The following is a 57,671-nucleotide window of genomic DNA, read 5'->3' as shown; positions in this document are numbered from 1 at the left end:
TTGTCAGCGGCGCCGGCCTGACTCCGAAGAAGGCAGCATTCATGCCAGGGCAATGCGGAGTCGAGCATACGGGTGGAATGACGTATCGCGTCACGACGAACAAAGCAGCTGAAGCAGAAGATTGGTGTGCAGCAGAGGGTTATCAGATCGTCAGCAGACAGGCGCTCGAGCTTGATGAAATTATGAATGCGTTACTGATGCAAGATAGGCTAAGCTCAAGAACGAATGAAACAAAGGGGGCAACAAAATGAATCCATTAATAGTCGAAGATGTTGTAAAGCAGTACGGGGATAAGACAGCTGTCAACGGTATTAGCTTAGAGGTTAGCGAGGGTGAAATCTACGGTCTGCTTGGCGCCAACGGGGCGGGCAAAACAACGACGATGCGGATGGTGCTTGGCCTCATTTACCCGGACGAGGGGAAAATTTTGTACAACGGAAAAGCTTACAGCAATGATCAGCTTCGTAATCTCGGTTATTTGCCGGAGGAAAGAGGCCTGTATCCGAAGGTGCGCGTTAGCGACCAGCTCATTTATTTAGCTCAGCTGCGCGGCATGTCGAAGAAGGACGCGGAGCAAAACTTGAAAAAGTGGCTCGATCGATTCGAGGTACCGGAGTATTACAATAAGAAGGTCGAAGAGCTGTCTAAAGGCAACCAGCAAAAAATTCAATTTATCGCCGGCGTCATTCATTCTCCGAAAATCGTCATACTGGATGAAGCGTTCAGCGGACTCGATCCGGTTAACGTCGAGCTGTTAAAATCAACGGTCAAGGAGCTGCGCGACGCAGGCACAAGCATCCTATTCTCTACTCACCGCATGGAGCATGTCGAGGAGCTATGCCGGAACATTACCATTTTGCATCGCTCAAATGTAGTATTAAAGGGCAGCTTGAAGGAGATTAAGAAGCAATTCCCGAAAGAGCGCGTCATTCTCAGCACGGAGAAGGAAGTAACGGAGATTGAGCGGATTACCGGTGTTACCAGCGTGAACCGCCATGAGTACGGCTATGAAGTTGGGATTGCGAACGAGGCAGTAGGCGGAGAGATATTGCGCCATGCTTTGGAGCAAACGAACATTTCGAGATTCGAGATTAAGGAACCAACCCTAAATGAAATCTTTATCAAAACAGTAGGCGGTGATAGCCATGAGTAACTTTTGGACGGTTGTTGGCTTTACGTTAAAAAACAAATTCAGAGGCAAAGCGTTCCTCATTACGACGATTATTATTGCCGTTATTATGACAATCGCTATTAATCTCCCTTATATTTTCTCGCAATTCGGCAGCGGCGACAAAGTGACTAATATTGGTTATATTCAATCCTCGCAATCGGAAGGCTCAGCCACGGGCGAAAAGCTTAATGCTTATTTCGAATTGCAGGAGAAGCCGGGAGTAAAGTTTGTTCCTTACGAGGATAAAGGCTCAGAAGCAGAGAACGAGAAGCAACTGAAGCAGGCGATTACGGACAAAGACATTAAAGGTTACTTGGCCTTTGGCAAAATGACTGACAGCGGATTTCCTGAAATCACGTATAAATCCGAAAAACTGTTGGCTTTTGATCTGACTAGCTCGATCCAAACGGGTCTACAAGCGATTCGTCAGGCTACCGTTCTCCAGGATGCCGGCTTAACAGATAAACAGCTAGCGCTGCTTAATGCGCCAATCGAAATCGCATCGGTACAAATCTCCGCAACGGAAGGCAATGCTGCCGAAGGCAAGACACCGGAAGAGCAAGCGGTTAATATGGGTCTCGTCTATTTCATCGTCGTCCTCTTGTTTATGGCGATTATGATAACGGGCCAATTGATCGCATCGGAAATTACGGCTGAGAAAAGCTCGCGCGTTATGGAACTTCTCATTACGAGCGTATCGCCGCTTAAACAAATGTTCGGCAAAATCGTAGGCATGTTTTTGGTGGGGCTTATCCAAATCACCATCTATGTATGCGTCATTATCGTGAACGTTAAGATGCCGCATAATAATAAAATTTTAGGCCAATTTAATATTGATTTAACGCAGATTGATCCTATGCTGCTGCTGTACTCGGCACTATTCTACCTGACTGGTTACTTCTTGTTTGCAACGTTGTTCGCTGCAGTTGGATCGATTGTCAGCCGTACAGAGGATTTGGGCCAAGCGGTGCTGCCGATTACGATGCTGTCGCTTGCAGGCTTCTACATTTCCATATTCAGCATTTCAAGCCCGGACAGCATTCTAGTGAAGGTATCCTCCTTCGTGCCATTTTTCTCGCCATTCGTTATGCTGCTAAGACTAGGCTTGACCGATCCGCCGGTGTGGGAAGTGTGGGCATCGATTGGCATTCTGCTCGTCACGATCTACGCGGCCGTATGGGTATCGGCAAAAATTTACCGCACGGGCGTACTCATGTACGGCAAACGTCCTAGCTTTAAAGAGCTTCGTAAAGCGATGAAGGCTTATAAGATTTAGGGTTGGGTTCATGTGTGTGGGTAACACCTACTATTGTCACACGATTGATGTACTAATATCACAATAAATACAATGATTTTTCACCGATATGACCCCCGTGTTCATGCAGAAAGCCTGTATTTACGGGGGTTATTTTTTTGGTTGAATAAATTGATGTGCATTAAGGAAAAACACCTATCAATTATGATAGGCGGTTTTCCGGTAATTAGCTAATAAATATTAAGAACCATATAGCAACAAAAAGAATTTATTACCTGTAATTTGGGATAATGGCTTGTCCACTACGTCTAAATTATTTGGACCACCTCTATAACCACTCTAGTAACCATAAAATTCTACAACTCTAATCCAAGATGTGGAAACGTCAAACGAGGTCCCTCTTTTAAAACTGTACCAATAAGAGGTCGATTGTGTAATACCACTTGGTACTGTACTCTGAGAACGCATTACATTTCCGCCGCCGTTCCAAGCTTGCGAACCAAAATTGGTGCAGTCGTTTGTATAGTTATCAAAGGCAGTATTTCTTTTTGTGCCCCCGTTTGTAGTCCAATTATAAGCATAATTCACAACCTGTTGACGATTGTAAGAGAGAGCTGTTGAGGCTCTTGGCAAAACGTTTTGAACAGAAAGCACTGTTTTGTCTTGATTAGCTTTAGTATCTTTTTGAACAATCTGTTTATCTAAATTTTCTTTTCCGTAATTAATAGCATATATTACTAGTTGATCATACTCAGGAAGCTTGGAAAGAGAAGTATCTACATTCCAGGGAATATTATGAATGTACATATTGTAATCTGCACTACCAACGGTGTAATTTTTACCTTGCTGTTTTAGATGTTCAATAATAATCTTTTCTGGGGTTTTAACTGATTCATCTGCAAAAATCGGGGTAACTAAAGTTGCCACTAAAACTAATGAAAGCGTAAAACTAGTAAAAAACCTCATTTGGAAAAGTATATAATCCCACATACCTAATGCTGCCTAATTTATCCATAACTTGTGTGATTTCCTTTGATTGAACAAGAGGATAAATAAATTAAGCAAACGACATTTACAAGCAAGAATATAAGTTTGTTTCTCACAATCCACCTCCGCAGGTAATTCTCAGAATACGCTTGACATGGTGCTTCCAACCAGAAATTAATTGCTCTATTGTTGGATTAGGAGCAAGCATTTTTTCAATATTGAAGAAGCTTAAGCCGCAATGACGCAGGTTGGAGAGGAATTAAAATACCTTGGTGGCCAAATTCCTTGGTTCATCAAGGTTTTTTGCTTTATCTTAGTCGTTTGTATGTATATTCAAAAAAACCTGACTTTTTAATGCTTTTGCTGTCCATCATTTTAACAATAGGAAATCTGAATAATCTGTATATCATGTATCCGAAAAGCACACCAAGAAAATTCATAACAACATCATTCAAATCTACGGTTCTATAAGCGACATTGTTGACCCAAGAAATCAAAAATTGTGAAGACTCAATTATTAAACCAAATAGGACACTCCAAATCAAAACTGATCTTATGTTTTGTTTAATAAGAAAGTTGTACATATTGTGCACCTCGTAGTGTGTGAAAAAAATTTCGTTACCAGTGTCCCTTCAACCACTTTTATGTTGCCTCCGCTGTCATATCATGATTAACACTCCGTTACTAACAACTATCATTAATACATGATAATATTACCAAAATCCAAACGATTGAAGAAGTAAAAATTCTCGCTAGACTGAGTGGGTAAGAACTTTCCGGTTTCTTTCTATGCGACGATTTTTCGCTTTAAAACCGCATCATCATTCCCTTCTTTGTTTCAAATTGAAATAAAGTATCTAAAAACAAAGAGTTATTAAGTCAATTCGCCCAATTACAGATATAGATAATTCCAAAATGAAAAAAAGGTGTTATAATTGAATGGTACTACGGTAGAGGGGGTTCAAGATGGATAACAGAAAAGGGTTAGCTAAGAAGCTTTTTGAATTGTTTTGGACGTTCTTTTGTATAGCTCCCGCTTCTTTTGGTGGCGGATATGCTATGTTGCCCGCTATTGAAAAGGAAGTTGTCGATAAAAGAGGCTGGTTAGACCGCGCAGAAATGAACAATCTGATTTCAATCGCAAGCTCTGCTCCCGGAGGCGTGGGAGTTAACGCAGCTGCTTTTATCGGATACCGGCATGCAGGCGTTTATGGTTCGGCAGCTGCGGTTGCGGGAATAACGCTGCCTACGTTTGGAATTGTGTGTATCCTTAGTTTTGTTTACGGATGGTTTGATGAATATCCTAAGGTTATAGCGGCTCTTAAAGGAATTCATGCTGCTATCGTCGCGTTAATTGTTGTCGCAGCCTTCAAGATTGCCCAAACCTCATTGGTGGACAAAACAACAATCGGGATCGCGCTCTCTACGCTTGGTTTGCTGCTTTTCACAGACATCAATCCCACATTCATTATCGTCACTGGATTATTTGCAGGCATTATTCTCGTTAAAGCAAAGGAAAGTATGGGGAAAAAGGTGATCTTGGATAAAAGCGCGAATTTTCATCGCCAAGTAGAGATGACTTATCCGGAGTATTATATTTGAGGGAGGAGGGAGCATGATTTTTTGGCATTTATTTTTAACCTTTTTGAAGGTCGGATTTGTTTCCTTCGGGGGAGGTTACGCGGTCATTCCGCTCATTCAATACAAGGTTGAGCAGGAGGAGTGGATGTCGGGGCAGCAGCTTCAAGAAGCCGTTTCGCTTGCAGGGATGGCACCAGGGCCGATTGCCACGAATACGGCTACGCTAATCGGTTATCAAACCTATGGTATAGGAGGGGCGATTGCCAGTACGCTTGGCATTGTTTTGCCTTCATTAATCGTTATTATTATATTAGCTGGAGTATTTTACAAGCTTCAACGAAGCAAAGGGCTGAAAGCCTCTTTCTATGGGCTGCGCCCCGTTATTTTAGGCTTAATGGCATACGCGGCTATTCACTTTATGATGTCGGGCAAAACCGTGCAAGCATTAGACTGGACATCGGTAATTACGGTGTTGCTTTGCGGAGCAGCCGTTTATGCCATATTGAAATACAAGCTTCATCCCGTTCTGATCATTGTTTTATCTGGGATTGCGGGCATTGTCCTATTTTAAATAATATCTAATGATTTCCACACCATAAGGGCGGCGCCGGTCGCAACTGCGTCTTCCTTTAATTCCCCCTTGGAGAATTGAGGCTCATACTCGGGGTAATAGTAGGTGTTTTTCTGTGCCGTCTCAACGGCTGTGTTATAAAACCGCTCATCGGAATTGATCAATGCGCCGCCAAGAATGATTTTATCGGGATGGAACATATTGATTAGGTTTGCGAGTCCAACGCCAAAATATCTGGCAGACCGATGGAACAATTCAAGCACATAGGCGTTGTCCATCCTTAATTCCCTAAGAAGCATCTCGTACTTGATATGCTCCGGGTCGACATGATAATGTTTTACGATGTCAGCCCGATCCAGCTTTGCTTCCATGCGGGCTTGTCTCTCCAACGCGTTGACGGAGACGAATGCCTCCAAAGCGCCGTAGTTTCCTTGCTCACTCAGCCTTGGCCCGTCGGTTTGAATGATCATTTGACCTATCGAGCCTTCCATGTCAACTTTACCATGGACGATCTTGCCAAATGACATCATCGAGGAACGCAAGCTTACTCCTGCATGTACATACAGCATATGCTGCGACTGTGATTGACGAATAGACCAATGCTCTCCCAAAAGGGCGGTATTGGCTCCGTTGTCCAAATAGGCGGAAATGCCCGTTTCATTGGTCAAAAGCTCGCAGATGGCGACATTCGTCCATCCTTTGGCAGGAAAATATAACGGTTTTAAAATAAGGCCCTTCCCCCGGTCGAGAGGACCAACCGCTCCAATCCCGATACCGAGGATTTGCTGCTGCTCCAAACGGTGGTCCTTAAGGAACGAACGGATATTTTTGGCGACCAATGCGACAAAAACTTCGGGGGTCATGTCTTCATCCATTCTCCACCGGGTGAACGACATGGGATTCATGTTCATATCGAACAATCCGAGCGCAGAGTGGAATCGCGAGATTTCTAATCCGAAAAAGTAGCCGTATCCGGGATTGATCTGAAACAGGATAGGTTTCCTGCCTCCGTTGGATGGCCCAAGCCCGGATTCCATAATTAATTGATCCGCCAGCAATTCATCAAGCAAACGATTCATCGTGCTGGTCGTCATTTTGAAATAAGATAAAAGATCTGCTTTAGAGACGATGCCAAGCTCGGCAATCCGGTAGTAAAGTAAATTTTTTGACGATTGTTTGTTGAATGCACTTTCCATCTTTATTTACCTGCTTCTCTAATTAATAATATAAGAAGTACGATTATGTTGTTATCATAACCTAATTACCGCATGCAAGCCAGATATCACTTGTAGTTTGGACTACGGCAACCTATTTGCATTCATCATTGGAGGTTATAGAGATATGGATAAACGGCCATCATGCTGCGCTGCAGCAAGAGAAGCTGGACCCCAAAGCACGGATGGACCACTATTTTCGGGCGAAAAAAACCAGATCATGGACAGGCCTGCTTTTGAAAATATGATTGTCATTCCAGCGGGAACTTTTACGATGGGTACTGACGCGCAGGACGGATTCCCGGCCGATGGGGAAGGCCCTGCCAGGCAGGTGACTGTCGATGCGTTTCAGATTTCTCCATACGCGGTTACAAACGCAGAATTCCAGGCTTTTATTGAAGCAACAGGTTATGTGACGGAGGCCGAACGTTTTGGCTGGTCCTTTGTTTTTCACCTGCTAGCCTCCGAAGAGACGAAGAGACGGGCAACTAACGTGCCGCAAGGCGCGCCTTGGTGGCTTGTCGCAGAAGGAGCGTACTGGGCAGCGCCGGAAGGTATAGGTTCTTCAATAGATGATAGGATGGATCATCCCGCCGTCCATATTTCATGGCATGATGCCGAAGCCTATTGCCGCTGGGCAGAGGCAAGATTGCCGACAGAAGCAGAATGGGAGTATGCGGCGCGCGGGGGATTGGAACGAAAAACGTATCCTTGGGGCGACTTGTTGAAGCCGGATGGCAAGCATCGATGCAATATATGGCAAGGGAAGTTTCCGGTCAAAAATAATGGGAGCGACGGCTACGTCGGAACCGCGCCAGTACATGCCTATGAACCAAACGGCTATGGACTGTACAATATGTCGGGCAATGTGTGGGAGTGGTGCCAGGATTGGTTCAGTTCCGCCTATCACCGCCAAACGGCAAGTGAAAATCCGATCTTCAACCAGCCTACAGGCAATCGCTCCATGCGGGGCGGCTCGTATCTTTGCCATAGGTCCTATTGCAATCGCTACAGAGTAGCGGCGAGAAGCTCGAATACGCCGGACAGCTCGACTGGAAATTGCGGATTTCGTGTCGTACGGCCATTATAAGGAGAAGCTACATAATCAAACCAGCAAGATCAAACCATTGATCCTGCTGGTTTTTTTCTACTTCATGCTAGAGTTATAAAGCATGCTTTTTACTATTGGAAATAGGCAACAATAAACTTTATCAGCTTAGTGTTGCTAAATTGACGATGCCCACATATAATTTTACCTAAGGAAACATTTTGTCGTTGATCAAAGAAACATTACCTCGTGCAATGTTCTAGACATAAATGAGAATGGAGATGTTCTGATTGAACGAAGCAGCCAAAGAACAGTCAATGAATGAGTTGTTATCAGGACGAACGAAAGGCCTCAAAAAATTGCTGCCGTTTCTTGGCCCTGCTTTTATCGCCGGCGTAGCGTATATTGACCCGGGTAATTTTGCCACCAATATTGCTGCCGGCTCCCAATACGGATATATGCTGCTTTGGGTGGTGCTAGTATCCAATTTAATGGCTATTCTTATTCAGGCGTTATCGGCTAAATTAGGAATTGCAACGGGAAAAAATCTTCCGGAGGTTTCTCGCGAAAATTTCCCTAAACCAGTCTCGTTTGGGTTATGGATTCAAGGGGAGCTAGTCGTCATCGCGACCGACCTTGCCGAATTTATAGGCGCGGCGTTAGGCTTATACTTATTGTTTGGCATTCCGCTGCTGCCATCCGCGATCATAGCAGCCATCGGCTCCTTTGCCATACTTGAGCTGCAGCGCAGAGGATTCCGCTCGCTGGAAGCGGGAATCATGGGCATGGTATTTATCGTGGTTTTAGCATTTGGCCTGCAGGTTTTATATTCACAGCCGAATACGGGAGAAATTCTTAACGGGCTGTTCACTCCACAGTTTAAAGGCGTAGACAGCGTGATGCTGGCTGCCGGCATTTTAGGGGCGACGGTTATGCCTCACGCCATTTACCTTCACTCTGCATTGACTCAGAAGAGGATTGTAGGGAGAACGGAAGGTGAACGCAAACGGATTTTCCGCTTTGAATTCATTGACATTATGATCGCAATGATCATAGCCGGTGTGGTTAATGCGAGCATGCTCATCGTTGCTGCAGCTTTATTTTTCAAAAACGGGTTGAATGTTCAGGATTTGGACGTGGCGTTTACTAAATTCGGCGATCTTGTCGGTCCTTTCTCCGCTATCTTATTCGGAATTGGTTTGTTGGCGTCAGGACTCGCAAGCTCGGCAGTGGGCACCATGTCCGGGGATATTATTATGCAAGGGTTCATTAGACGGCGAATTCCGCTTTATTTAAGAAGGCTCATTACCGTCATTCCGCCTATTGTCATCATCGCGATCGGGGTAAATCCAACGACGGCGCTCGTGATCAGCCAAATTATTTTGTCGTTCGGCATTCCGTTTGCGCTGATTCCCCTCATTATGTTTACAAGCAATAAGAAGATCATGGGCAGCCTTGTGAATCATAAAGTAACGAATGTGTTAGCATGGACAATAGCGCTTGTAATCATTTCTTTAAATGTTTTTCTGCTGTTCCAAACGTTGACTCATTTTTAAAGGCAGGATAGAAAGCAGCAAATCCCCTGAGAAGATCGTGCTTCGATCTTCTCAGGGGATTTTTGTGTTCATTCGTATGCTTGAGGAGAAAAGCTGCGTTTGCGGAAAGAGGTTGGCGATAGTCCAAGTCGGCGGATAAAAGCTTTGCCGAAATAAGCAGCATCATCGAAACCGACGCTGCTTGCAATTAATTGCACAGGAAGGTTCGTCTGGCTCAGCATGAGGCAAGCTTTTTCCATCCGGTAGCGGATTAGAAATTCATGGGGGGAGACACCCATTTGGGCATGGAACAGCTTGGTGAAATAGGAACGGTCCAAATCGACTTGCCGGGCAATGACAGAGATCGAAATACGCTTATGATAATGCTCTTCTATAAACTTTACTGCTTGCGCGACATATAACTCGTTGCTGTTTCTTCCTCCGCTGCGCTGCGGCTGCTGCAATTCCTTCTGCCTGTTCAGGAAGGTTGAGAATACTTGCAGCAACAATCCGCAGCAGTAGGTTTCGGCAGCAAGATCATTGATAGCGGAATGCTGGAGCAGCTCGGCCAGCAATTTCTCCGCTCGCGCGGGCTCGAGATGCGAATGGGTAGGCGATTGAACGGTCAGTCCTGCCGAATGAAGCAGCTTGGAAGCAAGCTGCCCGTCAATTCCGACCCAATAATACGTCCAAGGGTCCGTCTCGCTCGCGCGGTAGGAGGCCGGCTGATTGGGATACATGCAGAAGCTGTCTCCTGCTTTCAGCTTGTAATCGCAGCCGTCCATCGTAAAGATGCCGGAGCCTCTAACGATAAAATGGAGCAAAAAATGATCGCGCATGACCGGACCATTCTGATGAGAAGGAAGGCATTGCTCCAGTCCGCAGTAGTGAAGCCGAATATCTGTTTCCAAGCGACCGATCAGAAAATGTTCCGTAAATTGTTTTTCCAACCTGAATCCCTCTTTTCGTAAGCTGCGATTGGATAAAAATAGCACAAAGTTACTAGTCATATAAGCGATAAAGCAATGGTTAGATTAAAATAATAACACAATATAACTACTATTAAACACAATACTCTCTATAACTTCAACCCATTCAGGAGATATAATAATCTCAAAAATAATAGAAGCTCAGGGAGGCTTTACAGCATGCAGCTTACCGCTAAAGGGTTATATGAATATAAGCTTGAGAGCGTGGACTCCGTATTCCGCGCAACGCTTTCGGTTGAACGCGAATCCGAAGGCATTGAAATTGTACGCGTGAAAATAGAAGCGGACGCTCCGGCCGTGCCGCCCATATTCAATTTAAAATTTAGCCATCCCGTTATAGACGTGCAAGGCGTATGGCATCCAAACGCTCTGTATCAGAAATCGATTCGGGCAGATTGGATCCCGCTGCTGGATTCCAAATCGACCAGCTCCGCTCCGGTAGTCAGTTTATTCGGCGGAAAGGGAGTTAACAGGCTGACCTTTGCTTTTTCCGATGTGCTGAACGTCATTAAGTACGATGCCGGCCTCCACGAAGAGACCTCTGATTTTAACTGCATCGTTGCGATGTTCGACACGCCAACTCCGGAGCTTGCTTCATATGAAGCGGAGCTTCGGATTGATATTCGCGAAATTCCTTATTACACCTGTTTGGGTGATGTGAGTAAATGGTGGAGTGAATACGAGTCGAATAAGCCTTCCCGTGTGCCGGCAGAGGCGCTTGAACCTATGTATTCCACATGGTATAGCTTCCATCAGGAGCTGACGCCGGAAGCCATTGAGGAGCAGTGCCGCCTTGCACTTTCGATCGGCTGCAAATCGGTCATCGTCGATGACGGCTGGCAGACGGCAGACAATGCCAGAGGTTATGCGTTTTGCGGGGACTGGCAGGTATGCGAGGAGAAGATGATCGATATGAAAGCACATGTTGGGCGCGTGCATGCAATGGGCCTCAAATATTTGCTTTGGTATTCGGTACCTTTCATTGGAGTAAACAGCGAGGCTTGGACTCGATTCCAAAATAAATTGCTCTACAAAATGGATCACCTGGGCGCTGGCGTCGTTGATCCGCGTTATCCGGAGGTTAGGGAATATTTGATCAGCATATACGAGAAAGCGTTACTGGACTGGGATTTGGATGGTTTCAAGCTTGATTTTGTCGATGTATTCCAGCAGCAGGAGCAGGAAAACGAGAGCGCTGATCCGGGTCGCGATATCGCCTCGGTGCCGCAAGCGGTGGACGTGCTTCTAAGTGATGTCATGTCGCGTCTGCGCGCAATAAAGCCCGACATCATGATTGAGTTCCGTCAGCCCTATATCAGCCCGCTTATGCGGAAGTACGGCAACCTATTCCGTGCGGGGGATTGTCCAAACGATGCGGTGCAAAACCGAATCCGCACGCTCGACATCCGGTTATTATGCGGCGATACGGCGGCGCATGCCGATATGATCATGTGGAATCCGAACGAGCCGGTAGACAGCGCAGCGCTTCAATTAATCAACATTTTGTTTGCGGTGCCGCAAATTTCCGTTCGCCTAGAGACGCTTCCGCAGAAGCATCTGGATATGCTGACCTTCTGGCTTTCCTTCTGGCGCGAACACCGTGACGTGTTGATGCATGGACAGCTGCAGCCTCAGCATCCTGAGCAGCTCTTCCCGCTTGTGACTGCACGCAATCATGACCGTTCCATTACGGCCGTATATAACGATTGCGTTGTTTCGATTGATGCTGCTGCTACGCAAAAAATCGTGGTCGTAAACGGGACGCGCGGTGATCGGTTGATCGTGGAGACGGCTAAGCCTATTGGAGCTAGAAAGGTTCGCATACTTGATTGCATGGGCGTAGCGGTTAGCGGATTTGAGATAGATGGCGAGCAAAGCTTGCTATCGCTAAGCGTTCCGCCTTCCGGCCTCGTAATACTGGAATCGGTCTAACCTAACGACTATTGGAAAATGAGGTTCCGATCTTAAACAAAGAGGGTGTCTTCAGGCTTATGCCTTGGGAGACACCCTCTTTGCTGTATTCCGCTGCAAGGTTCCTTATTTCGCAGAGCCCAGCGGCATGCGGACATTTTCTCCGGAGAGGGAGCAGGCTTGCTCTTCAGCCATTTGTTTGCTTAATTTAGTATCGATAAAATCGACAACCTGCTGCAGGGAATCGATTTGACTAATGATTTTGTTTTTGTGGTTCAGCATCATGTCATGGAGCTCTGGAAATTCGGTAATATCAGCATCGGAAGACAGGTTTAAAAAAGGCTTCATATCCTCTAAAGGCATGCCTGTTTTTTTCAAGCAGGTAATGAGCTTCATCGTATCAACATCTTCCAAACGATACACGCGATGCTGGTTTTGTTTGCGCTCCGCTCGCGGCAGCAAGCCGATTTTCTCGTAATATCGAATCGTATCCCCCGTTAAGCCGGCACGTACTGCAGCTTCCTTAATGGAGTAGCCGTTAGCCTCATTCAAACGTTTCAACCTCCTCTTGCTCACGCTTTTATGTGTAGATTATATAACTTGGAGTCAGCTCCAAGTCAAGTTCGTTTTTTTGCTAAATGGCGCGCTTGACTTCGAGTCGGCTCCAAGTTATACACTGAGCACATCTCATCGATGATGGAATCGAAAAAAACAGTGGTGGAGGCAATTAGAATGAACAAAACAGGATATGGTCGAACCGCTCTTATAACAGGCGCAAGCAATGGAATCGGTCTGGAGCTTACTCGGAAAATGCTGGCTGACGGCTGGGAAATCATTGCTTTGATCCGTTCAGCATTCCCAGAGGACGACAAGCTGATCCAAGCGTCGATTAGCGAAAAAAAGCTTCGGATCTATCAAGCGGACTTAGCTCATTTCGATAGCTTGAGGCATGCTTTGAACCGGATCAAAGCGGAGGAAGGGAAGATTGATCTGCTGTTCAACAACGCAGGCGGCAGCCTCGCCGAGCCGACCTTCTCAAAGCAGGAGCGCGAGCTGCATTATGAGCTGCACACGGTCGTTCCGTACATTATTTTAATGGAGCTGAAGGAGCATCTGCAAAAAGGCGCTTTGAAAACCGTTGTGAATACCTCTTCCAACGCTTTTAAATTTCGCAAACGGTTTGATGCTGACACGTTGGAGCGTCCGACCGATTTCACTATGCTGTTTGGGCCTTATGCAACCTCGAAGCTGGCGCTTTCGTTATGGTCAAGGGAGATCGCTCCGCAGCTTGCGCGCGATGGCATAAAGATTTATAGCGTAGATCCGGGAGGAAACAATACGATGAGAAAGGGGCAAAAGTCGGGGATACCTTTTTTTATGCGACCGATTATTAAGCTTTTTTTCTCTCATCCAAGCAAAGGGGCTGCTCTTCTGTACCATGCTGCTTTGGGCGAAAATAAAGTGAAGTCAGGCGCATACATGATGAATGGCCGCCAAACGGAGCTTCATTTTACCGAGCAAGGCGGCAAGGTGTTGGAGAAAGTAAGGATGATTTATGAGCAGGAATTTGCGGCAGACACTGCACGGAAATAATTAAATGAAGCTGCAGCTCGGTCCGGGCAGTTTGATCCTGTCATTCAATCAGGTAAAATGGAAGTATAAGCAGAATGGATGATTTCGTTCATTCAGCCATCCCTATTTATAAGGAGACTCCATTTATGACTACACCGCTCGCACCACAGTTAGACCGCGAATATATCGTCAATCAACTAGAAGCTTTGCTGAATATACCAAGCCCTAGCGGATACTGCATGGCAATTATCCAGCATGTAAAGGCTGAGACGGAAAGGCTAGGCTATTCGCTTGAGATTACGCCTAAAGGGAACGGGATGATTACCATTCCGGGCAAAGAGACGGGCGAAGTGATCGGCATCACGGCGCATCTCGATACGCTTGGCGCGATGGTTCGTTCGATTAAGCCAAACGGCATGCTGCGCATTACGCCGATCGGCGGTTATATGATGCATACGGTTGAGGGCGAGTATGCGGTCATTCACACGCGTGACGGCCGAACATACGAAGGAACCGTCTTGTCTACGAAAGCTTCTGTGCATGTATACTCGGATGCAAGAGACTTTAAGCGCGAGGAAGCGAATATGGAAATTCGCATCGACGAGTTGGTGAAAACAAAGGAAGATACGGAGAAGCTGGGCATATCCGTTGGCGATTTCATATCATGGGACCCTAGAGTCCGTGTTTTTCCAAACGGCTTTGTTAAATCGCGGCACTTGGACGATAAAGCGAGCGTAGCAGCTTTGCTTGGCTTCATGGAATGGTTGAAGCGCGAAGGGAAAACGCCTACCCATACGCTTAAGCTCATTTTATCTACCTATGAGGAAGTTGGGCACGGAAGCTCCTATATCCCTTCGGATATTACGGAAATGATTGCCGTCGATATGGGTGCGCTCGGCGACGATCTCTCCGCAACGGAGCTGGATGTATCGATTTGCGCCAAGGATTCGACCGGACCTTACGACTATGAGATGACCTCGCGGCTAATTGAACTGGCTAAACGTGAAAAGCTCGCGTATGCCGTTGATATCTATCCGCATTATGGCTCTGACGCATCTGCGGCGCTGCGCGGCGGGAGCAATATTCGCGCAGCCTTGATCGGGCCAGGGGTTCATGCATCGCATGGCATGGAAAGAACGCATATGGATGCTGTCGTTAACACGGCGGCTTTGCTGCTTGCTTATGTGATGGAATAACACTCGGAAAATACGGATAAGCGATCAGTTTTGATATCTTGCTTTTACATTCCATAAAGCGTACAGCATACCAGTTATGGGGGTATACTGTGTGGTATGGAGGTGGGAGGAATGAAGGCGGAGGAACGAATACCGGAAGAGAAGTGGCAGGCGATTATAAGCAATGACGCTTCTTATGACGGCAGATTTATTTATGCGGTGAAGACGACAGGCATTTTTTGCAGGCCTTCCTGCAAGTCCAAAGCTCCGAATAAAGAAAATGTCAGGCTGTTTGAAAATGCGGAGCAAGCGCGTTCCGCTCATTTTCGCCCATGCAAAAGATGCAAGCCGACTGGTGAGCGAATGCCGGATGACGAGTGGGTCGATATCATTACGCAATATATTGACAGCCATTATAGAGAAATACTGACCCTCGACACGCTGGCGGATATGTGTCATGGCAGCCCTTATCATTTGCAGCGTACTTTTAAGCGAATGAAGGGAATGACGCCCGTTGAGTATATACAGCAGACGAGAATAACGAAAGCTAAGGAGTATCTTGCCCACACGGACCGAGCTGTTTCGGATATTGCGTTGAATGTCGGTATGGCAAACACCTCCTACTTTATTACGCTGTTTAAGAAGAAGACCGGGCGTACGCCAAATGATTATCGTCATTCCAAACCAAACAACGATGCGACGGAGGTGCCGCAAGGTGACGGAGAAAATTAGTTCGTTTATGTATTGGTCTTTGCTCGTTCATGGAAAATGGAGCATGTATGTTGCCGCGACGTCTCAGGGGTTATGCTTTGTGGGATCGCAAAATAAACCGTTCGAGGAGCTGGCCGCTTGGGCTGATGTGAAGTTCCCCGGCAGCAAGCTTGTTCGGGACGATGAGAAGCTGCAGCCATATGCGGCACAGTTGAGCGAATATCTTGAAGGAAGCCGCAAAGCGTTTACGATTCCCTTTGATTTTCGCGGGACATCGTTCCAGCTTGCGGTGTGGAAATCGCTTAGCGAAATTCCATATGGGCAAACCCAGTCCTATTCGGATATCGCTAACCATATTCAAAAGCCGGCAGCCGTTCGAGCGGTAGGGGCAGCTATTGGGGCAAACCCGGTTTTAATAACGGTGCCTTGCCACCGCGTAATCGGCAAAAACGGCTCGCTCACCGGTTATCGGGGCGGCTTAGAGATGAAGACCCAGCTCCTGCAGCTGGAACGGGATGCATGAAGACGGCGCTGTTATATAAAAACCCGAAGACGCTTCTTAATAAAGGCACAGGTTATCTAGAGGGGTACAGCCACTCGCTTAATCCCTACACCGGCTGCTCGTTTGGCTGCTCGTACTGTTATGTTCGGCAGATGCCGGTTTCTACGTTCCGTCAGGAAGAATGGGGAACGTGGGTAGACGTGAAAATGGGAGCCGCGGCTCTGCTGCGGAAGGAGCTGCACCGCGCGAAGGGCAAAGGAAAGGTTACGATTTTTATGTCATCGAGCACGGACCCCTATCAGCCTATTGAACATACAGAAAAGGTAACGAGATCGCTGCTTGAGGTAATGGTTGAAGACCCGCCGGACTTTCTGTTCGTACAAACAAGGAGTCCGCTCGTCCATAGAGATATAGATCTGCTTTTGCAGCTGGGAGACAAGGTACGGGTTAGCATGACCGTCGAGACGGATCTGGAGGATGTACGCAAACATTTTTCGCCGGCTGCGCCTCCGATTGCGGCGAGATTAAAGACGCTGCAGCTGCTGGCGGAAGCGGGTGTACCCGTTCAAGCGACTATCGCGCCGATATTGCCAAGCAGCGAAGCCTTCCCGGATAGGTTAAAAGCGCTGGTCAACCGTGTCTGCGTGGATGATTTTTTTATGGGAGACGGCAGCGGCGGGCGAAGAACGCGAAGTCTCGGCATAGACAGGCTTTATGCAGAGCTAGGTTTAGAGGAGTGGTTTTCGAAAGACGCATACCGGATCGTATACGACCGGCTTAGGCGAGTTTTTCCTGAGGATCAGATTTATCTGAGCCAAGAGGGATTTGCGCCTTAATAGGTGAGATTGGGGGTTAGCCCGCAGCAGGCTTATTCATTGGCTGCGTGGCTAGCCCTTTTTTAGTTGGGGGGAGAAGTGGCTTGTGGAATTACCGGGAATTTCTCCCGTTAATTTACTCTAGATGGAGCTGGAAATTGATTTAACTGGAAATTCTCCCGTTAATCTAAGCGAAAATGCCCTCAACGGGCAAAATCGAGCGGATTAACGGGAGAAATTCCATCTAATGCTAATGCGAAAAAAAGGTCGTTTGTAGCGATATTAGCTGGAGAAATTCCTTCTAATTGTAACGTGGTGTGAAAGTATTGGATTGGTGCTCATTGTGCTGCCCCACAAGTAGATATAGAAAGCATGGAACGACTCCCGCTTGGAGTTCCTTCTATTAAAGGTAGATCGTTTGTAGAGAAAGGAGGCAATAAGCGACTATATAAAGCAGCGATGTGTCCACTATGGGGAGAAAGTGTGCGATGAGCGATAGTTGATAGCAGCACTGTGCCCATCAAGCGGAGAAAGTGTGCGATGAGCGATAGTTGATAGCAGCACTGTGCNGCGATAGTTGATAGCAGCACTGTGCCCATCAAGCGGAGAAAGTGTGCGATGAGCGATAGTTGATAGCAGCACTGTGCCCATCAAGCGGAGAAAGTTTGCGATGAGCGCTACTACCGTCAGCAGCACACTAACCACTAATCGTAGACGGGCTGTTGATCAGCATGTCATCAGCGGTTCTATGTCCTCCCTACACAGTTAAACTGCGTAAAACACCAGCTCCCCGCAGTCGTGACTCCAAGGTATGCATGCGCTTTCTTTCGCCAAATTCGGCATTAGTAGGACGTTTGGAGAGGAGGAGGAGGTAGTTATTTTGGAATGAGATCCAACGCGATTACGGTGCAATTACAGTGCTTTTGAAGCTTTATATTTATCCCGATTCATGGAAGGAAATCCTGAATGGCTGTACAGCATGGAAGTCAAAAATCCGAAAAAGTAAGGGTCAAATCTGTTTAATGTACGTTTTTAGCAGTTAAGTGTTGGTGTTTTTGAGCGAAATACTGAATTATGATTTTTTTTTAATGTAAATCTAACGTTACGATGTGAGAAAATATGCGCAAAATCAGGCTTCGCGAATAATGTCGAACAGGGATTTTGTCCTGCTTAGGTAGGATACTGGTCAATAGTCCCTCCTTTTTACGTCAATAAAGCGCATTCATTTGCAAATTAAAAACGTTGAGCAACCTAACAAAACAGGAAAAACCCTTTAGCTATGGGGAAAAGTAGCGAATGAAGGTTTGGTAAAAATGAGTCTGAAGTGGGACTCTCTCAGAAAATTCATAAAGCGCTTCCAGTTGTCAGAATTATTAATTTCGACATCAAAATAGTGCCGTTTTATTTCCAACTATTCACATCAATTAGGAGTCCGTACTTATGAAAACCAGGATGAAAATGAGTACGAATGGCTAATCGACACCATGTCTTTATTCCCTCAAGAATTATTATCATCTGTGTCATACTAGATTGCAGGAAGGGTTTGACGATTCAACGTTAAGGAACGAGCGAGCCGAAGAATGGAGGTTTCAAAGATGAACATTTCAAATCAGGAGCAGAAGCGAGTAAGGCTGAAGCAATTTTTGAAAATACTATCCGAGGATCCTTCTCTCGTGCAGCAAGACGGGAAAACGGAAGCAAGAACATTGCCTGAGCTCCTTATGGCTACAGGATGCCGTCCGTGCAATGAACCAGTAGATATGGCTGAGCTGTTCTCGCAGCTTCTCGGCAAGCTGGGCAAACAAGCCTGCTCTGCCGATATGATGGAGCATGTTATGAATGGCGGAACAGTCGATGATTTTATGAACACTGCAAAATAATAGGTTCCGTCCTTGTTGTCAGGCATTCATGAAACAGGATATACCTAATCAATAAATCACGCCTAAAAGGTCGCGTTTTGAATAATTAAAGAATTTTAATATTCGATAAGAACAACTTTCATGAAGCTGCAAGGACGGATGACTTTATTAGTAACGGAGGAAATCAATTGGAATTAAAACAGTATTGGATCATCGTGAAGAGAAGGCTATTGATGATTGCTTTAATTATTGCCGTCAGCTGTCTAACCATCGGAATTTACTCCAATTACTTCATCACACCACAGTATGAAGCATCCGCCAAATTAATCGTCAACGATTTTAAAGGCAGCAGCTCGCTGCTTCCAAGCATAGACGTTGGCTCGATCAACTCCACGATTGGACTTATCAAAACCTATAAAGAGATTTTAAGAACGCCGCGAATGATGAAAAAGGTCGTTAAGCAGTATCCGGACCTTGGCGTCACGTACGGCGAGCTGATCAGCAAAGTATCCGTAAGCTCGGTGAATGAGACGCAGGTCATGTCCATATCCGTCAGGGATGATTCTTACGCGCAAGCGGCTAGAATCGCCAACGCGATTGCGATCGTTTTTCAAAAATCGGTTCCAGAGCTTATGAAGGTAGACAACGTATCGGTTTTGGACCAAGCCGACCCGAAGGAGAATCATGCGCCGGTAGCACCGAACCCAAAAATGAACATTGCCGTCACCTTTATGCTGGCCTTGATGGTAGGTGTAGGACTTACCTTCCTGCTTGATTATTTGGATGACACGATTAAGACCGAGGAAGACATCGAGGCGCTCCTTGAAGTTCCGGTACTATCGTCCATTCCGAAGTTTGAAGAGAGGGATGCGCTTGAGAGAAGCAGCGCACCGGCAAAGACGTTAGCAGGGAGGGAACAAAATGTCTCGCTTGATACCTAAATGGAACCTTATTACCGAGCTTAATCCAAAATCGCCGATTTCAGAGGGCTACCGCATGCTGCGGACGAACATCGAGTTCTCGACCATTAACCAAAAGCTGCAAATCATCATGGTTACCTCCTCCAAGCCGAGCGAGGGCAAAAGCACAACATGCGCCAATATGGCGGTTGCATTCGCTCAAGCCAACAAAAAGGTACTGCTTATCGATGCCGATCTGCGCAAGCCGTCACAGCATCATATTTTTGGAAAATCGAACCGCAGCGGCTTAACGACCGCATTGTTTAACCAGCTGAAGCTGGAGGACATCATTCAGTTCACGGGTACCGAGAATCTATCGATCATTCAAGCGGGGCCAACGCCTCCTAATCCATCGGAGCTGCTCTCGTCGGATCAAATGGCAGATTTGCTGAAGAAGGCTAGGGAACGCTACGACGTCATTATTATCGACACGCCGCCAATTATGTCCGTAACGGATGCTCAGATCGTAGCGACTCAAAGCGACGGCGTCGTTCTGGTCGTCGATTCCGGAAAAGTGAAAAAAGACGTGGCGCTCAAAGCGAAGGCTTCACTTGAGCATGTGAAGGCGCGGTTGATCGGCGTCGTGCTCAACAAAATCAATCGAAATCATTCGGATATCTATTCCTATTACTACGGAGAGAAGACGGACGCTTAAATGCGAGCCGGTCCCGAGTAGCCAAAAGCAAGGAATGGATAGGTAATGTCTCCTGCACCTCTATCACCGGAGGCACTCGGTCATGCTGTGGGTCAGCCGACCTTAGACGTTAATCGTCAAGGGTGTGACGTGAGGAGGGGTTCGATGCCCCTGTATATATACAAAAAATATAATAGGATAGGGTGAAGTCAGATGAAAAAAGTGAGAAAAGCCATTATCCCTGCCGCAGGACTCGGCACCCGTTTTTTGCCAGCAACTAAAGCGATGCCTAAAGAAATGCTTCCTATCGTCGACAAGCCGACTATTCAGTATATCGTAGAGGAAGCGATTGAATCAGGCGTAGAAGACATCATCGTCGTCACAGGTAAAGGTAAACGTGCGATTGAGGATCATTTTGATATCGCGTTTGAGCTTGAGCATATTTTAGAGGAAAAAGGGAAATTCGATATTTTGGAAAAGGTAAGAAAATCATCAAATGTGAATCTCCATTACATAAGGCAAAAAGAAGCAAAAGGACTAGGGCATGCCGTTTGGTGCGCGCGCAACTTTATCGGCGACGAGCCGTTTGCCGTTCTGCTTGGCGATGATATCGTCGAGGCTGAGACGCCATGCACAAGGCAGCTTATCGAGCAGTATGAAAAAACAGGGCGTTCCGTCATTGGCGTTCAAAGCGTGGGCGTCGATCAAACGCATCGTTACGGTATCGTTGATCCCGGACAGCGGTTGGACAATTTATACGAGGTTAATAGTTTCGTAGAGAAGCCGCCGCAAGGACAAGCGCCTTCCAATCTAGCGATCATGGGACGTTATGTGCTAACACCGGAAATTTTCGAATATTTGGGGCGGCATGAGCGCGGCGCCGGGGGAGAAATTCAGCTTACGGACGCGATTCAAAAGCTTAATATGGACCAAGGCGTATATGCTTTCGACTTCCAAGGCACTCGGTACGATGTCGGCGAACAGCTTGGCTTTATTATGACGACACTCGATTTTGCGCTTAGGAACAATGAGCTGAAGTACAAGCTTATGACCGAGCTTGAGGAATTGATGGAGCGGGAGCTCAGCAAGCAATTATTATCCGGAAGGAGCGATAGAAGATGACACCTCCACAATATCAGGATGAAGCGGTAGTCGGCGTATCTGATTACTACTCGAATACGATTGCAGGGCGCGATGATCGCCAAGCGGTTACGATGTATTCAGTAATGAAGCGTACGATTGACATTGTTGGTTCGCTAGTCGGTTTAATGCTGTTAAGCCCGCTGTTTATCATTATCGCTATCCTTATTAAGTGGGAGGATCCGAAAGGGTCTGTCTTCTTCTATCAAACAAGGATCGGCAAAAATGAGAAGCCGTTTCGGATGTTCAAATTCCGCTCGATGCTGACCGGCGCCGAGGATAAGCTGAAAGAGTTGCTCGATAAGAACGAAATTAAAGGCGCAATGTTTAAAATGAAGGACGATCCGCGCATTACGAAAATCGGCAAGCTAATCCGGAAAACAAGCATTGATGAGCTGCCGCAATTGCTGAACGTGCTAAGAGGCGAAATGTCCTTGGTCGGTCCAAGACCTCCGCTTCAACGGGAAGTGGCGGAATATACCGAGTATGACAAGCAGCGCCTGTCCGTAACGCCTGGCTGCACAGGGCTTTGGCAGGTTAGCGGCAGAAACAATCTTTGCTTCAAGCAAATGGTTGAGCTGGATCTGGCTTATATCGAGAAAAGATGCATTTGGTTCGATATTAAAATTATGCTGAAAACGGTGAAAACCGTCGTTAGCTCGGATGCTTATTAATAAACAAAGTTTTGCTTCGCGAAACTAAGCCTATGCTTACGATGATAGTTTTGCTTCGCAAAACTTTAAGGAGTTGATGAAATGGCAAGAGTCCTGCATATATCGGAGTTTACGAAGGGCGGCATTGAAACCCACCTGAACGAGGTGCTGAGTTACCAATCGGGCAGACATGATATCTATCTTATGGCTTCCGAGCAGAACTCACGCCCTGAGTCGCTTCAGATTAGCCAAGACCGTTTGTGCTTGTATCCATACAAGCGGAAGCCGGCTTATTTCCTTCAAGCGATAAAAGCCATTCATCACAAGGTAAAGGCGTTTAAGCCGGATATCGTTCATGTCCACGGAACGTTCGCAGGTGTTTTCCTGCGGACGTTGTTTTTTTTCAAGAGCCGCAGGCCGGTCGTCATTTACAACGCGCATGGCTGGGCTTTCCTGATGGACACGAAGCCTTGGAAACAACGGGCCTTTGCTTTCGTGGAGAAGGTGCTGGCACTCCGTACCGACTACATTATCAATATCTCTAGGCATGAATATGAGATGGCTATGCATTACGGATTGCCAGCCGAGAAATCGGGAGTCGTCTATAACGGCGTTTCCGATACGATTGCTTCCAGCAAACCACCCTTTGATACGCAGCAAGACAAAATCAATTTGCTCTACGTCGGCCGCTTCGACCGCCAAAAGGGCTTTGACCTGCTGCTGGACGTATTCAACGAGCATAAGTTCAAGAACGTCCATCTCTATTTGGTCGGAGACACGGTGCTGGAGGAAGTTGAATATGTTTTCCCTGACAATGCGGTCAAGATCGGCTGGGTAGACAACTCCGAGATCGACCGTTACATGAGAGCCTGTGATGCGGTTATCATTCCATCGCGCTGGGAGGGCTTCGGCATCGTCGCCATTGAAGCGCTGCGGAACAAGAAGCCGGTCATTGCAAGCAATCGGGGCGCGCTTCCGGAAATTATCCGGCATGGCCTGAATGGTTACATCTTTGATTTTGAGAACAAGCAAGAGCTGGCTGACATCGTCCATAGGCTGGACAAGCCGACGCTGGAGGCGATGGGACAGACCGGGCTGAATATTTTCCAAGATAAATTTCATTCGGTTCAAATGAACAAGCAGATTGAGCGGCTTTATGAGGAAACGTTGCAAAAACGAAAAGATCCGTATTCCGCAGCAATCAAAAAATATGTCTAGATTTACGGGGATGGAGAGAAGATGAGCCTAAGCTTGCAGAGCAACCTTACGACTAATGATAAATTAGCCAAGAAAGAGGGCAAGGAACAGGTCTTTTTGGCGATCTACCTGAGCCTATTGCTGGTGCTGACCGTCTATCAGGATTTCCCGTTAGTCAATATGATCGGTGAGATCGGCAGATCGCCTATTATTCTTATGCTGCCGCTGTTTATGTTTTGCGAGATTGCAATGCTTGCGAAACATAAGAGGGTGATGCATGGGTCGGTGCTGCAAAAGTATTTGTTCGGCTTTATCCTTTATTTGAGCTTTATCAGCATCGTCTACCTGCTCGTTCAATTCATACAGGGCAGCTACAGCTTCGGCTCGGAAGGGCTGCTTGGCAAAGCGATAAAGGTTTTGATCTATTTTGTGCTGATCCTGCTTTATATCAGGCATATGCAGCTCGTATTTTCCAAGATCAAAAGCTTTAAAGTGCTGTATGGCTGCTTTCTTGCAGTCGTCACGCTGCTTGCGGCCATTATGATTTTGGAGCTTATGAGCATGCCAAACGCCTTTACGTATTTGCATTCAGGGAACCATCCTTATTGGCGGGTTAGAATGTTAACCTCGGAGAGCAGCACGACAGGCTCGATCGTCGTTGTATACTCTGCGATACTCGTTTATTTGACCAAATATTTAAGCAGCTTTGCAAGAACGCTGTCCATTGTTTACGCTTCAAGCTTCTTTCTGTTTTATGTGTTCATTACGGGTTCAAAAGGGTTCATGATCATTATTTTGCTCACGCTGGTCGTGACGATGATCAAGTTTTTGGATTTTCGAAAAAAGAAAAACTTTATTTTGCTAATCTCAGTCGTACTGGCCATGTACATGTTCATTACCAACTTTTCGGCAGGGCTGGTCAGCTCGTTTAGCAATGACATCGAAAACTACACATCTTCCTACACGCGAATGGGAACGATCATTATCTCGCTGGCCACCGTCCTTCACAATCCGCTCGGGGTCGGCACAGGAGCATACCTCATGTATTTTGATAAGTATGTGAATGATTCGATTAGCTTGATGTCCCATTTTTACTACAACATGTTTGGCATTAGCCAAATTAATGCGGGGGAGCTGTTGCAATATTCGGGCTCGGATAAAAACTTAGGCGTTAAATCAGGCTTTTTCCAGTGGGTGATGTTCGGCGGAATTTTTTCGGTGCTGTTCTTCTACCTGCTCGCCAAAAACCTGATTATCAAAGTGAAATCCAGCTCCATTCTTTTTTTAGCGCTTGTGTTCATTTTATTCTCCATGCTTCTCGTTACCTTAGAAATCAAGTACGAGGTGTGGCTGCTGTTTGCTTTTATTAGCCTTTTTCTTGGCAAGAACGAAATCCAATCATCAAAAAGGTCGGGGGTAGTCAAATGAAAATGCTAGTAGTGTGCAGTGATTTCCCATATCCCGCCGACCATGGCGGAAGAGTCGACACTTGGGGCAGAATCAAGGTGCTCGCTGAGCTCGGCTGGAAGCTTCATCTGCTCGTATGCGGCAAGCAGACGCCGTCTAAGGAAGAAATGGAAGCTGTGTATGACTATGTAGAAGAAATTACACTCTGCGATCGCAGAAGCAAGCTTACGGATCTGCTCCACGTCATTCCGATGCAGGTACAGTCCAGAAGCGAGCTGCGAAGCGTCAAGCTGTCAGGAGATTACGATTATGTGCTGCTTGAGGGCGACTATGTGTACCCGGTGCTGCAAAATCCGAAGATCAGGCAAGACACGGCGATCCTAAGAGTTCACAACGATGAAGCGGTCTACTTCAAGGCGCTTGCCAGAAGCACCAAAAACGTCGTCCATAAAATGTATTACCACATGGAGAGCAGCAAGTTCGCGATTTTGCAAAAAAGAATGCTCGAGAAGGTCGACAAATATTTGTTTATATCGAGCAAAGAATTTGAAAATTTCCAAAAGCAAAATCCAGCGGCAAAGAGCTTGTTCCTGCCTCCGCCTGTCTCGAAGGTCAGCTTCGAATCCAGTGATTTTCAAAACAAAAATGTCGTATTTATCGGTTCGTTATTTATGCCGAATAACCGGGAGGCGATTCAGTGGTATCTCGAGCATATCCATCCGCTGATGCTGAAGGAGCCGGAGTACAAGTTCATCATAGCAGGCAACAGCAGAAAGCAGAGCTTAAGCTGGCTTGAGCCGTACGATATGACGAACGTGATCGTGCATGATACGCCGAAGAGCCTCGACGACATTTATAGAAGCGGTTATTTATTCGTTAATCCGATGCAAAACGGAGCGGGCGTCAAGCTGAAGACGATTGAAGCGATCCAGAACGGCTTGCCGGTCATCTCGACCTCCATCGGCTATGAAGGAACCGGGCTAGTCGATAATGAGCATATTATGGTCGCCGACCGGCCGGAGCTATTTTACGCGAAAATCAAGCAGCTGTTCGATAACCCGCAAGCGGCGAAGGCGCTGCTGGAGTCGTCGCAAAGCTTCTTACGCACGCATTACAACCATAAAGAGGTGCTGAAGTCGTTTATTCAGTCCTTAAATACCAGTTATAAAGTAAAGCAGGTGCTGTAATGGACAAGCGAAAAATTAACGTTATGTTTGTGACCCATGCGGATAAAAAAGGCGGCGCCGAGCAGAGCCTCATCCATCTCATCAATTATTTGGACTCGTCGAAATACCGGATCTTCTTGTTAAGCCCCGGCGATGCGTCGTATTTGCATGAGATCCGTGCGGAATATGTACATTTCCCGCTGCATCTGAACAGCATTAAGCAGAAGTTTGGCTTAGGCTATATCGAAACGGTGCTTAAGATCAAGTCATTCGTTCGGAAAAATAAAATCGACATCGTGCACGCCAACGGCTGGCGGGCTCCGTGGTACACGGCTCCGCTAAAATTTCTGGCGAAATCCAAGCTGGTCTGGCATCACCGCGATTATACGCATTTGCGCATGTTCAATCAGGTGCTTCCTCGTTTCTTTGACCGGGTTATTTGCATCTCGCATTTTGTGGCGAACTCGATCCAAGGCAGCAACAAAACGATTATTTACAATGGCGTTGACCCTGAGCTTGCCTTGACGAAGAAGAGCCGGACTTTTATGGAGGATGACACGCTTGTCATCGGAACGTTCGGCCGAATCGTGGAATGGAAAAGGTATCATCTCATGATTGAAGCCGTCAAGAAACTAGCCGACAGCAACCGGAACAACTGGAAGCTGCTTATCGTAGGGGATGCTTCCGTTGACGGGTCGGATGGTTATTACAATGATATGATCCAGAAGGTGCTCTCTTATGGATTAGAGCATCAGGTTATCTTCTATGGCTACAGCAATAAACCGCTTGATGTCATGAAGGAATGTGATCTTACGATCAACTTCTCGCTTAACGAGCCGTTTGGCAGAGTCATTATTGAATCGATGCTCGTTGAAACGCCTGTTATCGTAGCGGATTCCGGCGGAGCGCCAGAAATCATCCATCATACGAATGGCGGCTTTATCGTGAAGGACGGCGATGTAGACGAGCTGTATCAGACGATCCAGCGGGTATATGACAAGAACGTCGACCATCAGGAGATGTCTAATCGCGGTTACACCAGCGTAATGAACGATTTTAACATGAGCACGATTGCCAAAAAAGTAGAGTCCACTTACAGTCGTTTGCTCGCGCCAAACGTGAAGCCGGAAGCGGCAGGAGGAACGGATGAGTACAGCATACAGTCAAATTAGCTTCGGCAAGCTGCTGGCCGTTCTGAAGGGAGCGGCTGTACTTCCGATCAAGGCGAGCTCGGTCGGCAGGCTTGGCAGAATAGCCGGGAAGCTTAATGTGAAGAACAAGGGTAAATTTGATATCGGCAAAAATGTTTCCTTCCAAGGAAAGCCGTTTCCGTCTTCGATTACGGTCGAGAAGCAGGCTGAGCTGTGGGTTGGCGATAACGTGTTTTTTAATTATGGCCTCGATATCGGCTGCACGCAGTCGATCCGAATCGGCAGCAACACGATCATCGGTCCGATGGTGAACATTATCGATACGAACTTTCATCCTGTTGACATGGAGGACCGGTCGGTGAGCAAAAACATTGTCATCTCGGATAATGTCTGGATCGGACGCGGCGCCGTGATTTTGCCGGGCGTTACGATTGGCCAAGGCTCGGTCATTGCGGCAGGCAGCATCGTAACGCGGGATATTCCGGCAAATGTGCTGGCAGGCGGCACGCCTGCCAAGGTGATTCGCGAGCTCCGGGTAACGAATGAATGGATTCGCAGATACAACTGATCGAGGGCGGAACGGCTTTGGAGGAATATCCAGCGGCAATGATTCAGGTTAGGCTAGGGAGCGTATGGCGATGAAAGTATGGATGTGGCCAAAATCGAGTGATTTGAACTTTTACAATGATTTGTTAACGAATTCGCTGAGCGGCGCAGGTATGGAAGTAAAGGATTTGAAGCATGGCAAGCTGATGCTGAAGGTCGGCGGGACGAGAGCAGGAGACATTGTCCATATCCACTGGATGCATCATGCCTATCAAAATCGCAATTTGCTGCTGTTCATCGTAAAATCGTTCATTTTTTTCATGACGATGGTTTATTTGAAGGTGCGCAAGGTGCAGCTTGTCTGGACGATTCATAACCTGTATCCGCATCAAGTGAAATATAAGAAGCTGGAGCGCTTCATGCGCGGGTTGATTTGCAAATTTTGCAGCAAGCTGCTGGTAGCGTCCGAGTCGATCAAACGAAAGGTCATGATGGAATTCGGAGTTCCGGCAAGCAAGCTTTTTGTGGTAAAGCACGGACATTATCTGGGCGTTTATAAGCCAAAGGGCATCGATTGCAGGAAGGCTTACGGCATTAGCGAGGATGCGGATATTTATTTGTTCTTAGGCGCGATTAAAGCCTATAAAGGCGTCGAGGACTTAATAGAAGCTTTCAATGCGGTGAAGACGAAGCAGTCCTATCTGATCGTAGCCGGCAAAGCGGACAAGCAGATGGAGTCTTATTTGAAGCGTGTAGAGGATAAGGAAAATATGATTTTGGATTTGCGCTTCATTCCAAATGAAGAGGTTGCCGATCTGATCAGCGCCGTCGACGTGATGGTCATGCCGTACAAGGAAATTACGACATCAGGCTCGGCGATTCTCGGCTTGTCGTTCCGAAAGCTGATCGTCATGCCGGACAATGATTTTATCGACGAGTACTTCAAGGAAGACATGGTCGTGAGCTACAACCCGAATGATTACAACGGCTTGGAGAATGCGATGAAAGCAGCCTTGAACGTGAAGCGGGAGCAGCGCTCGCCGCAGTATGAAGAGGTGCTGAAGGAATTGGAATGGAGCACGATTGCGCAAAAGATAAAAAACGTTTACCAAGGATGGGGATAAAGGATGAAGGTAACGGTGGCCATCTGCACCCATAACCGGGCAAAGGATACGGGAGAAGCGATTGAAAGCGTCCTTGCTCAAAGCTATGAGCGGGAGCAAATTGAAATTGTCGTCATCGACAATCGTTCGACGGACAATACGGCAGAAGTCGTAGGCGGGCTGGCGCGGATTCATGGTCCGGCCGTGCGCTATATTTTTGAGGATAAGCTCGGGTTATCGGTGGCACGCAACCGGGCGATTAAGGAAGCGAGAGGCGAATATATTCTCTTCCTGGATGATGATGCGATCGCCTCCCGCCACTGGGTGCGGCAAATTGTGGAGGTTTTCGAGAGCGATCCGCTGATCGGCTGCGTAGGCGGCAAAATCGATCCGATCTGGGAAGCAGCGGAGCCCGATTGGATTCCGAAGGAGCATCGCTCGGTGTTTACGATTCTCGATTATTCGAATGAAATTAAGGAAATGCCGGCGCCGGCGATTCCATACGGAGCTAACGTTGCTTTCCGAGCCAGCGTCTTTCGGAAGTTCAAGCCTTTCCGCGAGGATCTTGGACGGGTCGGCAACAATCTGCTGTCGAGCGAGGAGAGCGAGCTGATTGCGCGGATTCGTGAGAGCTATAAGGTGTACTATACGCCGTTCGCGCCCGTCCAGCACAAAATCGCCAAAGAGCGCACGACGAAAAAATGGTTTTTAAAGCGGATCTATTGGCAGGGAGTCAGCGATGCAGTGAAGCGGCAGGATCGAAGCATCCTTGCCGTTGTGAAGCATTCGATTCGAATGGTTCAGGCGATCGGAACGTCGCTGCTGTCTATCTTTCATTTTAAGAGATTTATTAGCCAGGTTGTGAAAATATGTTACCGCAACGGATCGCTGGTCGGCATCCTGCGATATAACGGTAGGGGTTGACTTGATGTCACAGCTTGCCATTCATAAAGCTTGGAAGGGCAACGGACTCGTACAGACGATTATGCGGACTAGCGCGACTAATTTATTAGTGATGGTCATTAGTACGCTGACCTCGATCGTAACGGCGCGCATGTTCGGCGTTGTCGGGAAAGGCGAGTTCTCAGCTATCTTATTTTGGCCGACGCTGCTCGCGGGTCTCGTAGGGTTCGGCTTGCCAACCTCGCTTATTTATAACATGAAACAAAATAAAGGCAGCGGCGGCGATTTTGTCAGGGCGGGCTTCCTCTTCCAAATTCCGGTCAGCATCGTCATTGGCGCGGTTGCTTGGATTTGGCTGCCGGTCTGGCTTGGCAATTACCCCGCTGACATCGTTCAAATCGCTAGATGGTATACGGTGCTCATGCTGCCGATCCTGCTTGCGATCAATTTAATATCGGCTCTGGCACAGAGCACAAGCAAGTTCAACGTATACAACGGCGTACGCTTATATGTTCCGCTGTTCAACCTGGCGGGACTCATGGTGCTATGGGCGATCGGGGATTTAAGTCTTCAGAACGCTTCGCTCATCTTTCTTGTGACTAGCGTGCTTGTCGTATCGTGGTCCTTATACAGCATAAGGGATGCGCTCCGCATCAACTGGCTGAAGGGGCTTGGCAATCGGTTGGCGGCTAAGGCGCTGTTCGGCTACGGCAGCAAGGTATTCTGGGTAGAGCTGCTCGGCACGCTGTACTCGCAGTTCGATAAAATCGTCATTCTATCGATGCTGACAGCGAGGGATCTTGGGCTTTACACGGTCGTTTATGCGCTGTCTCGCGTATTCAATGTCGTGCAGATGGCGATTACGAATGTTGTGTTTCCAAAGGTAACCGGCATGGACAAGTCAGCCATTATCGCTACGGTTGGCAGGGCATTTCGGTTATCGATGCTGCTGATGACGATCGTCGTTATTCCGAGCATGTTCATCGGCCGTTATCTGATGGGCATCCTGTTCGGAGCGCCGTTCCTCGAAGCAAGCAATGCCTTCTACCTGCTGTCTATCGAATGCATTCTCGGAGGCGGCTCTTGGATTCTAGCCTCCGCTTTTAATGCGATGGGACGGCCGGGGCTTGTGCTGGTGCGCCAGTTGATTGCCTTGGCGGCAACGATCGGTTTGTTTTTTGTGTTTACGCCGTTGTATGGGCTGAACGGCATCGCGCTCGCCTTATTGATCGGCGCTGTCATCCGCATGGCGGTAACGATGACGTCGATGCGGTTGATTTTTGGGGTAAGGCTTAGCAATATGCTGTTTGATAAAAATGATTTCCGTTTTCTGATCAATCGTTTGAAAGAGAAAAAACAACGTAAAGGAGCGCGCTGATATGCTAGTGGAAACGAACATACACCCGATGGAGGGTCTAAAGAGGCAGCTTCTCCAAATATTGAAGGTCATTCCGCCAGGCTCAAGCATCTATTATGTCGATTATCCGGTATACAACAATGGCGGGGATCTGCTGATTATGAAAGGGGCAGAGGCTTTTTTCAAAGACAATCATATCCGCGTTGCGGCGCGGTACAGCGTCCTTGATTTTCCAGACAAGCTGACGATTCCAAACGATCAGATTATCGTGCTGCAGGGCGGAGGAAACTTCGGCGATCTGTATCCGGTTCATCAGAAGCTGCGTGAGAAGATCGTTGCCAGCTATCCAAACCATCGAATCGTATTGCTTCCGCAGACGATTTACTTTAAGAGCGATGCGGAGTATGAGCGGACAGCGCGCCTCTTCAATAGCCATAAGGATACGCATCTCTTCGTACGGGACACCTTAACCTATGATTTGGCGGTGCAAAAATTTCACAAATGCTGCGTTTATTTATCGCCGGACATGGCGCATCAGCTATGGCCGATTTTGCCGAAGAGCAGCCCGGGCAAGGAGCTGCTTTGCTTCTTCCGCACCGACATCGAGAAGACGAGCGAGCAGGAGAGCTTTGAAGCGGTAGGGCGGGGCGATCATTTGGACTGGGCTTCCCTCTACAACCGAGTGGAGAAAAAGTCGATTAGGGTGATCGGACAAATGATGACCAAGAGCGGCGTTCCGCTGCCGATGCAGGCGATATGGGGCAAGTATTCCGATTATTTGGTCGATAAAGCAGTCAAGCGCTTCAGCGGCTACCGCGTCGTGCAAACCTCAAGGTTGCATGGACATATTTTGTCCTGCTTGATGGACAAGCCTAACACGCTGCTCGACAATTCATACGGCAAAAACTCGAATTACTATAATACATGGACCAGCAGCGTGAAGTCGGCTCAATTAGTGGTGAGTAACGAAGCTAACTAGCCGGTGCTGCTCCTGTTGACCATATCGTTTAGAAAAATGCTGCTTATGCGGCGGGTTTAGTGTCGAAGGGAAGATAGTTCAGCGGATGGATGCATAGCGCGTTCGTGAATGCGGGCGTTAGCAAGGCGAGAGAGCGGCGCGGGAGAGGGAGAGTTAACGGGAAAAACTCCTGTTAATGTAACCTCTACTCGGCGTATAGATGCAATTAGCTGGAAATCCTCCATGTAATTTGGGGGATTTCTTAATTTTAAGGCCATCTTAGCGGAATTAGCGGGAGAAAATCCTGTTAAGTGCGCTATGAGGCTGGATATGAGCAAATTAGCTGGAGCTTTTCCTGTTATTTAATGAGATAGCGCGTATGTGCGTAGCTTCCGTAGCAAGTTTTGTTGCGAAGACGTTCAGGTAGTAAATGCTCCACAAAACTAAGCTTATGCTTTCGAAGCAAGTTTTGTTGCGAAGACGTTCAGGTAGTAAATGCTCCACAAAACTTTTTAGGGGGAATCAGCATGAAAATTGTTCTTCTATCAGGTGGTTCGGGCAAGCGGCTGTGGCCGTTGTCGAATGAGTCGCGGTCCAAGCAGTTTCTGAAGGTGCTCAAAAACGCCAATGACGAGCGTGAATCGATGGTTCAGCGCGTATGGGGACAAATATCGAATGCGGGGCTTCGCGAGCATGCTTACATCGCAACTAGCAAACCGCAGGTGGATATGATCCATAGCCAGCTCGGAAGCGAGATCGAAGTGATCGTCGAGCCGGAGAGAAGAGATACCTTCCCGGCTATCGCGCTGGCAGCAACCTATTTATACTCGGTGCAAGGCGTGAGCCTGAACGAGACGGTAGTTGTCATGCCGGTCGATCCTTATGTAGAGGAATCATTTTTCCAGAAAACGAAGGAGCTTGAGCTGGTTCTGAATGAATCGGGTGCTGATTTGGCGCTTATGGGTGTCAAACCGACCTACCCTTCCGAGAAGTACGGCTATATCGTTCCAGAGCAATCCGCCGAAGCGGATGAGTCCTATGTGAATGTACACAGCTTTAGAGAAAAACCCCGCGAAGAAGAAGCGGCAGCGATGATTGAGCAGGCTGCGCTTTGGAACTGCGGGGTTTTTGCATTCAAGCTCGATTTTCTCATAAACATCCTGATCGCCAATGAATTCCCGATTCAATACGACGAAATGCTGAAGCAGTACGGCAAGCTTCCTAAGAACAGCTTCGACTATGAAATTGTTGAGAAATCGAATCATATCGTGGCGCTGCCTTATGAGGGCGATTGGAAGGACCTTGGCACATGGAATACGCTGACCGAGGAAATCGAAACGCCGCTTATCGGCAAAGGGATCATTACCGGCGACTCGTTAAATACGCATGTCATCAATGAACTGGACATTCCGATTACGCTGCTGAACGTATCAAACGTCGTTGTTGCAGCAAGCCCTGACGGCATTCTCGTATCGGATAAAGCTTCAAGCCCAATGATCAAGGAAGTCATGAAGCATTCGGACCAGCGCCCGATGTATGAGGAACGGCGCTGGGGACGCTACCGGGTGCTCGATTACTTAAAATATCCGGATGGCAAGGAAGTATTGACGAAGCGGATTTGCGTAGCGCAAGGCCAAAACTTGAGCTACCAATATCATTTGCTGAGAGATGAGGTATGGACGATCGTTGCGGGTCAAGGAACGATGGTTCTCAACGGGAAGAGCTTTGTCGTGAAATCAGGCGACGTATTGACGATCTCCAAAGAAAGCCTGCACAGCCTGCGCGCGGAGACGGAAATGGACATTATCGAAATTCAAACGGGCTCGGAGCTTATTGAAGAAGATATCGTCCGGCTGGCTTTTGATTGGAAAGAAATTTTGGGATTTTGCACCGTATAAACGAAAAATGCGATGAAGGAGCGATAAGCATGAACATTACGGTTATTGGAACCGGCTACGTCGGGCTTGTATCAGGCGTTTGTTATGCCGAGCTAGGCAACCGAGTCATCTGCGTGGATAAGGACCCGCGCAAGATCGATACATTAAATGCCGGCGGCATTCCGATTTATGAGCCTGGCCTTAAGGAGCTGGCATCGGCGAATCGCGAGGCAGGAATGCTATCGTTCACGACCGATTTGCCAAGTGCGGTGCGCCAATCGGACATTATCATTTTAGCGGTAGGAACGCCGCCGCTGCCAAACGGCGAGGCGAACCTCTCTTATATTAACCAAGCGGCCATCGAGATTGCAGAGGCGATGAACGGCTACAAAATTATTGCGGTAAAGAGCACCGTGCCGGTCGGAACAAACGAGCGACTGGCTGAGCTGATCCGCTCGCGCACGAATGAGCGCTTCGACAGCATCTCGCTGCCGGAGTTTTTGCGCGAGGGCTCTGCGATCCAAGATACGCTGCACCCCGATCGGATCATTATCGGAGCCGATTGCCAAAGCGCGTCAGACATTATGACGCTGCTGCACATCCCATTAACCGAGCAAATCGTCGTAACGGATATCCGCAGCGCCGAAATGATCAAATATGCATCCAATGCCTTCCTCGCTACGAAAATATCATTTATTAACGAGATCGCCAACATTTGCGAGAAGGTCGGCGCTGACGTGACGAAGGTAGCGGAAGGCATGGGTTATGACAAGCGAATCGGCCCGTCGTTCCTTAAAGCCGGGATCGGCTATGGAGGCTCTTGCTTCCCGAAGGATACGAGCGCTTTGATTCAAATCGCAGGCCACGTCGACTATGAATTCAAGCTGCTTCGCTCGGTTGTGGAAGTGAATCAGGATCAGCGCTTCAACGTTATCCGCAAGCTGGAGACGATCTTTGACGGCCAGCTGCATGGCAAGACCATTGCGGTATGGGGGCTAGCTTTTAAACCAAATACCGATGATGTGCGAGATTCGCCGGCACTTGAGATCATTCAGCACTTGATCGATAACGGCGTGCAGGTGAGAGCCTATGACCCGATCGCCATCGATAACTTCCGCTCTATTTACCAAATAGAAGGAGTCGAATGGTGCGCCGATGCGATGGAAGCAGCCAAGGATGCGGATGCGCTTTGCTTGTTGACCGAATGGGAGGAGTTCTCGAGGGTCGATCTTGGCCTTCTTCAAAAGGTATTAAAAAATCCGATTCTGATTGACGGCCGCAATGTTTTCGAAGAAGAGCATCTCATTGGAACTGAATTCGTGTATTATTCCGTTGGCCGACCAAGCTTAAACCAAGGCGTGAAGCAGCAAATGCCCGTATTGCAATTTTAGTCCAAACTTATGACTAGAGGTGAACGAAAGATGACGATTAGAAAAAAGGTGACCTTATCCGCGCTTGCGATTTCAATGCTTACCGCTTCACTTGGCGGTTTGCCGCTAAGCCAGAAAGGATTGTATCAGAAGCTCGGAATTATCCAAACGGCAAATGCCGCGGAAACCGAATTGCCGTCTAGCGTGTTCCTGGAGCGCATGAGAGGTCTTTATGACGCGCTTGCAGCGGGCGACAAGACGGATATGCAAGAGGTTAGAAATTTGCGCGATGAAATCGCCGGTCTAGATGAAGCGGCAAATCAGCAGCTGATTGATCCGGTATGGAATAAGATTAGCGCTAAGCTGCCTGAAACCGTAGATCAAGCGGAATTAAAAGCGAGCCTGTTCCGTCTGGTCAAAGCGGTCGGTTCCTTCCGGTATGATCCAAATGCCTCCGATTTGGAGGCCATTCGCACGAACCCGGAATATCGCGCTACCTTGAAGACGATTGCGGCCGCAGGCGGCGACGAAAATATTAGGCTTGATGATTTTCTTGTGTTCCTGTTTGGCGACGGGGGCAGCCGGAAGGGCGTAGAAGGGACTATCGGCAGCTTGCTTGCCGAGAAGACACCGACGGAGCTGATTCAATTGCTAGGCAACAAGCAGGGCATTACGGCTGTCCTGCTTCAAGCGACGGAGAAGCTGCTAGGCGATACGGGTTCCTACAAGTTTAGCTCAATATTGAGCAACCTTGGCGTAACGCCGCAGGATGTAAGGGCAACGGTGCTGAATTTTCAGCTGAAGCTGCAAAAGGATGAACCTGCCATTAGTGCGATGACCGTGGCGTACATTCGATCGGCAGCGAAACCGAATGTGAAAATAACGGCTGACGGGCGCGTGCATACGTATACGCTAAACGTGTTTGGCGTATCGATTATTCCTCTTGTCCTTCAATGGTCGAAGGTATCCGGTGATGCGCAGGTGAGCGTATCGCCAAACGGTGTCGTTTCCATTCCAAGCAATGTTGCAAGCGGCAAGGCTGTTATTCAAGCGAGATTGATCAATCCATACGGCGGCTCGGCGAAGGTTATTTTTGAGCAGGAGGTTTCATTGACGACTGCTCAGGAAGAGGAAACGGAATTCCCTACGGCTCCTTTGATTGAACGTCTGAACAAGCTGCACAGCGCCCTTGCGGCAGGCGATCCGGCTGACATTCAAGCGGTTCGCGATTTGCGGGATGAAATAGCTGGGCTTAATTTTGCAACGGATCAGGTCTTAATTGACCCGATCTGGAACAAGCTCGCTGCCAAGCTGCCGGCAACGGCAGATCAAGCCAAGCTGAAAGAAACCTTGTTCAACATAATGAAGGCTGTTGGCTCGATTCAATATGACCCGCAGGCATCCGGCTTAGAGGCGATTCGTACGAATCCCGAATACCGGGCAGCGCTGAAGGCGCTTGGAGCAGCGGGCGGCGAGCCGAGCTTCGTCGTAGACGATCTTCTGCTATATCTATTCGGCGATGGCGGCGCGAAGCTTGGCGTGGAAGGAACGATTCGGAAGCAGATTGCAGCCTTGTCCTCCACGGAGCTGCTGCGTTTGCTCGGGGACAAGCAAGCGTTTGCCGCGTTGGTGCCTAAAGCGATAGAGCAGCTGCTTGGCGAAACGGATGACTATAAAGTAAGCTCGCTTCTAAGCAGCGTAGGCATTACGGCTAACGAGCTTAACGCGACATTGGCGGGCATCCAGCTGAAGCTGAAGAAGGATGAGCCGGCTCAAGCAGCGTTGACGATTGCCAGCGTGCGCGCCGGAGCTGTAGAGACGGTAAAAACGAGTGAAGACGGCCGCGAGCAGGTATTCAGCCTAAAAGTATTTGGCGTAGCGGTTCCATCGCTTGCGCTGCGGTGGAGCAAAGTATCCGGAAGCGAAAACGTGAAGGTGGCTGCAAACGGCACGGTTACACTCTCGCGGGGCACGCAAACCGGTTCGGCCGTTATACGTGCGACATTTATTAATCCTTACGGCGGCACAGCGAAGGTTATTTTTGAGAAACAAGTGACGTTAACAGCTGCGGAAGGCGAGGGAGACCACTTCCCTGCCGAGGAATTCCTGAAACGAATGAACAAGCTCCATGCGGCGCTGCTAGCCGGAGATCCGTCGGATGTGAAGGATGTCCGCAACCTACGCGAAGAGATAACGAAGCTTAGCTTCGCTAAGGATCAAGCGTTGATTGATCCGGTCTGGAACAAAATCAAGGCGAAGCTTCCAGCATCGGTTAATCAAGAGGAGCTGAAGAAGAGCCTATTCCAAATCATTCAAGCGGTAGGCTCCATCCAGTATGATCCGGAGGGCAAGGATCTCGAAGCGATTCGTACGAATCCTGAATTCCGAGCAACATTGAAGACGATTGCGGCAGCAGGCGGCGTAACGACCCTGACGATGGACGACTTCCTATTGCTACTGTTTGGCGATGGCAATGATCGTCCGGGCATTGAAGGAACGGTTCGCGACATCATCTCGGACATGAATACGAAAGAGCTTGCCCAGCTGCTTGGCAATAAGGATAAAATGAATGAAGTGCTAATGGAAGCGATGGCGGAGATTATCGCAGAGAAGGACGACTACGCATTAAGCGAAGCCCTTTACAACTTAGGCGTTAAATCGACGGACATTCGTTCGACGGTTTTGAAATTCCAAGTGAAGCTGAAAAACGATGAGCGTGCGCTTAACGCGTTGACTGTCGCTTATATCCGTTCAGAAGTTATATCGGCTGTAAAAGTAACGGCAAACGGCAGACAGCATGATTACACGCTGAAGCTGTTTGGCAAAGAGCTGCCATCTTCATTATTGAGATGGAAGAAAGTATCGGGAAGCAAAGATGTTACCGTTGATTCCAAAGGTAAAGTAACGCTTCCGAAGAAGGTGGCTACAGGCACGGCCGTTATTCAAGCGACGCTGATTAATCCTTACGGAGGCTCGGCTAAAGTAATCTTCCAGCAAGAGGTGACGCTCATTAACGGTGAAGTAGAAACGGATCCTAAGGCTGAGCTGCAAAAGATCGCTCAGGCACTTGATGATAAGCTTGCAGCTATTAACAAGAAGCTGAAAGCGGCGACGAATGACGAGCAAAAAGCGGAGCTGGTTCTAGAGGTTGTGCAGGCAAGAAACGAAGCAGTCAATGCTATCAACAATGTTAAAGCGACTAACTCATTGAAGAATAAAGCGATCAACGAAACAAAAAGCAAGGTCAATAAATTGTTGACCGCTATTATTATGGAAATCATGCGTTCTTAATCTCTAGCCAGTCTTCCTTCTCCGATTGGGGAAGGAAGACTGGCTTCTTTCTATTACAAACGAAAGGTGGTAGCCGTATATGAGTCAACGGCATGCACGAAGGAAGAGGCGTCCCCGCTTTCAAAAACCGGATACCATTAACATTATTTTAGGCTCGTTAACGATTATTCTGATCGTAGCGTGGGGCGGGCTTTATTGGAAGGATTCCTCGCAGCAAGGGCTTATCGTAAGCGCGGATGGAGCAGCGCAGAATGAGCAAGCGGAGCTGATTGACCTTGATGAGGTCGTGACGGATCCGAAAAGCACGCCTCCTGCGGATGAAGCGAAGCCAGCAGTCACAGATAAAGCGGGGCAAGCAACCGATAAACCGGCTGTGGGCGGAGAAGAAACGGCGCCTCCTGAGAAGGAGACGACTGAGCCGGATAAAGGCTCGGAGCCCGTTCAAACTACGAGGCCTGTCCATACGGCGAAGCCAAATCAAGTGAAGCCAGGCGCTGGCGGCGGAGCGAAACCGGGCACAACAAAGCCGGGCACAACAAAGCCAGGCACAACGAAGCCGGGGACGTCAACACCAGGCACGACAAATCCGGAAACGCCAGCCGTAACGGAGCCGCCGGTAAATATGTCCGAGAAATACGAGCAAGAAATTATTCAGCTTCAGGCAAAATGCACGCAGGATATGAATGAGGTGCTGGTAGGCGCGGAAGCAAGCATCGAGCAGTTGGATATGTCAGATCCTTATGCGTTTCAGCAGTTGAATCAGAAGTGGATGGACGGTCTTGCGAATGTGGAGAACACATGCAATACGAAATTCCAAGAGAAGATCAACAACGCGGAGAAGGCTGATGTGGATTCAGCGATTACAGAGGAGTGGCAGCAGAAGTTTAGCGCATTGATGCTGCAGCTTCAAGGTGAGTTCGAGGCGAAGCTGCTGCAGCTAATGGGCGGTTAATGACGGATTGATTATTCATCCTTTGGCAAGGTGCGGTCGCGGAGCACACGTTCGAGCAGGCTGCGAATGAGCACCAGATCGTCCCTTTCCAGAGGCACTCCGTCCCAGTGGAGCTGTTCGTAATTCAAATATTCCTTCGCATTATGGTTAAGCTCGATTGGAGGCTCCGGATAATCAGTTAGCCCGAGCAAATAGTCCGCCGATGTGCGCAGCTTACGCGAGATCGTCTGAATGGATTCGATGGTCGGCTGCCGGTACCCGGATTCGTAACCCGCATACGTGCTTTTGGCAACCCCTAAGTAATCGGCCACTTCCTGCATGGTCAATTTTCTCGTTTTACGCAGCTGCTTCAGGCGCTTCGCAAACATCGTAATCCCCCTCTCTCTAACGTCTCTGTTATCTATTTCATTGCTGGTTAAACGCACACATAATTATATCATGTTTACCATTTGCATGTACAAGGGAATGGATCAAATTACCCTTGTCTATTTTAGATAACGTGCAATGCCATCCTCAAAACCTTCCAGAATTGTGAAAAACATAGATTAAAACGATCGTTCGAAAATAACAAATAGCCTTGCAGGTCAACCACTGGCCTGTAGGGTTCTTTTTTTTTCGCTTCTTATTTGCCTTAAAAGCTATTAAATGATAATGCCGAACTCATATGATGCATATATTAATGAACAAGCTGCATCCCGTGAGGAGGTTAAGAATGAAATCGAGCATTTCGGGAAAAGTGATGACCATCTACGGAAGCATCTTTCTGCTTATTATTGTGTTGACCTTCTGGTTGTCCTACCGGGGAACGGTTGGACCGCTTGAGGCCGATCTGACCAATACGAATCTCGCTCTGCTCAAGCAAGTAGACCAAAAGATCGAAGTCGCATTCCGCCAGACCGAGAAAGATTTGCTTGCACTTATGGAAGAGCTTGAGTTCGTGTATTTCATGCTGGACAGCTACAATGACGACGCCCAAAAATACAGCAACTATTATGGATTAACGACAAAATTAAAAAACTTTATTAACGCGAATCCTACTTTCTCATCCATTTTCGTTTACTCTGCCGTGAACGGCGATATTTTGACCGAGAAGGCCTATATGAATGATATTGCTCCGGTAGACAACTGGCTGGCTGCTTACATGGACATGCCGGGATATTTCAAGTGGATGACTACCCATCCGGTGTGGGATGGAACGACGACCCAAAACGTGGTCACGCTGGTTCGCTCCTACCCGACGCTAAGCAGTCCGGGCTACCGCAACGGCATCGTTGCCGTCAACATTAACGAGGATGTTCTCTACGGCATGATTAAATCCGTCTATGAGGAAAGCTCGGCTGGCCATCTGTTTATATTCGACGCGGATGGGAAAGTCGTCAGCCACGACGACAAAACGCTGCTATATCAAAATTTGAAGCAGTTGCCTTATATGAAAGACGTGCTCTCGTCAGAAGGCAGCGGCTCCCTATCAATCAAGCTGGACGGCGTTCCGCAAACGGTGTTTTACCGGACATCCGCCTATACGGGGTGGAAAATGGTCAGCATTATGCCGGAATCGCAAATTTACGAGCCGCTCCAGATTACACGCAATCTGCTGTTCATATTAGCTGGTGCTATGGTCGTCCTTGCGTTAATTGTACTGTTCTACGTCAACCGCTTAACGTTCAAGCCGCTTGACCGGCTGGTTGGCAAGCTTGCAGGCACCTATCAGCCGGATAAGAAGCGCGGATTCGATACGGCGGGCTTCACCTATTTAGAGACGGTGTTCGAGCAGATGATGGAGGATCGGGAGCATTTGGAGAAGCATGTGCGCGATTCCAAGTCCGTGCTCAAATGGAGATTGATCATGGATATGCTGACCGGCTACCGAACGGACTACCAAGCTTTGCGGCATCACCTTGAATTTACCGGCATTAAGCTCTATTCGGAGCGCTACCTTGTATGTACGGCGGAAATCGGCAAAGCGGAAGGCAGCTTGAGCCCGCGCGATGAAACGCTTTATACGTATGTGTTTTGCAACGTGGCGGAGGAGCTGATGGGCAAGGAGGATGCGGGCGTCGCTATCGATTTGGGCGGCGGACGGGCGGCGCTTGTGTTTAGCTTCGCGGAAGGCGAAGCGGAGCAAAACCATTTGCGCGCGCTTGCTATTTTGGAATGGATACTGGAGGTCATTAAGAAGCAATTCGGCTTAGTCGCCACGGTTGGCGTCGGCAGATGCGTCAAGGAATTGGGCGATATTCAAAGCTCCTACGGCGAATCGCTTAAGGCGCTTCGCTACAAGATGCTTTTTGGCAGCCATTCGGTCATTTCAATCGAGGATTTGCAGCCGCCGGACAGTCAGGACTATTACCGATTGAACCGGAAGGCGACGCGAATTATGGAGGCGCTCAAGCAGACTGATACGGACAAAATGAAGGAGGATGTGCATCAAGCCTTCGAGAAGGCGGTGGAGCTTGGCTTGCCCCCCGACCTTATCCGTCAGTTTTCGTTCGATTTAATTGTGAAGGCGCTGCAGGTTGCGGATGCAATCGGGATCGGTCCCGAGGAGTCGATGGGCAACTTGGACAGCATTTACGAGAAGATCGAGCGCAGCGAGAATTGGAAGCAGGCAGAGAGCCTCGTCCTCGCCGTTCTTGAGGAGTTGGCGGCCAAGCTTACGAGCAAACGCAGCCAGAGAGGAAAAAACGACACGATTGAGCGGATGCTTACATACATTCAAGCCCATTACCATGAAAATGATTTGTCGCTTGACCTTCTAGCCGAACAGTTTCATTTGAGCCCAACCTACATCAGCAAGCAGTTCAAGGAATATACCGAGCGCAACTTCATCGACTATCTAATCGAAATTCGTATTGACGCCTCGAAAGCGCTGCTGGCTGACACGGATAAGAAGGTGAACGACATCGCGGAGGCGATTGGGTATATGAATACCCGGAGCTTCCTGCGGACGTTTAAAAAATATACGGGGATGACACCGACAGAGTTCCGCGAGCACGCCATCAGGAAGCTATCGGGGCAAGATACGGAGCAAACGTAAGACCGGTGGCACACTTCCTTAGCGGAGGCGTCGCCCCGGTTTTTTCCTTGCTATGGCGGGCTTTGTCACGTGTCACAGCAAAAGAATGAACCTGTTCAAGAAAGGTGACTGCGCCATTTCACAATAAAAGAGACCAGTCACAGAACATGTCTATTTCCAGCTTTCCGCGCTTTGTGTACGATCGAATCGTAGACGGAACATAAAGGGGGGGAGGACGATTTGGATACGGCTTAAGCGGGATCGTCACTTATATTTGATGCTTCTGCCTGTCATCTTGTTTTATGCGGTCTTTAAATACGCACCGATGGCGGGCGAGATTATCGCATTCAAAAATTACCGGTTTATTGATGGAATATGGGGAAGCGAGTGGGTCGGGTTTCATCATTTTCAAATGCTGTTCGCAAGCTTGGATTTTTGGAGAATTCTTCGCAACACGCTGCTTCTGAACATCTATAGTCTGGTGTTTGGTTTTCCGGTGCCTATCCTGCTTGCCCTGCTGCTAAACGAGGTGCGCAGAGAATGGTACAAAAGAACGGTGCAAAACCTGTTGTATTTGCCCCACTTCATTTCTTGGGTTGTGCTGGGCGGAATCGTCATCGCGATCCTATCGCCAAGCACAGGCGTCGTGAATCTGCTCCTAAAACAATTAGGCATAGAGCCGGTTTATTTTATGGCGGATTCGAGTTGGTGGCCTGTCGTGTATACCGTATCCGGCATTTGGCGCGATGCGGGCTGGGGGACGATTCTTTATTTAGCGGCGATGGCTTCGATCGATCCACAGCTTTACGAAGCAGCCAAAATCGACGGGGCAAACAAGCTGCGGCAAATTTGGCATATTACGCTTCCGGGCATTCGCAGCACGATCGCCATCTTATTGATCCTCCGCATGGGGCATATGATGGATGTTGGCCTCGAGCAAACGCTGGTGCTTCAAAACCAATCCGTGCTGGACGTAGCGGATGTCATAAGCACCTACGTATACCGGGTCGGCTTGCAAAATATGAATTACAGCTACACGACAGCGCTTGGTTTATTCCAGTCCTTGATCGGCTTTATTCTAGTGGTGGGCGTTAATGGGCTCATACGAAAGTTCGGCGAGAGGGGGTTATGGTAACGGTGAAAAGAAATGCTGCCGCAGCCCTCGCGCTGTCTTCGATTAGCAAAATCATCCTTTATTCATTTCTTGGCGTCTCGTCCCTAATCGCCCTGTTCCCGCTTTGGTACGAGGTAGCCGCCTCCTTTAGCAGCAGCCGGGCGATTACATCCGGAGAAGTGATGCTATGGCCGATTGAATTCAACCTGCATGCTTACGATCGGCTTTTTGATGACGGGCAAATTTTGATCGGCTTGCGAAATACGGTTTTGATCACGGTTGTCGGTACCGCGCTGAACATGATTATGACGATACTGGCCGCCTATCCGCTCTCGAGACGCCGCCTGGCAGGCCGCAGCGGATTGCTGATGTTCGTTACGTTCACGATGTTATTCGTCTCCGGCATCATTCCGAGCTTCATTCTCGTCAAGACACTGGGCTTAATGGACACTTACTGGGCCTTATGGCTGCCAGGCTTGATCAGTACCTATAACATGTTTGTCATGAAAACGTTCATGGAAGGGCTGCCCGAGGAAATTGAAGAGTCGGCGGCTATGGACGGAGCGGGGGATTGGCGGGTTTTAATGCAGATCATGCTTCCGCTGTGCAAGCCGATCATCGCATCCTTGTCGCTGTTTTATGCCGTTGGCTGGTGGAACTCTTATTTCAGCGTTCTGCTTTATATCACAAAAACGACGTCGCAATCCTTGATGGTGAAGCTGTACCAGATGATCAATCAAGTGGATGCAAGCCTGCTTAACAATTCCGGGGGCAGCGAGGGTGCAGGGCAAATCTTGTTAACGCCGGAGGGCATCAAAGCAGCGGCAATCGTCATTGCGGTCACGCCGATTCTGTGCGTATATCCGTTCCTTCAGAAACATTTTGTGAAAGGTGTCTTGATCGGTTCGGTTAAAGGTTAATAAGGAAAAGGGGATGATGTATTTGATGAAAAAGAACAAAATCCGCAATGTGCTCATGATTGCTAGCTTAATTCTTGTACTGCTCGCAGGCTGCACGGGGAAATCCGAGCCGACCAAGCCTTCCGCTGCACCAAACGAGACCGATGCGCCGGCGCCAGTGGCAGAGCAAAAGAAAGAGATCAGCGTATCTATCCTTGACCGGGGCGAAGTGGCAACGGAGGAAGGCAGCTACGAGAACAACCGCTGGACGAAATGGATCAATGAGAATGCTCCTGCTAAGGTCAAATGGGTACCCGTGCCGCGTACGCAGGTGCAGCAAAAATTAAACACGCTGATCGCATCGGGCACGGCGCCGGATTTGATATGGGAATACGACCGCAGCTACATTAGCCAGCTCGCTGCGCAGGGCGCGATTCAGCCGATTGACGAATATATCGAAAAGTACAGCACAACCTACAAGGCGTATTTGGAGAAGCATCCGGAGCTAAAGCCCTTCCTCACGATCAACGGGAAAATGTATGCGATTGCAAGCGCGCGCGGACAAGAAACGATAGCCAATCACGGCATTATGATTCGTCAGGATTGGTTAGATAAGCTGGGCTTGAAGGCTCCTACTACAGTTGAAGAATTAGTTGAGGTTGCCCGCAAGTTCAAAGAGGGCGATCCGGACGGCAACGGCACGGCGGACACCGTTCCGATCACCTTTAACTACAACGGAGTACAAATTTTAAGAGCCCTTTTCTTCGATAACGAAAACCAATGGTATCTGGAAGACGGCAAGCTTACGTTCGGCCGGATACTGGATCGGTATACCGATTCGCTTGCTTTGCAGAAGCAGCTTTTTGACGAAGGGTTGATCGATAAGGAATACATTACGGATACGAATTTTCAGCGCTCGCTTCAGCTCTGGACGACAGGCAAATCCGGCATCTATCTCGGCTCATGGACGATGGGCGCGGAGTTTGTTGATTTGAAGAAAAATGTGCCGGATGCGAAAGTTGTGCCTTTGGAGCCTGTCGCTTCGAAGTACGGAAAAAATGGCCTTTACCAGGAAGTGCCGGCCAATATGTATATCGCTTTTAATACCAATATGAAAGAGGACAAAATCGAAGCAGGCGTCAAGTTTTTGGACTGGATGCTGGAGAAGGGCTGGGAGCCGCTCAGAATCGGAGAGAAGGACGTCCACTATAAGCTCGTTGGCGAAGTTCCGCAGAAGACCGACGCTGATAAGTTCAAGAAAGAGGTCTTCTATGCTAGGGAGTATGCCATCTTGAACGAATGGGATCCGAAGCCGGAATGGTATGCGGTTATGGCTGCCCAGGACCCGATCTCGCAAGAGCAGGCAGTGCTTAAAGCAGCGGGCCTTGAGATTGCGATGAAAAATAAATACAGACGGGACATTGCCTATAATCCTGACCTGTCTGAGGTAAGCCAGCTAATAGCTACCTTCGCTCCGATCGCGCAGCAAATTGAAGCCAAGATCGTGACTGGAGGGGGCGCGCTTACGCCGCAGGCCGGAATGGAGGATATTCGCAAGGAGTGGAAGCGTTTGGGCGGAGAAAATGTAGAGAAGCTGGTGCAGGAGTGGTACGAGACGAATAAGGAGCATCTGAAGTAGTGAACAGCACCCCGTCAAGTAGACAGTACAAATAATAAAAACAGTTAAGCGGCCTTACTCCTGAATTCCATAGGACTGAGGCCGTTTAATTTTGCTTGTAATCGTTCGTTATTGTAAAAATAGATGTAGGCTTCGATGTCTCTCTTAAGGTCCGCAAAGGTTTCGTACGTGTGTAAATAATACTTCTCAYATTTTAGAGTTCCCCAGAAAGATTCCATTGGTCCGTTATCGATGCAACGACCAACTCGGGACATGCTCTGAGACAACTCGTTTTGGTCCAATAACNATCCGTCACCCACTTCTCATTTGGTTCAGTGGCTTGAAATTCACGGTTTAACAGGTTTTCAGCCACTTGCTGTGGAGTGGAGCGTACATATTTCGTTTTCTTCCTGCGGATGACGGACTGCATACCTTTTAGTTTCATTAGCCGGTATATACGCTTATGGTTGAGTTTTTTCCCAGTTTGTTTACGCACATGTAAGGTTAATTGACGGTATCCAAAGGTACGTTCTACTTTCTCATAGATGTTTATCATCAACGATATCAAATGTTCATTCTCTAATTCACGAGAACTAGGTGTGCGATTTAACCACTTGTAATAGCTTGAGCGTGCAATTCCAGCAACTTCACAGAGAAGCTGAATACACATTGATGCCTCCTGTTGAAGCGCTTGAATAGCAAGGTAGGTTGTCTCCTGTCTTACTTGACTTAGCGTCGCCTTCTTTCGAGTTCCTCTAACTTTTTTAAGAATGCATTTTCCGCCCGAAGGCGCTCCATTTCGTACGCCATCTGCTTCATCTTAAGTTTCTGTTGTTCGGCTTCCGTTAGCTCTTCCGGGGCTTTCTTTCTTACACGGCCATCTTTTAATGCATCCTGACCGCGATCCTCGAACTTCTTCACCCATTGGTATACTTGCTGGTAGGAGACCTGAAATTGTCCCGCTGTCTTTTGGTAGTCATGCTGATTAGTCATACAATATTGGACAATTTCTATCCGTTCCTGCCACGTCGTAGAGCGACCCTTTGTCATAGCTTTTGTTTCCCCTTTATAGGCTTTTAAGCTGCTATGACTATTATACTTCTTAATCCAGTTGGAGAGCTGGGTTGTACTTGCAATCTTATATTTATCGATGATMTGGTACTTAGACCATACACCCTCAAGGTAATCTTTCACCGCTTGGAGCTTAAGTTCTGCACTATAACTTCGATTATGTGTACGGTGCTCCAGTCCTTCATAACCATACAGCTTGTAGCGACGCTGCCATTTCATMAACGTTGTTTTGTTGATCTCATACTTCTTAGTCGCAGCTAAAAAACCAATTTCCCCATTTGACACTTCTTCGAGAATCGTAASTTTCTCTAGTGCATTATATTTTCCTTTAGCCATGAAAAAGCTCCCCTTACAGTAATCAGGTTTTATTATTTCACCTGTCTACTGTAGGGGGAGCATATCAGTAGAGGGGAAGGCCCTTCCCGTATTCGGTTATAGCGATGCGGGAAGGGTTAATCGCCGATCCGAGTAGCAAAGGATGGATGGAAAATGATGACCATGAAAAAAGTTTTTTCATTATTCCTCGTCTTTGCATTGATCATGACGGCATCCGGTACGCTTGGCAAAAATGAACCTGCAGCGGCTGCGGAAGCGGTAGTTGCAGAGCTGCAGGCAGGCGATTATGAAAGCTCCGACGAAGTATGGGACTTCCTGCTGGGAGCCGAATTTCCCGGGGCGCAAGGAAGCTTTACAAGAGATCAGTCCGCGTTCCAAACGGGGCTCTCCTCGGCCAAGGTGACGGGCGACTTTAATGGCGGGGGCTCCTACGTTGCATTGGAGCGGTATTTGACGAAACGGATTGTTCCGGCAGACGCGGTCAGTTTATCCTTTTGGGTAAAGACTGCGGACGCCGCATCGATATACCTCGTTCTAATGGATGGCACGAACCAAAATCATTCGCAAAGGCTGGTGCTTCAGCCGACAACGGCTTGGCAGAAGGTTACCGTGAATGCTTTTAATACAGGCAGCGAATATACGCACTGGGGAGGAGCCAATGACGGAGCGTGGCATCCGTCGCTTAAGAAGATGACCATCAAGGTGGCACGGGCGGGCTTGCGCACAGGGCTTAAGAGCGGCACGGCATGGTTCGACGATGTCAGAATCAAGGTGACCGTACCTGATCTAGCCATCGCTCAAACGCAGGTTGGCAACGTATTTGCCGGTGCAAGCAAAGGTACTTTTGATGTGCTGACGACAGGGGATACCGTCACCTGGCAAACCTATGACGCTTGGGGGGAGCCCGGTTCAGCTGGAAGCGCGCCGGTTACCGGTGGAAAGATCAGGCTGGAGGTGCCGGTTCAGTCAGACGGCTATTACCGCTTAAAGCTGTCCGCCTATCAAGCAGGGGCTTTGCTCAAAACGACAGAGACGACCTTCGCCACGGTGCCAACGTTTGATTTGGCGGCAGTGACCGCATCGCCATTTGGCGTTCAGACGCATTTTGCCCATAGCTGGAACCGCGAGATGATTCCTTTGGTCAAGTATGCAGGCGCCAAAAGCGTGCGGGATGCGATGTTCTGGTCCGAGATCGAGCTTAAAAAAGGCATCTACACCTATAACCCCAAATTTACGCTCTATATGGAAGGCTTGCTCGAGAACAGCATCGATCCGCTTATGACCTTCGCTTTTTCCAATCAATTTTACGATAATTTTCAAACGCCATATTCGGCAGAAGCGCACGCCGCCTATGCAAATTATACAAAATCCGTGCTGAACCGATTCGGAGGCCAAATTAAATGGGGCGAGATGTGGAATGAGTTCAACCTGCCCGGTTTTGGAGGAAACGGTCCAGCCGCATCCCAGCCGGATGTTTACTTCAGCTTAATGAAAGCAGGCTACGAGGCTGCCAAATCGGTGCGCCCGGATCTGAATGTGCTTGGAGGCGCGACCGCAGGCATTCCGGAAGAGTGGCTGGAGGACTTGTTCCAGCTCGGCGGATTGAATTACATGGACACCTTGTCCGTACACCCTTACCGTTACCCCGACAAGCCGGAAGGATTGCTTAATGAGGTAGCCTCGTTAAACCAACTGGTGAAAACGTATAACAACGGACAGACGAAGCCGATCTGGTTCTCGGAGATTGGATGGCCGACGCAGCTTGACCCTCGCGGGGTGGATGAGAAGACGCAGGCAGCGTATTTGATACGCACCTATGTACTTGGCATGGCAGCGGGCGTGGAGAAAATGTTCTGGTACGATCTGATGGACGATGGAACGGATAAGAAATATAACGAGCATAACTTCGGCATTATTCATAATGGCGGCGATCCGCTTGGCGCTTATACGCCGAAACCGGGTTATGTGGCGTTAGCGATGGCAGCGCGGCAGTTGACCGGCGCAAGCTTAACCGGCCAGGAGATTGCGAACGGCATCTATCGCTATAAATTTAATAAGAACCAGAAAACCATTCATGTGCTTTGGTCAGGAACGGATACGGAAACGAATCTGACTTTGAAAACAAATGGACCGCTGGTCGTAACGAACATGATGGGACGCACGGCAACCTACACGCCTAAAGATGGGGAAATTTATATTACGGCTTCTAGCGAGCCTTTATTTATCCAAGGGAAAATCGATAAAGTCATTCAAGGCAGCAAATACACGCTTAAGAGCGAGCCGTACTTTACCGGTGATCCTGTCAGCGTAACGTTATCCGTATACAAAGCATCATCTTGGAATCCGCTAAGCGCCCGCATTCAATTGCAAGGAGCCGTTCAGAATATACAGGCTTCCTCAGTCGGCACCTATCCAACCGTATTTCAAGGAATAGGTGAGCCTGGCAGCTACACAGCGACAGCGGAGCTTGTAGTTGGCGGCAAAAAAATCGGCGCGTTAAAAAATACGGTGGTGATCAAGCAATCGGAGGAGCTTTCTGCCAAGCATGTGCTGAAAGAGGGCAGCGACTTCCTGAGAGTTCGTATCGATAATACGAAACCGGTTGATAGGCGGCTGACACAGATCGATTGGCAGGTGGGCGGGACAACCGAATCGGAAACCTATAATACGGTATTGCCGGGCTTTACGGATTACACGATTGACCTTCCGATACCTCCTCTGCCCGCGGGAACCTTAACGCCTCACCAGCTTACCGTTTACTTGGAGGATGGCACCGTGCTGTCGCTTTCAGGCAATTTGCAAAATATCGCTGTCGCCAGCATGACGCCCATCGTTAACCGCACCGTGCAGGTAGATGGCCCGCTGGACGATGTCGACGATCTCCCCGGAATCGACCTGTTTGCGGAAGGCCATTCAAGAGTGGTGCCGCATAATGGGCCGGAGGATTTGAGCGGTAATCTATGGGTCACATACGATAATGACCACCTCTACCTGTCGGCCAAGATCCATGACGATCTATTCTCGCAAACCAAAACCGGGGATGCGATTTGGAGCGGCGACAGCATTCAGTTTGCTATTTCCTTGGGAACGCCGGGAGAGGCGGCGGAATGGTATGAATACGGAATGGCGCTTACGCCAAGCGGACCGGAATTATACCGGTGGATGGCGATGACCGGCGTACTGACCGGACCGGTTACGAATCGCCAGCTCCAGATTACGAGAGACGAAACAAACAAGGATACGATCTACCGGCTGGCATTGCCTTGGACGGAACTGTCGCCGATCGCTCCGAGTGACGGAATGCTAAGCTTGTCCGCGCTTGTGAACGAGAACGACGGCAACGGACGGAAAGGATGGCTGGAGTGGGGCGGAGGCATCGGCTCCAATAAGCAGTCTAAACTATTCAAGCCTATGTTGATCGGCGGTGCGGGAGCGGTAAGCGTTAGCGGCGTGACGCTTGACAAAGCCACGCTGGAAATGACCGCGGGTGATCCTGCGGCTGCGCTTCTTGCAGCGGTGACGCCCGAAAATGCAGCGAGTAAAGAGGTGACGTGGACGACAAGCGATCCGAATGTTGCGACAGTAAACGCAGGGGCAGTGACGCCTGTAGGAGCAGGCACGGCAACGATAACGGTGACGACAGCGGACGGTTCGTTTACAGCCAGCTGCGTCGTGACAGTCGCAGCTGCTACAGTCATTGAACCGGAGGCGGGGACGCCTGCGCCCACTGAGGTTGTAGAGCCGGAGCCTAGCGAAACGCCGGTGCCTAGTGGAACGCCAGAGCCTAGTGGAACACCATTGCCTACCGAAACGCCAGAGAACGGCGCTTAACCGGTACACGTTGAATGGCAGGAGGTGAGCAGTTCGCCTTTATGGCGGCCTGCTCTCTGTCTGCTCTTGGCCGCTCTCATAGAGCCAAGAGGATACGTTAATTAGAGAGGATGGGATATATGGATAAGACGGACAACCCAATTGACCATAAGCCGCTGCTGCTCGGAAAAATCCAATACTGGGAGCCTTTTTTTGACCCGGAAGAAAACATGCTGAAGCTGCCCTTTCATAGTCCCGGCTACCATACGACGTTAACGGCAGAGGAATTCCCGCTTGTTCATCCTACCTATCCTTCCCTTCTTTATGCGCTGGCTCTGCTTGATAGCGGCCTGCTGGAATACGCCGAGCGGGCTTTTGATACCATCGATAAAGTGATCTCGCTGCAAGACCAAAATGCCGCACACCATACGTATGGCATATGGCCTTGGTTTTACGAGGAGCCGCTTGCGAAAATGTCTCCGCCAGACTGGAACTGGGCTGATTTTTGCGGGAAGCAGCTCGTGCAAATCGAAGTCCGGCATGGCTATAAGCTGCCTAAGGAGCTGCGGGAGCGGATCCGGCAGGCTGTTTTCTGCGCATGCGATGCCATTATTAAACGGGATGTTGGTCCAAATTATACAAATATCGCGCTGATGGGCGCCTTCGTCACGCTTATCTCGGGCGAGACATACAAGCGGCGGGATTTCGCCGATTACGGTCTTCGAAGGCTGGAGAAGCTCCATGCTTTCACGAATCAGCTTGGCACGTTTCATGAGTTTAACAGCCCCACGTATTCGGTTATCGCCATCACCGAGCTGTCCAAAATGTACGCGATGACGGCAAGCGCTCAAGCCAAAGCGGTTGCGGAAGATTTGCTCGATGGCGCTTGGCGCATGGTTGCAGAGCATTTTCACCCGGCGACGAAGCAGTGGTCCGGGCCGCACAGCCGCAGCTACAGTACGCTGCTAACGGATATGGCGAAGTCATTTTTACAAATCGCTACGGACGGCAGGGTCGCTTTTGCATTTGAAAAAGAGCAGCCGTATGATGCGGAGTGGTTTGGGAGCGGGATACGCTGTCCGCACAAGTTTTTGTCGTATTTCACACAGTCTGAGGATAGGCATCTCCATCAGCTCTATTCCAGAAATGAGCAGACCGGGCAGCAAAAGTGGGCAACAACGTACATGACCCCTTCCTTTGCGATTGGTGTGTCCAGCGAGGAAATTATGTGGAATCAAACGCGGCCGCTGCTTGTCTACTTTGATAATGGCGGAGAGGCGGCTTATTTGAAGCTGCGCGTTCTGCATGACGGATACGATTATTGCTCGGCTGTACTAAACAGCAGAGTAGAGGGGAGCCAGCTGCTTCTCGGCATCCGCTTTCTAACCGATGGAGGAGATACGCATCCGAGCCTTGATCGAATAAAAGGAAGCATCGCTGCTTCTGATTTCAGAGTTCGGATAGAGCTTGGCGGCTGCTTGGACCATGTGGACGCGGAAGTGAACGGGGAACGGGCGCAAGCAATAATCGGAGGCTGCAAGGTTGCTCTGCGCACGCTGTTTGCGGCTTTTGGAGCAGGAACGGGGGCATGTGACGATAAGCGAAGCGACAGCTGGAAATGGGAGCTTACAAGAAGCAATGGCATGATCTGTTTTGACCTGATATTACATGACGATGAGGATAGTAGAATTGATTTTGAAGCGATGGGCAAAGCAGCTGTTCTCTTTTCGCTAGTAATTGGCGAGGCAGAAAGCGAGGTCGCGGTGGTGTCTAGCGAGGATGCTGTAGAAGCTAGTTTTGAGAGCAAGCGGAATGGAGTGCCCAATAATGATCCAATTAAACTATCCATTGCCTTAAAGCCTGCCTCGTCACCTGTGTCTTAAAGAAGGAGGAGCTTCATCATTTCGCAAAAAAAGGGGTGTCGCACATGCAAACGAAGTTATCGGCAGAAATAGTGAAGCAGGCAGCTGACCGCGTATATCACTACATGCTGGAGGATCATTCCGGCAGCTGGGGCATGGATATGAACCATTGGGACTGGGTGCCGGGAGTCGGCGTCATCGCGATGTTGTCCTATTATGAGCTTACGGGTGAAGCCGAGACGATGACGGAGTTAATAAAATGGTCACAAAATAATTTACACCTTGCGGAGAAGGTTAGGGTCATCAATGCGATGGCGCCATATACGGTTTTTCCAGCGCTATATGAGCATACGCATGACGCTGTTTATTTGGAGACGGCGGAGCGGATCGGGCAATGGATGCTGACGGAAGCGCCACGCACAAGAGAAGGAGCCTTCGAGCATACCGTTACGGAAAATGTGAAATTCCCGGAGCAGGTATGGGCGGATACTATTTTTATGGCGGTATTGTTATTGGCTAAGCTCGGCAGGCTCACTGGGGATGCTGCTTATGCGAATGAGGCCGTTCGACAGCTGGAGCTGCACTTAACGCTGCTTCAAGACGAGGATACGGGCGTGTTGTTTCATGGATGGAATTCTGGGGCACGTGACCATCTTTCGGCTGCCCGCTGGACGAGAGCCAATGCGTGGATTGCGGTAGCGATGCCAATGATCGTGCAGGAACTGGAAGGCTTGGCAGACGTGCCGAAGGAAACGCTCGAACGCTACCAATTGTTCATGCGCAGCCTTATTCGTTTTCAGCAGGAGGACGGCCTGTGGGCAACGGTGCTTGACCGGCCTGACTTTTACCCGGAGACGTCGGGCAGCGCCGGCATTGCTTGCGGCATCGTGAAAGCGGTGCGTCAAGGGCTGCTCGATGCGGCATGCTTGAATGCGGCTTATGCTGCGGCAGATGCTATTCTTCTCCAAATAAAGCCGAGCGGAGAAGTGAGGGGCGTGTCCGGCGGGACGCCGATCATGCCTACAATCGAGGCTTACAATGAGATCGGATGTTATCCAACGCTCTATGGACAGGGGCTTGTGCTTATGCTGCTGTCGGAGCTATCGGATATCTCAAGCTGAGTAGAAAGGACCGTGTGCTTCGCGATTATGCGAGCATCGGTCCTTTTTTTTTAATCGGAGCATTAGGTTTTTTCGATAAGCATCGATTTGAGCGGCACCATCGAATCTTCCGGTACATAATATTTGAATTTATTGTCGCTGATTTGCCCTAGCAGCTGGCGGCGGATCGGATCGGCATCCTTCAAGAGATGCTCGTCTGCTTGATGATAGTCAATCGGACGCATCCAGATTGGGCTGTAGCCGAGAAAGAGCTGCCTTCTTGTAAAGTCGGATTGATTGATCGAGCCGGCATGCCATAGATTTTGCGCAAAAATAAATACATCTCCCGGCTTCCCGCACACCTGAACCTCTCCGTCCAATTGCTGGCGCACATCTTTATGGTTCGGATTATAGGGCTGCTTGTGGCTGCCTGGTATAACCTTCGTATTGCCGCGGTTCGGCTGTGTCATATCGCTCAAAATGTAACAGACTTTAATATAATAAGTAGCTGTCAAGCCGGCAATAACGGGGAACTGCGGATGAGGGCCGTCTTGATGCCAATCGATAAAGCTGTGGGAGGCGGTTTTGATATCATTAGGATTAGGTTTTCTCACCGTTAGATGGGAGATGTGCAGCTGAATATTATGGCCAAGCAAATTAACGATTAAGGGCAGGATTTCATCGTGATCGATCAATGAGGCAATCTCGGGGTGCCGAGAGACGCTATTATAAATATTATGGGCAAGCGTGTCTTCCTCCTCTGCAAGGACTTCATCGATAGCTGCATTCAGGCTGGATACCTTCTCCTGTGAGAGTATATCGGGTAAAACCAAGTACCCTTGTTCATGAAATCGGCTCATTAATTCCGGAATATTCAGCGAAGCTGTGTGCATTAGCCTCTCCTCCTTCTTGTAATTAATTTAATTATATGTGAGAAGCTTTGGTTGTATAATGTAAGGAATGACCATATCTCTTGTAAATAATTTCGGCAAAGGAGTGACGGAAATGGACCAGCCCCGGTTCCCTGAGCCCGTACTGATTTATCATGTATTCGTGAAGGATGCTGCGCATTTCCAGAAGACGGAGGATACTTACGATCACTGGGCCTTATTCATAGTTGAAGAGGGAAGCTTCGAGTACAGAATGGGCAATGCGGGGAGCGAGAGAGCCGTAAAAGGGGAAATGGTGCTTTGCCCTCCTAATTTGACCTTTTATCGCAAAACGACCGGCTTGTCGTTTCACTTAATCGGCTTTCAGTGGCAGGATGCCGTTAGTGTGAGGGAGGGAGCGGATGGCGCTTTTCCTCCCGTTGGGAAACTGATCGTGTTGAATAACAAAAGATTGAATTCTACGCTTTCCCTATTTCGCGAAGCCCGTTATGTGAAGGATAGTCTAGCGCAGGATTACAAGAATCATTTGCTCAAAGACTTATGGTATGTCTATCAGATCGAAAGCTTTAATCGGAAGATAAATCATTTATATAGCGAGAATCCGGTCTTGCAGCGCGCGGTGCATAGGCTTCAGCAGCAAGCGGAAGCGGGCGTTTCTTTGAAATCGGTAGCGATCGAACTTGGCATAAGCCAAGTGCAATTGACTAGGCTGTTTAAACAAGAGTTTCAAATGACGCCGAGCGCGTATGCTGCCAATCTCAGAATGGATAAGGTCAAGCTGCTGCTCGTTAATTCGTCGCTAACGCTTGCCGCTATTGCGGAGCAGTGCGGGTTCACGGATGAGCACCATTTGAGCAAAAGCTTCAAGCAAATGTTCAGCATCAACCCTTCCACCTATCGGAAAACGTATACGGTTTAATGAAAGGCATAAGCACAAATATGTGCTTACTGCCCATTTTCGCCGCTCCCCTCTGCGGTGATTGCATTCGCGCTTTCATAGAGCCGACCTTTTTTCATGCCCACGATCAACATCCTCAGATTAATGCTTATATTAATTCTCCCCCTATTTCATAACAAATTCATGATTAACATGGAAAAGTGAACAAACTTCATGGTTTTTTGTAATGTAAGCGTATTCTTATAAGCGTTACTATGAGTAGGTAAATATTTCTTATACGCTCACAAGCCCATACTCCTGACTCTCAGAAATATTTGCCGCGCACATACAAGACGAGCAAATCTGACGGCACCTTTGGCGTGAATGAGCTGACCTCGCGGCAGGATATGGCGGTCATGGCGAACCAAGCAGCTGGGCTTGCTAATCTGAAGCTATCAGGAAGCAGCCGACATCGTTCGCCGATCAGTCAGACATTGCGGATTATGCTGCAAAGGCTGTGCAAGACATGCAGGCTGCGGGCATCCTAAACGGCAAGGCAGGCAACAAATTTGTTCCAAGCGGCTTAGCTACTAGAGCGGAAGCGGCTAAAGTCATTTATTCGATTTTGAGCAAAATAGAATAGGGTAAGCGATAAAATCCCCATAGCAAGTGAGCTCCTGCATGACAGAGAGCTCACGAAGCTATGGGGATTTTTTTTCGCGAATAAATTAGCTGGCTATATCTTGAATCCGCCAAGGCGACTGCGCAGACTCCCTTTTAAAAAAGAATGTGTAATAGCCGTTTTTCCTGGGCAGGTTCAACTGATGAATCGATACGGGCAGCTTTAGCTCAGTCGTTAAAGCCTCGCTTATATTGCTGTCATCTGGCGGTGCTTTGCCTTTTGCCTTCGGCGGTGTTTGCTCTCTGATCGAAACGAGCGTTTCCGTAAGCTGCATGAACGAAGCAAGCTTTTCCTTAGGCATTTTCTCGCCAAGCAGCAGGAGCATCTCATGATCCTGATGATACAGCATCTCGATAAAGCTTCTAGCCAGCACAAGCGGAGTGGAGGCGTCCAAATAAAGCTGTGCTTGACCGGCTGCCTTATGGACCATCATTTGATGGGCTGGGTCGGGACTATCGGACTTATGGGTGGAGCTGCCTTGAAAATGAATGCAGAAATGGCCAGAGAAGCCATTTTCCGGTATCCCATCCCCGCCATGCGGCATGCCGTTCATGGAGGCTGCGATCCAAGCATCGCTTGAGTGGATCAGCACCGCTTTTCTCTTCCAGCTCCACTTATCGTTATAAATCTGCTTCATAATGCGGGTATCTTCCTTCGTTAAGGGCTGCACGTCGGCGTGGTCGCTGCCAGCGCGCCGCTGCACTTGAAACGTTAACCCTGTCTCGAGCTCCGTTACGGAAAAAATACTTTTATTAGGCAGCAGCTGCCGTGATTCCTGCCATGAGATCAATCGTCCATAATGCTGTACCCGAAGCGCCTTGGCAAATCCGACAAGC

52 protein-coding genes (2 of these 52 only partly in view) are annotated in these 57,671 nt (G+C 48.5%); 41 read left to right on the top strand and 11 right to left on the bottom strand.

Annotated elements, in window-relative coordinates; all coding sequences use genetic code 11:
- The 3 genes in view from ADU23_RS03100 to ADU23_RS03090 are tightly spaced (each overlapping or abutting the next) and all read left to right on the top strand, a layout consistent with a single transcriptional unit that may run on beyond the window.
- Positions 1–251, top strand: the end of a protein-coding gene (locus ADU23_RS03100) for an ABC transporter ATP-binding protein (protein ID WP_053372406.1). 688 nt of this gene lie to the left of the window's left edge; 251 of the gene's 939 nt are visible here — the last part of the coding sequence; its start codon lies off the left edge, out of view; its stop codon occupies positions 249–251.
- Positions 248–1,153, top strand: coding sequence for an ABC transporter ATP-binding protein (locus tag ADU23_RS03095; protein ID WP_053372405.1), 906 nt, complete (start codon positions 248–250; stop codon positions 1,151–1,153). The genes ADU23_RS03100 and ADU23_RS03095 overlap by 4 nt, the downstream gene beginning before the upstream one ends.
- Positions 1,146–2,447, top strand: a complete 1,302-nt coding sequence (locus ADU23_RS03090; protein WP_053372404.1) for an ABC transporter permease — start codon at positions 1,146–1,148, stop codon at positions 2,445–2,447. Before ADU23_RS03095 ends, ADU23_RS03090 begins: the two co-directional genes overlap by 8 nt.
- A gap of 318 nt (positions 2,448–2,765) precedes the next feature.
- Here the strand turns inward: ADU23_RS03090 and ADU23_RS03085 are convergent, their stop codons facing one another.
- Complete coding sequence (locus ADU23_RS03085) at positions 2,766–3,416, bottom strand: amidase domain-containing protein (RefSeq protein WP_053372403.1); 651 nt, start codon at positions 3,414–3,416, stop codon at positions 2,766–2,768.
- A gap of 305 nt (positions 3,417–3,721) precedes the next feature.
- Positions 3,722–3,997 (bottom strand): VanZ family protein, encoded by a 276-nt coding sequence (locus ADU23_RS34165; RefSeq protein ID WP_053372402.1) that lies wholly within the window; start codon positions 3,995–3,997, stop codon positions 3,722–3,724.
- Positions 3,998–4,379: 382 nt separating this feature from the next.
- Here ADU23_RS34165 and ADU23_RS03075 point away from each other — a divergent pair, with 382 nt between their 5' ends.
- Complete coding sequence (locus tag ADU23_RS03075; RefSeq protein WP_053372401.1) at positions 4,380–5,015, top strand: chromate transporter; 636 nt, start codon at positions 4,380–4,382, stop codon at positions 5,013–5,015.
- 13 nt (positions 5,016–5,028) lie between these two features.
- Complete coding sequence (locus ADU23_RS03070; RefSeq protein WP_331459219.1) at positions 5,029–5,565, top strand: chromate transporter; 537 nt, start codon at positions 5,029–5,031, stop codon at positions 5,563–5,565.
- Here ADU23_RS03070 and ADU23_RS03065 read toward each other — a convergent pair.
- A complete protein-coding gene (locus ADU23_RS03065) occupies positions 5,562–6,761 on the bottom strand; it encodes an ROK family protein (protein WP_053372400.1) in 1,200 nt (399 codons plus the stop codon). The two genes, ADU23_RS03070 and ADU23_RS03065, sit on opposite strands and share 4 nt — an antisense overlap.
- A 238-nt stretch (positions 6,762–6,999) precedes the next feature.
- Here ADU23_RS03065 and ADU23_RS03060 point away from each other — a divergent pair, with 238 nt between their 5' ends.
- Positions 7,000–7,869 carry a formylglycine-generating enzyme family protein gene (locus ADU23_RS03060; RefSeq protein WP_442950642.1) on the top strand — a complete coding sequence of 290 codons (870 nt, stop codon included), beginning with the start codon at positions 7,000–7,002 and terminating at the stop codon, positions 7,867–7,869.
- A 275-nt stretch (positions 7,870–8,144) separates the two neighbouring features.
- The gene (locus tag ADU23_RS03055) at positions 8,145–9,383 is read left to right on the top strand and encodes an Nramp family divalent metal transporter (RefSeq protein WP_053377437.1); all 1,239 of its coding nucleotides are present in this window, start codon (positions 8,145–8,147) and stop codon (positions 9,381–9,383) included.
- 68 nt (positions 9,384–9,451) lie between these two features.
- Here ADU23_RS03055 and ADU23_RS03050 read toward each other — a convergent pair whose 3' ends face one another.
- Entirely contained in the window at positions 9,452–10,312 is an 861-nt protein-coding gene (locus tag ADU23_RS03050; RefSeq protein WP_053372398.1) for an AraC family transcriptional regulator, read from the bottom strand.
- A gap of 198 nt (positions 10,313–10,510) precedes the next feature.
- On the opposite strand from ADU23_RS03050, the gene ADU23_RS03045 reads away from it, so the two are divergent.
- Positions 10,511–12,283 carry a glycoside hydrolase family 36 protein gene (locus ADU23_RS03045; protein ID WP_053372397.1) on the top strand — a complete coding sequence of 591 codons (1,773 nt, stop codon included), beginning with the start codon at positions 10,511–10,513 and terminating at the stop codon, positions 12,281–12,283.
- A gap of 105 nt (positions 12,284–12,388) precedes the next feature.
- Here ADU23_RS03045 and ADU23_RS03040 read toward each other — a convergent pair whose 3' ends face one another.
- Positions 12,389–12,814, bottom strand: a complete 426-nt coding sequence (locus ADU23_RS03040; protein WP_053372396.1) for a MerR family transcriptional regulator — start codon at positions 12,812–12,814, stop codon at positions 12,389–12,391.
- Positions 12,815–12,994: 180 nt separating this feature from the next.
- Here ADU23_RS03040 and ADU23_RS03035 point away from each other — a divergent pair, with 180 nt between their 5' ends.
- The 23 genes from ADU23_RS03035 to ADU23_RS02925 all read left to right on the top strand — a co-directional run bounded on the left by ADU23_RS03035 (position 12,995) and on the right by ADU23_RS02925 (position 39,560).
- Positions 12,995–13,855 (top strand): SDR family NAD(P)-dependent oxidoreductase, encoded by an 861-nt coding sequence (locus ADU23_RS03035; protein ID WP_053372395.1) that lies wholly within the window; start codon positions 12,995–12,997, stop codon positions 13,853–13,855.
- Between the two features lie 125 nt (positions 13,856–13,980).
- Positions 13,981–15,030: a M42 family metallopeptidase gene (locus tag ADU23_RS03030; protein ID WP_053372394.1), complete on the top strand. Its 1,050-nt coding sequence runs from the start codon at positions 13,981–13,983 to the stop codon at positions 15,028–15,030.
- Between the two features lie 111 nt (positions 15,031–15,141).
- Complete coding sequence (locus ADU23_RS03025; protein WP_231637300.1) at positions 15,142–15,741, top strand: bifunctional transcriptional activator/DNA repair enzyme AdaA; 600 nt, start codon at positions 15,142–15,144, stop codon at positions 15,739–15,741.
- A gap of 7 nt (positions 15,742–15,748) precedes the next feature.
- Positions 15,749–16,243, top strand: a complete 495-nt coding sequence (locus tag ADU23_RS03020; RefSeq protein ID WP_053377436.1) for a methylated-DNA--[protein]-cysteine S-methyltransferase — start codon at positions 15,749–15,751, stop codon at positions 16,241–16,243.
- Entirely contained in the window at positions 16,240–17,058 is an 819-nt protein-coding gene (locus tag ADU23_RS03015; protein WP_053372392.1) for an SPL family radical SAM protein, read from the top strand. The genes ADU23_RS03020 and ADU23_RS03015 overlap by 4 nt, the downstream gene beginning before the upstream one ends.
- Before the next feature lie 1,574 nt (positions 17,059–18,632).
- Complete coding sequence (locus tag ADU23_RS03010; protein WP_053372391.1) at positions 18,633–18,917, top strand: hypothetical protein; 285 nt, start codon at positions 18,633–18,635, stop codon at positions 18,915–18,917.
- A gap of 167 nt (positions 18,918–19,084) precedes the next feature.
- The gene (locus tag ADU23_RS03005; protein ID WP_053372390.1) at positions 19,085–19,837 is read left to right on the top strand and encodes a YveK family protein; all 753 of its coding nucleotides are present in this window, start codon (positions 19,085–19,087) and stop codon (positions 19,835–19,837) included.
- Entirely contained in the window at positions 19,818–20,510 is a 693-nt protein-coding gene (locus ADU23_RS03000; RefSeq protein ID WP_053372389.1) for a CpsD/CapB family tyrosine-protein kinase, read from the top strand. Before ADU23_RS03005 ends, ADU23_RS03000 begins: the two co-directional genes overlap by 20 nt.
- A gap of 192 nt (positions 20,511–20,702) precedes the next feature.
- On the top strand, positions 20,703–21,611 hold the full coding sequence (gene galU, locus ADU23_RS02995; RefSeq protein ID WP_053372388.1) for a UTP--glucose-1-phosphate uridylyltransferase GalU: 909 nt from the start codon (positions 20,703–20,705) through the stop codon (positions 21,609–21,611).
- Positions 21,608–22,303 carry a sugar transferase gene (locus ADU23_RS02990; RefSeq protein ID WP_082198210.1) on the top strand — a complete coding sequence of 232 codons (696 nt, stop codon included), beginning with the start codon at positions 21,608–21,610 and terminating at the stop codon, positions 22,301–22,303. The genes galU and ADU23_RS02990 overlap by 4 nt, the downstream gene beginning before the upstream one ends.
- Positions 22,304–22,384: 81 nt before the next feature.
- A complete protein-coding gene (locus ADU23_RS02985; RefSeq protein ID WP_053372387.1) occupies positions 22,385–23,500 on the top strand; it encodes a glycosyltransferase family 4 protein in 1,116 nt (371 codons plus the stop codon).
- A 21-nt stretch (positions 23,501–23,521) separates the two neighbouring features.
- Positions 23,522–24,907 (top strand): hypothetical protein, encoded by a 1,386-nt coding sequence (locus ADU23_RS02980; protein ID WP_053372386.1) that lies wholly within the window; start codon positions 23,522–23,524, stop codon positions 24,905–24,907.
- Complete coding sequence (locus tag ADU23_RS02975) at positions 24,904–26,073, top strand: glycosyltransferase family 4 protein (protein WP_053372385.1); 1,170 nt, start codon at positions 24,904–24,906, stop codon at positions 26,071–26,073. The genes ADU23_RS02980 and ADU23_RS02975 overlap by 4 nt, the downstream gene beginning before the upstream one ends.
- A complete protein-coding gene (locus ADU23_RS02970; protein ID WP_053372384.1) occupies positions 26,073–27,224 on the top strand; it encodes a glycosyltransferase in 1,152 nt (383 codons plus the stop codon). The genes ADU23_RS02975 and ADU23_RS02970 overlap by 1 nt, the downstream gene beginning before the upstream one ends.
- Positions 27,199–27,771 carry a DapH/DapD/GlmU-related protein gene (locus ADU23_RS02965; RefSeq protein ID WP_053372383.1) on the top strand — a complete coding sequence of 191 codons (573 nt, stop codon included), beginning with the start codon at positions 27,199–27,201 and terminating at the stop codon, positions 27,769–27,771. The genes ADU23_RS02970 and ADU23_RS02965 overlap by 26 nt, the downstream gene beginning before the upstream one ends.
- A 70-nt stretch (positions 27,772–27,841) precedes the next feature.
- The gene (locus ADU23_RS02960) at positions 27,842–28,873 is read left to right on the top strand and encodes a glycosyltransferase family 4 protein (protein ID WP_053372382.1); all 1,032 of its coding nucleotides are present in this window, start codon (positions 27,842–27,844) and stop codon (positions 28,871–28,873) included.
- Positions 28,874–28,876: 3 nt separating this feature from the next.
- Positions 28,877–29,776 (top strand): glycosyltransferase, encoded by a 900-nt coding sequence (locus tag ADU23_RS02955; RefSeq protein ID WP_053372381.1) that lies wholly within the window; start codon positions 28,877–28,879, stop codon positions 29,774–29,776.
- Positions 29,777–29,780: 4 nt separating this feature from the next.
- Positions 29,781–31,133 (top strand): oligosaccharide flippase family protein, encoded by a 1,353-nt coding sequence (locus ADU23_RS02950; protein ID WP_053372380.1) that lies wholly within the window; start codon positions 29,781–29,783, stop codon positions 31,131–31,133.
- 1 nt (position 31,134) lies between these two features.
- Positions 31,135–32,091 carry a polysaccharide pyruvyl transferase family protein gene (locus ADU23_RS02945; RefSeq protein WP_053372379.1) on the top strand — a complete coding sequence of 319 codons (957 nt, stop codon included), beginning with the start codon at positions 31,135–31,137 and terminating at the stop codon, positions 32,089–32,091.
- Positions 32,092–32,597: 506 nt separating this feature from the next.
- Entirely contained in the window at positions 32,598–33,968 is a 1,371-nt protein-coding gene (locus tag ADU23_RS02940; RefSeq protein WP_053372378.1) for a sugar phosphate nucleotidyltransferase, read from the top strand.
- Positions 33,969–33,997: 29 nt separating this feature from the next.
- Complete coding sequence (locus ADU23_RS02935) at positions 33,998–35,338, top strand: UDP-glucose dehydrogenase family protein (protein WP_053372377.1); 1,341 nt, start codon at positions 33,998–34,000, stop codon at positions 35,336–35,338.
- 30 nt (positions 35,339–35,368) lie between these two features.
- A complete protein-coding gene (locus ADU23_RS02930; protein WP_053372376.1) occupies positions 35,369–38,608 on the top strand; it encodes a DUF1542 domain-containing protein in 3,240 nt (1,079 codons plus the stop codon).
- A gap of 79 nt (positions 38,609–38,687) precedes the next feature.
- Complete coding sequence (locus tag ADU23_RS02925) at positions 38,688–39,560, top strand: hypothetical protein (RefSeq protein WP_053372375.1); 873 nt, start codon at positions 38,688–38,690, stop codon at positions 39,558–39,560.
- A gap of 11 nt (positions 39,561–39,571) precedes the next feature.
- Here ADU23_RS02925 and ADU23_RS02920 read toward each other — a convergent pair whose 3' ends face one another.
- Positions 39,572–39,928 (bottom strand): helix-turn-helix domain-containing protein, encoded by a 357-nt coding sequence (locus tag ADU23_RS02920; RefSeq protein ID WP_053372374.1) that lies wholly within the window; start codon positions 39,926–39,928, stop codon positions 39,572–39,574.
- Between the two features lie 344 nt (positions 39,929–40,272).
- Here ADU23_RS02920 and ADU23_RS02915 point away from each other — a divergent pair, with 344 nt between their 5' ends.
- The 4 genes from ADU23_RS02915 (at position 40,273) to ADU23_RS02900 (ending at position 46,228) form a co-directional block, all read left to right on the top strand.
- Complete coding sequence (locus tag ADU23_RS02915) at positions 40,273–42,597, top strand: helix-turn-helix domain-containing protein (protein ID WP_053372373.1); 2,325 nt, start codon at positions 40,273–40,275, stop codon at positions 42,595–42,597.
- Positions 42,598–42,853: 256 nt separating this feature from the next.
- Positions 42,854–43,711 (top strand): ABC transporter permease, encoded by an 858-nt coding sequence (locus tag ADU23_RS02910; RefSeq protein ID WP_082198270.1) that lies wholly within the window; start codon positions 42,854–42,856, stop codon positions 43,709–43,711.
- 2 nt (positions 43,712–43,713) lie between these two features.
- On the top strand, positions 43,714–44,610 hold the full coding sequence (locus ADU23_RS02905) for a carbohydrate ABC transporter permease (protein WP_231637299.1): 897 nt from the start codon (positions 43,714–43,716) through the stop codon (positions 44,608–44,610).
- 25 nt (positions 44,611–44,635) lie between these two features.
- Entirely contained in the window at positions 44,636–46,228 is a 1,593-nt protein-coding gene (locus ADU23_RS02900; RefSeq protein WP_053372370.1) for an extracellular solute-binding protein, read from the top strand.
- Positions 46,229–46,272: 44 nt separating this feature from the next.
- On the opposite strand, the gene ADU23_RS34160 is transcribed toward ADU23_RS02900, so the two are convergent.
- From ADU23_RS34160 to ADU23_RS02890, 3 genes are all read right to left on the bottom strand, one after another.
- A complete protein-coding gene (locus tag ADU23_RS34160; RefSeq protein WP_082310975.1) occupies positions 46,273–46,482 on the bottom strand; it encodes an IS3 family transposase in 210 nt (69 codons plus the stop codon).
- Positions 46,483–46,514: 32 nt separating this feature from the next.
- A partial coding sequence (locus ADU23_RS31910) for an IS3 family transposase (RefSeq protein WP_231637298.1) occupies positions 46,515–46,877 on the bottom strand: 363 nt, incomplete at its 3' end.
- A 59-nt stretch (positions 46,878–46,936) separates the two neighbouring features.
- Positions 46,937–47,614: a helix-turn-helix domain-containing protein gene (locus tag ADU23_RS02890; RefSeq protein WP_053372369.1), complete on the bottom strand. Its 678-nt coding sequence runs from the start codon at positions 47,612–47,614 to the stop codon at positions 46,937–46,939.
- 153 nt (positions 47,615–47,767) lie between these two features.
- Here ADU23_RS02890 and ADU23_RS02885 point away from each other — a divergent pair, with 153 nt between their 5' ends.
- The 3 genes from ADU23_RS02885 (at position 47,768) to ADU23_RS02875 (ending at position 54,407) form a co-directional block, all read left to right on the top strand.
- A complete protein-coding gene (locus ADU23_RS02885; protein ID WP_053372368.1) occupies positions 47,768–51,445 on the top strand; it encodes an Ig-like domain-containing protein in 3,678 nt (1,225 codons plus the stop codon).
- Between the two features lie 119 nt (positions 51,446–51,564).
- On the top strand, positions 51,565–53,307 hold the full coding sequence (locus ADU23_RS02880) for a hypothetical protein (RefSeq protein WP_053372367.1): 1,743 nt from the start codon (positions 51,565–51,567) through the stop codon (positions 53,305–53,307).
- Positions 53,308–53,351: 44 nt separating this feature from the next.
- A complete protein-coding gene (locus tag ADU23_RS02875; RefSeq protein ID WP_053372366.1) occupies positions 53,352–54,407 on the top strand; it encodes a glycoside hydrolase family 88/105 protein in 1,056 nt (351 codons plus the stop codon).
- A gap of 62 nt (positions 54,408–54,469) precedes the next feature.
- Here ADU23_RS02875 and ADU23_RS02870 read toward each other — a convergent pair whose 3' ends face one another.
- Positions 54,470–55,279, bottom strand: a complete 810-nt coding sequence (locus ADU23_RS02870; protein ID WP_053372365.1) for a phytanoyl-CoA dioxygenase family protein — start codon at positions 55,277–55,279, stop codon at positions 54,470–54,472.
- 112 nt (positions 55,280–55,391) lie between these two features.
- Here ADU23_RS02870 and ADU23_RS02865 point away from each other — a divergent pair, with 112 nt between their 5' ends.
- From ADU23_RS02865 to ADU23_RS34155, 3 genes are all read left to right on the top strand, one after another.
- Positions 55,392–56,195, top strand: a complete 804-nt coding sequence (locus ADU23_RS02865) for a helix-turn-helix domain-containing protein (protein ID WP_053372364.1) — start codon at positions 55,392–55,394, stop codon at positions 56,193–56,195.
- 338 nt (positions 56,196–56,533) lie between these two features.
- The gene (locus tag ADU23_RS33420) at positions 56,534–56,701 is read left to right on the top strand and encodes a hypothetical protein (protein ID WP_231637297.1); all 168 of its coding nucleotides are present in this window, start codon (positions 56,534–56,536) and stop codon (positions 56,699–56,701) included.
- Positions 56,680–56,796 carry an S-layer homology domain-containing protein gene (locus ADU23_RS34155; RefSeq protein WP_442950601.1) on the top strand — a complete coding sequence of 39 codons (117 nt, stop codon included), beginning with the start codon at positions 56,680–56,682 and terminating at the stop codon, positions 56,794–56,796. Before ADU23_RS33420 ends, ADU23_RS34155 begins: the two co-directional genes overlap by 22 nt.
- A gap of 85 nt (positions 56,797–56,881) precedes the next feature.
- Here the strand turns inward: ADU23_RS34155 and ADU23_RS02860 are convergent, their stop codons facing one another.
- Positions 56,882–57,671, bottom strand: partial view of a hypothetical protein gene (locus tag ADU23_RS02860; RefSeq protein WP_157265565.1) — the 3' portion only. It continues 389 nt past the right edge of the window; the window shows 790 of its 1,179 coding nt (coding positions 390–1,179); its start codon lies beyond the right edge, outside the window; its stop codon occupies positions 56,882–56,884.

Source organism: Paenibacillus sp. FJAT-27812 (genome assembly GCF_001273905.1).
Classification (GTDB): Bacteria; Bacillota; Bacilli; order Paenibacillales; family Paenibacillaceae; genus Pristimantibacillus.
This window is presented reverse-complemented; position numbering and strand designations above follow the sequence as displayed.

Excerpts from the sequence above, each read along its gene's own strand:
- ADU23_RS03095 (WP_053372405.1), top strand. The coding sequence starts at position 248 with ATGAATCCATTAATAGTCGAAGATGTTGTAAAGCAGTACGGGGATAAG.
- ADU23_RS03090 (WP_053372404.1), top strand. The coding sequence starts at position 1,146 with ATGAGTAACTTTTGGACGGTTGTTGGCTTTACGTTAAAAAACAAATTC.
- ADU23_RS03085 (WP_053372403.1), bottom strand. The coding sequence starts at position 3,416 with ATGTGGGATTATATACTTTTCCAAATGAGGTTTTTTACTAGTTTTACG.
- ADU23_RS34165 (WP_053372402.1), bottom strand. The coding sequence starts at position 3,997 with ATGTACAACTTTCTTATTAAACAAAACATAAGATCAGTTTTGATTTGG.
- ADU23_RS03075 (WP_053372401.1), top strand. The coding sequence starts at position 4,380 with ATGGATAACAGAAAAGGGTTAGCTAAGAAGCTTTTTGAATTGTTTTGG.
- ADU23_RS03070 (WP_331459219.1), top strand. The coding sequence starts at position 5,029 with ATGATTTTTTGGCATTTATTTTTAACCTTTTTGAAGGTCGGATTTGTT.
- ADU23_RS03065 (WP_053372400.1), bottom strand. The coding sequence starts at position 6,761 with ATGGAAAGTGCATTCAACAAACAATCGTCAAAAAATTTACTTTACTAC.
- ADU23_RS03060 (WP_442950642.1), top strand. The coding sequence starts at position 7,000 with ATGGACAGGCCTGCTTTTGAAAATATGATTGTCATTCCAGCGGGAACT.
- ADU23_RS03055 (WP_053377437.1), top strand. The coding sequence starts at position 8,145 with ATGAATGAGTTGTTATCAGGACGAACGAAAGGCCTCAAAAAATTGCTG.
- ADU23_RS03045 (WP_053372397.1), top strand. The coding sequence starts at position 10,511 with ATGCAGCTTACCGCTAAAGGGTTATATGAATATAAGCTTGAGAGCGTG.
- ADU23_RS03035 (WP_053372395.1), top strand. The coding sequence starts at position 12,995 with ATGAACAAAACAGGATATGGTCGAACCGCTCTTATAACAGGCGCAAGC.
- ADU23_RS03030 (WP_053372394.1), top strand. The coding sequence starts at position 13,981 with ATGACTACACCGCTCGCACCACAGTTAGACCGCGAATATATCGTCAAT.
- ADU23_RS03025 (WP_231637300.1), top strand. The coding sequence starts at position 15,142 with ATGAAGGCGGAGGAACGAATACCGGAAGAGAAGTGGCAGGCGATTATA.
- ADU23_RS03020 (WP_053377436.1), top strand. The coding sequence starts at position 15,749 with ATGTATTGGTCTTTGCTCGTTCATGGAAAATGGAGCATGTATGTTGCC.
- ADU23_RS03015 (WP_053372392.1), top strand. The coding sequence starts at position 16,240 with ATGAAGACGGCGCTGTTATATAAAAACCCGAAGACGCTTCTTAATAAA.
- ADU23_RS03010 (WP_053372391.1), top strand. The coding sequence starts at position 18,633 with ATGAACATTTCAAATCAGGAGCAGAAGCGAGTAAGGCTGAAGCAATTT.
- ADU23_RS03000 (WP_053372389.1), top strand. The coding sequence starts at position 19,818 with ATGTCTCGCTTGATACCTAAATGGAACCTTATTACCGAGCTTAATCCA.
- galU (WP_053372388.1), top strand. The coding sequence starts at position 20,703 with ATGAAAAAAGTGAGAAAAGCCATTATCCCTGCCGCAGGACTCGGCACC.
- ADU23_RS02990 (WP_082198210.1), top strand. The coding sequence starts at position 21,608 with ATGACACCTCCACAATATCAGGATGAAGCGGTAGTCGGCGTATCTGAT.
- ADU23_RS02985 (WP_053372387.1), top strand. The coding sequence starts at position 22,385 with ATGGCAAGAGTCCTGCATATATCGGAGTTTACGAAGGGCGGCATTGAA.
- ADU23_RS02980 (WP_053372386.1), top strand. The coding sequence starts at position 23,522 with ATGAGCCTAAGCTTGCAGAGCAACCTTACGACTAATGATAAATTAGCC.
- ADU23_RS02975 (WP_053372385.1), top strand. The coding sequence starts at position 24,904 with ATGAAAATGCTAGTAGTGTGCAGTGATTTCCCATATCCCGCCGACCAT.
- ADU23_RS02970 (WP_053372384.1), top strand. The coding sequence starts at position 26,073 with ATGGACAAGCGAAAAATTAACGTTATGTTTGTGACCCATGCGGATAAA.
- ADU23_RS02965 (WP_053372383.1), top strand. The coding sequence starts at position 27,199 with ATGAGTACAGCATACAGTCAAATTAGCTTCGGCAAGCTGCTGGCCGTT.
- ADU23_RS02960 (WP_053372382.1), top strand. The coding sequence starts at position 27,842 with ATGAAAGTATGGATGTGGCCAAAATCGAGTGATTTGAACTTTTACAAT.
- ADU23_RS02955 (WP_053372381.1), top strand. The coding sequence starts at position 28,877 with ATGAAGGTAACGGTGGCCATCTGCACCCATAACCGGGCAAAGGATACG.
- ADU23_RS02950 (WP_053372380.1), top strand. The coding sequence starts at position 29,781 with ATGTCACAGCTTGCCATTCATAAAGCTTGGAAGGGCAACGGACTCGTA.
- ADU23_RS02945 (WP_053372379.1), top strand. The coding sequence starts at position 31,135 with ATGCTAGTGGAAACGAACATACACCCGATGGAGGGTCTAAAGAGGCAG.
- ADU23_RS02940 (WP_053372378.1), top strand. The coding sequence starts at position 32,598 with ATGAAAATTGTTCTTCTATCAGGTGGTTCGGGCAAGCGGCTGTGGCCG.
- ADU23_RS02935 (WP_053372377.1), top strand. The coding sequence starts at position 33,998 with ATGAACATTACGGTTATTGGAACCGGCTACGTCGGGCTTGTATCAGGC.
- ADU23_RS02930 (WP_053372376.1), top strand. The coding sequence starts at position 35,369 with ATGACGATTAGAAAAAAGGTGACCTTATCCGCGCTTGCGATTTCAATG.
- ADU23_RS02925 (WP_053372375.1), top strand. The coding sequence starts at position 38,688 with ATGAGTCAACGGCATGCACGAAGGAAGAGGCGTCCCCGCTTTCAAAAA.
- ADU23_RS02920 (WP_053372374.1), bottom strand. The coding sequence starts at position 39,928 with ATGTTTGCGAAGCGCCTGAAGCAGCTGCGTAAAACGAGAAAATTGACC.
- ADU23_RS02915 (WP_053372373.1), top strand. The coding sequence starts at position 40,273 with ATGAAATCGAGCATTTCGGGAAAAGTGATGACCATCTACGGAAGCATC.
- ADU23_RS02910 (WP_082198270.1), top strand. The coding sequence starts at position 42,854 with ATGCTTCTGCCTGTCATCTTGTTTTATGCGGTCTTTAAATACGCACCG.
- ADU23_RS02900 (WP_053372370.1), top strand. The coding sequence starts at position 44,636 with ATGAAAAAGAACAAAATCCGCAATGTGCTCATGATTGCTAGCTTAATT.
- ADU23_RS02885 (WP_053372368.1), top strand. The coding sequence starts at position 47,768 with ATGATGACCATGAAAAAAGTTTTTTCATTATTCCTCGTCTTTGCATTG.
- ADU23_RS02880 (WP_053372367.1), top strand. The coding sequence starts at position 51,565 with ATGGATAAGACGGACAACCCAATTGACCATAAGCCGCTGCTGCTCGGA.
- ADU23_RS02875 (WP_053372366.1), top strand. The coding sequence starts at position 53,352 with ATGCAAACGAAGTTATCGGCAGAAATAGTGAAGCAGGCAGCTGACCGC.
- ADU23_RS02870 (WP_053372365.1), bottom strand. The coding sequence starts at position 55,279 with ATGCACACAGCTTCGCTGAATATTCCGGAATTAATGAGCCGATTTCAT.
- ADU23_RS02865 (WP_053372364.1), top strand. The coding sequence starts at position 55,392 with ATGGACCAGCCCCGGTTCCCTGAGCCCGTACTGATTTATCATGTATTC.
- ADU23_RS34155 (WP_442950601.1), top strand. The coding sequence starts at position 56,680 with ATGCAGGCTGCGGGCATCCTAAACGGCAAGGCAGGCAACAAATTTGTT.